Consider the following 57671-nt stretch of genomic DNA (forward strand, 5'->3'; position numbering starts at 1 on the left):
CCTCGACCTCAGCGCCGTCCGGGCGGGCGTCGGCCCGCGCGTCGACGTCGCCGACGCGCCCGCCTCGCACGCCGCGGCGCGGGCGGCCCTGCGGTTGACGGCCGAGGGGACCCCGGCCGACCCGGGCCCGCGGGTCGTGCACGCCGAGGCGGTCCCGGCGCTGCTGCTGCTGGCCGGCGCCGTCGACGGCCGGACCCCGCCGAACGCGGACGTGCGTGCCGTGGACCGTTGCGCCGCGGCCGGACCCGCGATGCTGCAGACCCTGCACGTGCTCACCACCAGCACCACCCAGCGGGCCGCGGCCACCACCCTCGGACTGCACCACTCGACGCTGCAGAAGCGGCTCGCCACCGCCTCGCGGCTGCTCGGGTGGGACCTGCACACCCCCGACGGCGTGCACCGGCTGCACCTGGCGCTCGCGGTCCGGCGGCTGCACCGCAACCCCCGGTGAACGGCCGCCGGCTCCTCACGGTGGCGCGGCGGCCGACGTCGAGACGGTGCCCGGTGTGCGCCGGCTCCGCGTCCTCGTCGCGCCCCGCGCGGGGGTCACTCCCCCGACGTGCGGTGCTGCTCGAAGACGTCGACGAGCTCGGCGGCGGCGCGTTCGAGCTCGGCGATCTCGCCGGGGGTGAACTCGTGCGGGTCCACGCCCAGCACGCAGTGGGCACCGACGACCTGACCGTCCGGCGCGCGCAGCGGGACGCCCGCGTAGCTGCGCACGCCTCCGTCCGTCACGACCGGGTTCTGACGCTGGTGGGCGTCCTCGAGGGCGTCGACGACGACGTACGGCGCACCCTCCACGACGGTCGTGGTGCAGAAGGACCACTCGGCGGGCACGCCCCCGACGTCGGCGACCCAGCCCACGAGGCCGTGGCTGCCGGCGAACAGGGTGGAGGAGTCCAGCACGAGGCTCACCAGGCTCAGCGGGAACCCGAGCCGGGCGGCCGTGCGGGCCGCGACCTCGTCCAGGCGGCGCTTGAGCGCGGGGTGCTCCCCGTCCCAGGCGGCGACGGCCTCCAGGCGGGTCCGGTCGGTCAGCACACCGGTGCCGTCCGGCTGGTCTCGTTCCTCGGCTCCGGCCGGGTCCGCCGGCTGCAGGGTGTCCACGTCCTGACCATCGGCCGGCCCCGCCGCCCGCTGCAGCGCACGGGGCGTCGACCACCCGGGTGCGCCACCCGTGCGGGCCAACCGTGATCACCCCGCGGCGGCACGACCGGCCGGACGGGGTGGCCCCGCGACGTGATCACCCGTCCGCCTCACCTGCTCGGCGCCCTGCGCGTGGACGCCCGCACCGCCGATGTCTCGGAGCATGAGCACTGAGCAGGTGGAGCGGGGGGTCGGTCTGCGCAGCGTCCCCCGCACCGTGGAACCGCCGAGGGCGCTCGAGTGGCTGCAGCGGTTCGCCGAGGTCTCCAGCCCCCTGTACGCCGTGGAGGAGTGGAACCACGCCGCCCTGGCCACCGGCTGCGCGGGCATGGACCTGAGCGCTGCCGAGCTGCAGCGGCTGGCCGAGTGGCTGGTGGCGCACTGCTCCGACCAGCCGATCCGGATGGCCGCCCGCAGCTGCCTGGTGCGGCTGCGCGTCCACGCGACGATGCTCACGGCCCTCGGGGACCGCTAGGGCGCGACGCCCGTCACGAGCCGGACGTCGATGCGCTGCAGCCCGTCGGGGCGTTCGGTGAGGACCCGTTCGTCCTCGGCGGTGCGACGCACGGCGACGGTCCGGACGCCGGTCGCTCCCAGCTTCTGCAGCACCTCCACGGGGTCGGTGTCCCCGCCCGCGGCGACGAGGACGGGGGTGCCGCCGGCGGCCCGGACCCGCTGCGCCTCGCGGTCCACGGCAGCCCCCAGCGCCGACCAGTACTCCGTCGTCCCGGGACGGCCCTGCGCGGTGGGGACGGTGATCGAGGCCGTCGGCACCCCGCACGTGCCGCGCAGGACCTGCGGCCACTCGTTGCGCGAGCGCGGGTCGACGGCGAGCGCGACGTCACCGGCGGCGAAGCTGCGGCAGGCCTGCGCGACGGCCGCCGGTTCCCCCACCTCGGTGCGGGCCCACGCGAGCGGCGCGGTCCCGACCGCGGCGGGCACGAGGAGCAGGACGGCGGCGATCGCGACGCGCAGCCCCGTGAGGCGCTGGGCCGCGTAGCGGTCCACGACGAACCGGCACGCCGCCACCGCGAGCACGACGACGGCCGGGAGCACGACGACGACGAACCGGCGGTCGGCCCACGGGTGGTCGGGGGTGATGCCGGGGCGGTACAGCGTCAGCAGGGTCGAGCCGAGCGCCACGACGTAGGGGGCGGTCCACGACGGCAGGGGGCTGTGCTGCTGCACGCCGCGGACCAGCCGGGGCAGCAGGACGACGGCCGCGGCCCCGGCCAGGACGACGGCGGGCCAGCCCAGGTACCAGGCGATCCAGTTCACCGAGTGCTCGGCGTAGGTGCGGCCCCCGTCGACGGGCAGGCCCTGGGCCAGCTGCAGCCCCGCGACGAGCTTGCTGCCGGGGTCCTCGGGGTCCTGGCGCACGACCAGCCACAGCGGCCGGCTGGCCAGGACGGCGAGGACGACGCCGAGCGCGACGGCCAGCACGAGCGGCAGCCGGTCCGAGACGAGCCAGCGCCGCCGGGCCAGGAAACCGCCGCGCGCCAGCCGCGTCAGCACGAGGCAGACGGCGGTGAGGAACACCAGCCCCGCCACCAGCGGCAGCAGCGACCCCGCGATCGTCCCCAGGTAGGGCCGCGAGGTCAGCAGGGCCGAGCCCACCGCGAGCGCCGAGACGAGACCCGTGCCGGTGACGAGGGCGCGGGCGCCGGGGTGCCGGACGGCGAGCAGGAGGGCGACGACGGGGACGAGGACGGCGACCTCGCGCAGGAAGTCGATGCGGACGAACCCGCACGCGCCGACGAGCAGGCCCGCGCCGCCGCCGAGGCGCGCGGCGGTGCGGCCGGTGGCGGGCAGCAGCGCGACCAGCAGCGACGCGGCGCCGAGCAGGACGAGCAGCGCGGGCGGTTCGGAGTAGGTGGAGCGGTTGGCGTGCAGGACGGGCTGGGCCAGCGCGAAGGCGCCGGCGGCCAGCGGCGCCCACGTCGCGCCGACGACGCGGGCGGTGAACCCGGCCAGGGCCAGCACGCCGAACGCGCCGAGGACGGCGGGCACGACGAACATCCCGGTCCAGCCGCCGGCCCACTCGCCCAGGGAGTACAGGGCGGGGGCGCCGAGCAGGAACTGCGGGACGACGTGGTCGCCGACCTCGTAGAAGGCCGGCGAGGCGAGGGTGAGGTTCGGGTCGGCCAGGGCCGCGGCCCCGCCGAGGGCGGCGACGGACGCGTCGACGGGCAGGCCGTGGTGGGTGGCGAGCTGGTGGGCGTACAGGGCCACCGACCCGGCGTCGCGGCGCAGGACGACGTGCTCGGCGTGCGTGAGCGCGGCCCAGAGCCCGGCGGCGAGGGCGATCGCGGCGCTGCCGCCGGCGCTGCCCCACCCGGCGGCCACCACGGGGGTCCCCCACGCGAGGCGGCCGGCGAGGACGGCGACGACGAGGGCGACGGGCCAGGCGACGGCCGGGGTCCACAGGTCCAGCAGGACGAGGGGGACGGCGACGGCCGTGACCGCGGCGACCGCGGCGGCCAGGACGACGGGGACCCGGGTCAGCAGGATCCCGGCGGCGCGGGGGCTGTCGCTCACGCCGCGACCCCGGAGCCCTCGCGCCGGCGCGTCCCCTGGGTCCAGACGCCGCCGCGCCGTTCGTCGCTCACGCGGGGAGAACCTACAGTGACGCCGTGCTCCCCCTGCTGCGTCGGCTGCTGGACGACGACCCCACCGCTCCCCGGCTGACGTGGTACGCGGGCGACTACGCGAGCAGCGGCGAGCGGATCGAGCTGTCGGCGCGGGTCCTGGCGACGTGGGTGGCCAAGACGGCGAACCTCCTGGAGGAGGAGTTCGAGGTCGGCCCGGGCTCGGTCGTGGCGATCGACCTGCCGACGCACTGGCGGACCCCGGTGTTCCAGCTCGCGGTGTGGTCGACGGGTGCGGCGGTGCGCCTGGGCGCGTCGGGCGCGGCCGACGTCCTCGTGTCGTCGTCGCCGCAGACGCTGGCGCGCGACGCCTCCGCCGAGCGGATCGCGGTGTCGCTGGCCCCGCTGGCGGTGAACTTCGGCGCGCAGGTCCCGGCCGGGGTCCTGGACTACGCGCGGGTCGTGACGGGCTACGGCGACACCCACCTGCCGCTGCAGGCGCCCGGACCGGAGGACCCGGCGATCGAGCTGGCCGACGGCTCGACCATCGCGCACCCGGCGATGGCCGCGGCGGCCGCGGCGGCCGGGGAGCAGTGGCCTGTGGGGGTCCGGCTGCTGACGGACGTCGGCCCGGGGGACGTGGTGCGCGGGCCGCTGGCGGCGTGGGCGCGGACGGGGTCGGTGGTCCTCACCCCGTCGCTGGCGGCGCTGCCGGAGAAGGTCGTCGCCTCCGAGCGGGCGACGGCGACGCTCACGGCCTGAGGGGCCCGGCCCCCGGTCGGGGGAACCCGGAACCACCCCTCACGTCCGCGTCACCGGGTGCCGATACTGCGGTCATGGTCAGCCAGGTGGACCGGGACCACCGCCCCGTCGTCGTCGTCGCGGACTTCCTGGGCGCCTACTCGCTGCGGCTCATCCCCGGCGTCCGCGAGGTCCTGCAGGCCCGGGGAGTGCCCCTGCTGGTCCACGTCCACGACTTCTTCACCCCCGGCGTCTCCCCGCTGCTGCGCCACGCCTTCGCCGACGGCGGCGTGCGGGCCGCGATCGTCCTGCCCATGTCGAAGGCGCAGTCGCACGACGACGTGGACCGGCTCCTCGCCGCCCACCCCGACGTGCCCGCCGTCGCGCTGGGCGCCCCGACCGGGCAGCGGCCCGTGGTGCGCGCCGACAACCGGGCCGGCACGGCCGCGCTCGTGCGCCACGTGGCCGGGCAGGAGGGGGTGCGGCGCATCGGCCTGGTCCGCGGCGTGCGCCACCACGTCGACTCGGCCGAGCGCGAGGCGGCGGTGCGCGAGACCCTGGCCGAGCTCGGCACCCGCCTCGACGAGGCGCTCGTCGTCGACGGCGAGTTCGCCCGGGACGTGACCTACGACGCGGTCTCCGCGCTCGTCCGCGCCGGGCACCGCTTCGACGCGCTCATCGCCCTGAACGACGAGATGGCGCTCGCCGCCGTGGACGCCCTGCACGACCACGGCCTGGACGTGCCCGGCGACGTCCTCGTCACCGGCTTCGACGACGACGAGACCCCCCACCCCCGGTGCAGCCTCACCACCGTCTCCCAGCAGCTGCACCAGCAGGGGCGGCGGGCCGCGGAGCTGGTGCTGGGGCTGCTGGACGGCACGGCGGCCGAGGACGTCCTCGTGGAGACCACCCTGGTGCGGCGCTCCTCCACGCAGCGGCCCGTGCCCGGCACCACGCGGGTCCCCCCGGGCCCGGACGTCGTCCCCGCCGGTCAGGCGACGGTCACGAACGCGGCCCTGGACCTGAACCGCGCGTTCATGGCGTGCTCCGACGAGCGGGACGTCCTGCGCGAGCTGGGGTCCCGGCTGGCGCGGCTGCAGGTCTCGCGCTGCTTCGTCGTGCTCTACGAGCCGGTGGCGGACGACCCGGCGCAGCAGCGCCTCGGGCGCCTGGCGCTCGCGCACCCCGGCGGGGTGGACGCCCTGGCGGCCGGGGACGCGTCCCTCTTCCCGGTCGCCGACCTCCTGCCCGCCGGGGTCCGGCACGAGCTGGGGCGCGGCACCCTGCTCCTGCAGCCCCTGGGGGTCCGCGGTCACGAGCTCGGCCACGTCCTGTACGAGCAGACGTCCCTGCTGCAGCACACCGCGGAGGTCCTGCGGATGGACGTCAGCTCGGCGCTGGCCGCCATCGCCCGCCACCGGGAGCTGGAGGCGACCGTCGCCCGGCGCACCGAGCAGCTGCGCCGCGAGATCGGGGTCCGCGAGCGCGCCGAAGCGGACCTGCGGGAGGCCAACGCCGAACTGCGCCGCTCCCTGCGCCGCGACGGTCTGACCGGCATCGCCAACCGCAGCGCGTTCGACGAGCACCTGGCCTGGGCGTGGGCGCACCACCTGCGCGACGGGGACGAGCTGTCCCTGCTGTTCGTCGACGTCGACTGCTTCAAGCTCTACAACGACACCCGGGGGCACCTGCGCGGGGACGCGGCCCTGCGCGCGGTGGCCCGCGCGCTGGAGGCCTCCGTCCTGGCGCCGGGCGACCTCGCGGCGCGCTTCGGCGGCGAGGAGTTCGCCGTCGTGCTCCCCGCCACGGGTCCGGCCGGCGCCCTGGTCGTGGCCGAACGCGTCCGGCACGAGGTGCGCCGGTGCGCCGTCGAGCACCCGGCCTCGCCCGTGGTGCCCTGGTTGACGGTCAGCATCGGCGTGGCGACCGCCCGCCCGAGCGCCTCGACCGGGCCCCGGGACCTGCTGGCGGCCGCCGACGGGGCCGTCTACGAGGCCAAGGCGGCGGGCCGCAACCGCGCGGTCCTCGCCGCCGGGAACCGGCCCGCGCGCTGAACCCCCGGGCGGCCGGCGCCCCGGGCGGTGGGTGGGGCCAGACGGTTGGTGGGGCCGGGTCCGGGTAAGCACCCGCCGTGAGCACCACGACCTCGACCGACGCACCTCCCACGCTGCGCCGGGCCATCAGCGGCGAGCTGCTGTTCCTGTTCATCCTCGGCGACGTCCTGGGCGCGGGCATCTACGCCCTCGTCGGGAACCTGGCCGGTGAGGTCGGCGGGGCGATCTGGGTCCCCCTGGTGGTGGCCCTGGCCATGGCGATGCTGACGGCGGCCTCGTACGCCGAGCTCGTCACGAAGTACCCCAAGGCGGGCGGGGCGGCCGTGTTCGCCCAGCGCGCGTTCGGCCGTCCCCTCGTCTCGTTCCTCGTCGGGTTCTCGATGCTGGCGGCGGGGGTGACGAGCGTGGCCGGGCTGGCGCTGGCGTTCTCCGGGAACTACCTGGGGGCCCTGGTCGACGTCCCGCCGCTCCCGGCGGCCCTGGTGTTCCTCGTCCTGGTGGCCCTGCTGAACGCGCGCGGCATCAAGGACTCGTTGCGCGCCAACGTCGTCATGACCGTCGTCGAGGTCGGCGGGCTGCTGCTGGTCGTGGCGCTGGCCGCGGTGGTCCTGGGCCGCGGCGACGGGTCCCCGGGCCGGGTCCTGGAGTTCTCCCCCGAGCACTCCGTGGCCGGGGGGATCCTCGCGGCGGCCGTGCTGGCGTTCTACTCCTTCGTGGGGTTCGAGACGTCGGCCAACGTCGCCGAGGAGGCCGTGGACCCCAGCCGCACCTACCCGCGGGCCCTGTTCGGCGGGCTCGCCGTCGCCGGCGTCGTCTACGTCCTGGTGGGTCTGGCCGTGTCCACGGCCGTCGCGCCGGAGCAGATCCAGGACTCCAGCGGGCCGCTGCTGGAGGTCGTGCGCGTCGCCGACGTCGGCCTGCCGGGCTGGCTGTACTCGCTCATCGCCCTCGTCGCCGTCGCCAACGGGGCGCTGCTGACGGCCATCATGAGCAGCCGCCTGACGTACGGCATGGCCACCGAGGGGCTGCTGCCGCCGGTGCTGGCGCGGGTGCTGCCCGGCCGGCGCACCCCGTGGGTCGCGATCGTCGTCACGACGGTCGTCTCGATGGCGCTCGTGCTCAGCGGCGACCTCGAGACGCTGGCCGCCACCGTCGTGCTGCTGCTGCTGATCGTGTTCATCAGCACCAACGTCGCGGTGCTCGTGCTGCGCCGGGACCGGGTGGAGCAGCGCCACTTCCGCGCGCCGACGGTGCTGCCGGTGCTGGGGGTCGTGGCCTGCGTGGGCCTGCTGACGCAGCAGGAGGCGGGCGTCTGGTTGCGCGCCGCGGTCCTGCTCGCGGTCGGTGTCGCCCTCTACGCCCTCACGCGGAGGGCGTCCCGGGGGACGCCGCAGCCAGCCGCCCGGACCCGCTGATCGTCAGCGGGTGCTCGGCCGCCGTCACGAACGCGCTCTGCCCCTGCGCCAGTTCCAGGGTCCCCGCGCCGGAGGACAGCTCCACCGCGCCCTCCAGGACGATCACCGCCCGCGGCAGGGGGTCCGCCCACACGCGCTCGGCGCGCACGGTCAGGACGGTGAGCGCGAAGTCGGGCACGGGGGAGAACACGAGCTCGTCGTCCGAGACGACCTCCGGCGCGCACAGCGGCGGGGGCAGTTCCCGGAAGTCCAGGACGGCGAGGAGTTCGGGGACGTCGACGTGCTTGGGCGTGAGCCCGCCGCGCAGGACGTTGTCGGAACTGGCCATGAGTTCCACGCCCGTGCCCTCCAGGTAGGCGTGGACGTTGCCGGCGGGCAGGAACAACGCCTCCCCCGGCGCGAGCCGCACCTGGTTCAGCAGCACCGAGACGAGGACGCCCGCGTCACCGGGGTAGCTGGCGGCGAGTTCCACGACGCACTGCGCCGACGGGTCGTCCGACCCCGCGCACGCCGTCGCGACGGCCTCCACGAGGGGGGCGACCGCCTCGGCGGGAGCCGTCAGCAGCAGCCGGGTCGCCTCCCGCAGCGCGTCCTCGCCCGCCAGCGCGGCGAGCAGCGCGTCGAGCAGGTCCTGCGCGTCCGGCGGCAGCGCGGGCAGGTCGAGGCCGGCCAGCAGCTCGCGCGCCGCGGCGGGTGAGCGGAAACCGGCCATCGCCGCGAACGGCTCGAGGGCGAACAGCAGTTCCGGTTTGTGCGAGGTGTCCTTGTACAACCGGTGGGGGGCGTCCAGCGGGACGCCGGCGGCCTCCTCCTCGGCGAACCGGCGCGCGGCCGTGGCCGCGTCGGGGTGGGCCTGCAGGGACAGCGGCGCGGCCGCCGCCAGGACCTTCAGCAGGTACCCCAGCCGTTCCCCGGACCCCAGGAACTCCCCGGGCGAGGCGGCGATGAGTTCGTCCAGGCCCTTCCCGTCGGCCGTCGAGGGCAGCGAGGGGTGCGCACCGATCCACAGCTCGGCCTGAGGGCCGCCGTCCGGTTCGTGCCCGAGCAACCGCGGGATCGCCGTGGTCGAGCCCCACGCGTAGGGCTGCACGGGGTTCGTCAGTCTCAGCACACCCCGAGGCTACTGTCCGGGGTCCCCGTAGGCTCGGACCATGAGCGTTCTCGTGACCGGCGGCGCCGGCTACATCGGATCCCACGTCGTGCGGCTGCTGCAGCAGCGCGGCACCGACGTCGTCGTGGTGGACGACCTGTCGAACGGCCGCGCGCAGCGCGTCGGGGACGCGCCGGTCGTCGAGCTCGACCTGGCCACCGACGCCGCCGCGCCCGCGCTGGAACGGGCCTTCGCCGAGCACGACGTCGACGCCGTCATCCACTTCGCGGCCCGCAAGCAGGTCGGCGAATCGGTCGCCAAACCCGCGCGGTACTGGTCGCAGAACGTCGGCGGCACGGCGAACCTGCTGCAGGCCATGGAGTCCGCGGGCGTCGGCAAGCTCGTCTTCTCCTCCTCCGCGGCCACCTACGGCGCCCCCGCCGTCGAGGTCGTGCGCGAGGACGGCCCCGCCGAACCCATCAACCCCTACGGCCAGACGAAGCTCGTGGGCGAGTGGATGACGCGCGCCGCCGGCGTCGCGTGGGGCCTGCGCGCGGCGAACCTGCGCTACTTCAACGTCGCCGGCGCCGGCTGGGACGACCTGGGCGACTCGGCCGTCATGAACCTCATCCCGATCGTGTTCACCGCCCTGGACGCGGGGCGGGCGCCCGCGGTGTTCGGCGACGACTACCCCACGCCCGACGGGTCCTGCATCCGCGACTACGTCCACGTCCTGGACCTGGCGAAGGCCCACCTCGCGGCCCTGGACCACCTGGCCGGTGAGGACCGCCCGCACGACACCTTCAACGTCGGCACCGGCCGCGGCGCCTCGGTGTTCGAGGTGCTCGCCGAGATCCGCGCGGTCACCGGCGTCGACCTCGACCCCGTCGTCAACGCCCGCCGCGCGGGCGACCCGCCGCGCCTGGTCGCCGACGTCGAGCGCATCACGAGCACCCTGGGCTGGAGCGCCACCCAGGACCTGCACGACATCGTGGCCAGCGCCTGGTCGGCCTGGCGCGCGAAGGGCTGAGCGTCGGGGCCCCGGGCCGTCGCGCGCTCAGTGCGGCAGCACCAGGCTGATCACGAGCAGCACGGGCGCGACCAGGACCGTCGTCACCAGCACGGTGTCGCGGGCCAGGTCGCGCCCCACCCCGTACCGGACGGCGTAGGTGAAGACGTTCTGGGCCGTCGGCAGCGCCGCCACGACGGTCGCCGCGTAGACGGCCCCGGGCCCCAGGCCCAGCAGCCGCGCCACGGCGTACGTCACGAGCGGCTGCACGAACGCCTTCAGGGCACTGGCCAGGAGCACCTCCGGCGAGCGCCACCCCTGCGTGCTGCGCCCGTGCAGGGAGATGCCGAAGGCGACGAGCGCGCCGGGGATCGCGAACCCCGCCAGCAGCCCCAGCGGCTGGGACAGGGCCGTCGGCAGCCGCCAGCCCGTCACCGACAACCCGATCCCGACGGCGCTGGCCAGGAGCACCGGGTTGGCCAGCGGCGCCAGCAGCCGCTTCGCGCTCGCCCCGCCCGGGTGCCGGGAGACGTCGAGGACCCCCAGGGCGATGGGCGAGAGCACGACCATCTGCAGCAGCATCGCCGGCAGCACGGCCGTCAGGTCCTTCAGCACGTACGCCGCCACGGGCAGCCCGATGTTGGCGGCGTTGACGAACGCGCTCGCCAGCCCGCCCACGACGAGGTCGTCGCGCGACAGGCGCAGCCGGTACCGGGCGATCAGGACCCACAGGACGACCGCGGCGACGACCCCGCTGCTGGCGACGACGAGCTGCTCGGAGAACAGGACGTGCACGTCGGCGTCGGCGAGGGTCTGCACGAGCAGCGCCGGGGACCCGACGAAGAACACCAGCCGCGACACGACCGTCTGACCGGCCGGGCCGAGCACCCCGGTGCGGCCCAGGACGTACCCCACGGCGATGAGGCTGGCGACGACGACGAACCCGGTGAGCACTCCGCTCACGGGCGGGCGGGACGGGCGCGGCGCACGGGGGACACCGCAGGAGGGTAGCCGCGGGGTCACGGTCGGCTCACGATCACCGGGCCCGGGGGGCTGCTCGCAGGGAGCGGTCAGCCGCCGTTGCTAGGGTCGAACGTTGTGATCGACGCCCTCGGGAACCCGCGCTCCGTCCTGCTGCTCGGCGGCACCTCCGACATCGGTCTGGCGATCGTGGAACGGCTCAGCCCCGAACGCCCGCTGCAGGTCACCCTGGCCGCGCGCCCGGGTGCCCGCCGCGAGGAGGCCGTGGCCCGGCTGCACCGCCGCGGCCACGAGGTCCGCACGGTCGACTTCGAGGCGACCGCGCTCGAGACGCACGCGCAGGTCGTCGAGGAGTGCTTCGACGGCGGCGACGTCGACGTGACCGTCCTGGCCTTCGGCGTCCTCGGCGACAACGAGGTGTCCTGGCAGGACGCCGACGCCGCCGTGCGGGTCGCGACCGTGAACTACACCGCCCCCGTCAACCTGGGCGTGCACCTGGCCGCGAAGCTGAAGCTGCAGGGCCACGGCGTCCTCGTCGCGCTGTCCAGCGTCGCGGGCGAGCGCGCCCGCCGCTCGAACTTCGTCTACGGCTCCTCCAAGGCCGGCTTCGACGCCTTCTTCACGGGCCTGCGCGAGGCCCTGCGCCCGAGCGGGGTGCGCGTCGTCGTCGTGCGGCCCGGCTTCGTGCACACCAAGATGACCGAAGGGCTCAAGACGGCCCCGCTGTCCGTGTCCGCCGAGCAGGTCGCCGAGGTGGCCGTCGACGCGGTCCGCACCGGCAAGGAGACCGTCTGGGCTCCCGAGCCGATGCGCTGGGTCATGTCGGCCCTGCGTCACGTCCCGGCGCCGGTGTTCCGCAAGCTGTCCCTCTGAACGGTCCCGTGCCCCACCGCCTGAACAGCCACCCCCACCGCGAGGTCACCCTGTCGAGCACGCACGCCCGGCCCACCACGGCCGGTGTCCCCGCCGCACGACGGCGCCCGGGCCAGCAGGCCCCGGTGCCGGTGCGCCACCGGGTCGACGTGCTCGCCGGGCTCGCGTCGGTGCTCGCCGCGGCGGTCGTGTTCTCCTGGCGCCTCGGGACCCCGAGCCCCTGGCGCGACGAGGCCGTCACCATCGCGGTGGCGTCGCGCACGACCGGGCAGATCTGGGCGCTGGTGCAGAAGGTGGACCTGGTCCACGCACCGTTCTACTTCCTGGCCCACCTCCTGTTCGGCACGGACGTCGACATCGTCGAGGCCCGCTGGATCTCGGTCGTCGCCGCGTCGTTGACCGCCCCCCTCCTGTACGGGCTGGGCCGCCGGGCCGCGGCCCTCGCCGTCGGTCCCGGGCAGGCCCGGCTGACCGGCGGGGTCGCCGCGGCGCTGTTCGTGTCGATGCCGTTCGTCAGCCGCTACGCCCAGGAGGCCCGGCCCTACGCCCTGGCCACCCTCGTCGCCACGCTGGGGACGTACCTGCTGGTGCGGGCCTCGGCCGCGCGCCGGCGCTCCACCGGCTGGTGGGTCGGCTACGGCCTGTCGGTGCCCGTGCTCGTCGCCCTGAACACCGTCGCCGCGCTCGTGCTCGTCGCGCACGCCGGCTGGGCGCTGGCCTGCGGCCGCCGGGTGCGCTGGCGGGCGGCGGTCGCGGCCGGGACGGGGGTGGTCCTGTCGGTCCCGCTGCTGCTGGCCCAGGACGCCCAGAGCGGGCAGGTCGCCTTCCTGCAGCGCCCCACGCCCGCCGAGCTCGGCAGCCACGTGCTGTTCGCGCTGGGGTCGTCGTGGACGGCGCTGGCCGTGGCGGCGCTCGCGGTCGCAGTCGCGGTGCGGTGGGCCCGGGCCCGCCGCCTCGTGCTGCTGGGCCTGCTGTGGGGCGTCCTGCCCTGGCCGCTGCTGTGGACCGTCTCGCAGGTCACGCCGTTCTGGACGACGCGCTACCTCGTGTTCGTGGCCCCGGGCACGGCCCTGCTGCTGGCGTCGGTGGTCACGGTCGCCGTCCGGCTGCGGGTCGCGGCCGTCGTGGCCGCCGCCCTCGTGGGGGCCCTGGCCGTGACGGGGGTGCACATGCAGTTCGTGTTCCGCTCCCCCACCATCGGGCACGCGGAGGACCTGCGGGGCACGGCCGAGTACGTCGGCCTGAACGCCCGCCCCGGGGACGGGCTGCTGTTCCTGCCCGACGGCGAGTACCGCTACCGGGTCCTGACGCAGCTGTACCCCGAGGACTTCGCCCAGCTCGACGACATCGCGCTGGCCCGGACCGCGACCGAGTCGGCGACCCTCGTCGGGACGACCGTGCAGACCCCGCAGCTGTGGCGGCACATGGCCGGGGTCGGGCGGATCTGGGTCATCGGCGGCGTCGGCCCCGTCGTGACCAAGACGGCCGAGGACCGCGAGACGAAGCGGCTGCTGGACCAGGACTACCAGCTCGTCTCCACCGAGGAGAAGCGCGCGTTCAGCGTGAAGCTGTACGTCCTGAAGGACACGGGGACCCCGGCCGCGGGGTGAGGACGGGGGGCGCCCCGGCGAGAGCCGCGTGCGTCCCGCGCAGAGCCGGTGAAGACGGCGGCGTCCCGGCGCCCCGGGCCCGCCCGCGCACGACCCTGGGGACGTGCCCCGTCCTGCGCGCCGCGCCGTCCTCGCCGCCACGGCGGGCGCCGTCGTCCTCGCCGGGGCCGGCGCGCTCACCCTCGACGACCCGCTGCGGTCCTCGGTGCGCCGCCGGCTCGGGATCGGCCGGGTCGACGCGACCGTCCCGGCCGCCGGGGCGGACGGCCCCCGCTACGCGACGTTCGCCTCGGCGGCCCGCGGCCGGGACGTCACGTGGGGCTGGTCGGCACCGCCCGGGCACGAGGCCCGCGGCCTGCCCGTCCTGCTGACCCTGCACGGCCGCGGCGTCGACGCGCGCGCCGCGTTCACCCAGCTCGGGATGCACGAGTTCCTCGCCGCCCACGTCGCCGCCGGCGGCGCGCCGCTGGCGGTGGTCAGCGTCGACGGGGGCTCGGCGTACTGGCACCCGCGCGCCGCCGGCGACGACCCGCTGACGATGCTGGGCGGGGAGCTGTGGCCGCGGCTGGCCGCCACGGGCTTCGACCTGTCGCGGTGGGCCGTCGCGGGCTGGTCCATGGGCGGGTTCGGGGCGCTGCTGCTGACGCGCGAGGCCGTCGCCGGCCGGTTCACCCCCGGCGGCACCCTCGTGGCCGCGGGCGCGGGCAGCCCCGCGCTGTTCGCCTCGGCGGGCGCCACCTCGCCCGGCTCGTTCGACGACCCCGGCGACTGGCGGCGCTGGGGCGACCTCGTCGCGGGACCGGGCACGGGCGACGTCGCGCTGACGGTCTCGTGCGGGCGCGACGACCCGTTCCGGGAGCAGACCGAGCGCTACCGGGCCGCCTGCCGTCCCGCGCCCGCCGGCGGGATCGGCGACGGCGCCCACACCACCGGCTACTGGCGCAGCCTCGTCCCGGACTGGCTGCGCCTGGCGGCGGCCCGGCTCACGGCCTGAGCCGGGCCGGGGCGTCCGGGGTCCGGGACGGCGGGTCCGACGTGACCCGCGTCGCACTCCGCTCACAGGAACGCGCTGATCACCTACGTTCCGGGACGTGCGACCACTTCCGCCCCTGTCCCGGCGCGCCGCCCTGACGGGGAGCGCGCTGGCGGCGCTCGGCGTCCCGCTCACCGCCGGCGCGGCGCACGCCCTCGGCTCCGGCGGGGTGCGCACCCACGACCTGTCCGGCGCCCGGGACCTGTTGTCCTCCGGGCGCGCGGTGGCCGTCGGGGTGGACGGCGGCAGCATGCTCGGGGTCGTGTTCGGGGACGGGCCCGTCCCGGCCGCGGTCGCCGTCCGCGTCACCCGCGCCGGGTCGGGCCCCGGGGAGTGGACCGACCTGCCGGTCGAGGACGGGGCCACCGACCCCGTCTGGACCGGTGAGCTGGGCCGCGGGGCGCTCGTCGAGGTGCGGCTGCCGTCGGGGGTCCGGGGGGCGCGGCTGGCCGTCGTGGACCCCGGTCCGGGGCCCGCGCGGGGGCGCGACCTCGCGGCGGGCGCGGACCGGCCCGCCGTCCGCTCGCGCGCGGACTGGGGCGCCGACGAGTCGCTGCGCCGCGGCGAGCCCGCGGTCGCCGACACGGTCCGGGCCGCGATCGTGCACCACACCGCCGACGGCGGCCGCTACACGCGCGCCGAGGTGCCCGCCGTCATCCGCGGCACGTACCGCTACCACACGCAGACCCTCGGCTGGGACGACCTCGGGTACAACGTGCTGGTGGACCGCTTCGGCGGGATCTGGGAGGGCCGCGCGGGCGGGCTGGACCGGCCCGTCGTCGGGGCCCACGCGGCCGGGGTCAACACCGGCACGTTCGGTGTCTCGATGATGGGCGACTTCACGGCGGTGGCGCCCACCGACGCGTGCCTGCAGTCCGTGGCGGCCGTCATCGCGTGGAAGTTCTCCCTGCACGGCGTCGACGCCCGCGGCCGGGCGCAGCTCACGGCCTCCGGAGGCGGCTCGTCCCGCTTCGCCGCCGGGCAGCCGGTGACGATCGACGCGATCAGCGGGCACCGGGACGTGGGGTTCACGGCCTGCCCCGGCGACGTCGGGTACACGCGGATGGACGACGTCCGCGCCCGCGTCGCCGCGCTCCAGGGCTCCCCGGGCGGGTCCTCGCCGATCGCCCGCAAGCACGCCACCGTGGCCGCCCTGCTGGGCGCACCGACGAGCGCCGAGGGCGACGCCCTGCGCGGCGGCCGGTTCCGGCACTACGAGCACGGGTCGATCTACCACCAGCCGGCCCTGGGGACCCACGTCGTCCGGGGCTCGCACACCGGCAAGTACGCCTCGCTCGGCTGGGAGTGGTCGGCCCTGGGCTTCCCCACGGCCGACACCACGAACCTGCCCGGCGGCGTCGGCAGCTTCACCCACTTCGAGCACGGGTCGATCTACCGCCGCGACGGCCACGCCCCCCACGTGGTGCTCGGCGCGATCCGGGGGACGTGGGCCGCGCGGGGCTGGGAGAACTCCCCCCTCGGCTTCCCGGTCTCCGACGAGTACGACGTCCCCGGCGGGCGGGCCTCGGACTTCGAGGGCGGGCGGTTGCGGTGGGACGCGGCGACGGGGCGGGTGTCCTGACGGGCTGACCCCCGTGCGGCGGCCGCGGTGTGCGCGGACTCTGCCTCCACCGCCCGACACGCCGACGTGCGCGCCACGGCCACCGGCGTGTCGTGCAGTGGGGGCAGAGTCCGTGCACGCTCTCGACGACGCCCCGGTCCGCGTGCTCCCGCGCTACGCCTCGACGGGAGAGGCCGCGACCAGCCCCAGCTCGCGCAGGCTGCGCGCCGTGTCGGTGATGGTCTCGACCACCGGCCGCGGTGCGAACCCCAGGTCCCGCTTGGCACGGTCGTTGTGGATCACCAGCGGCGCCGGGTCCTCCCCCGGGGCCTCTGCCAGGTCCACCCCCAGCACCGCGCCCACCTCGCGGAACGTCATCGTCGGGCCGTCGCCGAGCAGCAGGTACCGGTGACCGGCCGCGGCGGCGGTCCGCGCCGCCGCGACGTGCGCCGCGGCCACGTCCCGCACGTCGGCGATCCCGAACCGCTGCCGCGGGACGGACGTCAGCGTGCCGTCGAGCATCCCCGTGAAGAACGCCAGCGACGAGCGCGCCGCGGCGGTCAGGGTCGGCCCGGCGATCCACGTCGGGTTCAGCGCGACGAGCTCCAGGCCCGCGCCCTCGCGCTCGACGAAGTCCCACGCAGCCCGCTCGGCGACGGCCTTGGACAGCGGGTAGGCCGGCAGGCCCGGGGTCGCGGGGTCCGTCCAGTCGTCCTCGTCGTACTCCCGGACGGGTTTCGGGGAGTAGCCGACGGCGGCGAAGGACGACGTCAGGACGACCCGGCGGGCCCCCGCGTCCCGGGCGGCGCGCAGCACGCGCAGGGCTCCGTCGCGGGCCGGGACGACGACGGCGTCGCGGTCGTCGGTCAGGACCATCGGGGACGCGACGTGGTGCACCTCCTCGATCCCGGCGAGCGCCTCGGGCCAGCCGGCGTCGTCGGTGAGCGAGGCCTGGACGAACGACAGCCCGCCGTCGTCGACCCCGGCGCGGCGGACGGCGTCGCGCACCTCCTGCGCCCGCTCGAGCGTGCGGACGGTCGTGCGGACCGCGGTCCCGGCGGCGAGCAGGTCGGCGACGAGGCGGGTCGCGAGGTACCCGGTCCCGCCGGTCACGAGGGTGGTGGTGGTCATCGGAAGGTCTCCTGGAGTCGGGGGAGGACGTCGTGCAGCGCGGCCCGGGCGGCCTCCTCGGCCACCGGGTCGCCGTGGTCGCGGGCCTGCCACAAGGTGGCCTTGACCCGCAGGTAGTCCAGGTGGACGCGCAGGGTCTCGATCTGCTCCTCGACCCGGGCGGCGTGGCGCAGCAGGATGTCGCGCTGCTCGGCGGCCGCGGCCCGGCCCCGGGACCGGTTGGCCTGGTAGGTCCGCATGTCCTCGATGCCGATGCCCATGGCCCGCAGGCACGCGAGCACCTGCGCGTCGTCGAGGTCGCCGTCGGCGTAGCGGCGGTGCCCGCTGCGCTCGTCGCGGTGGATCGGCCCGAGCAGGCCGACCTCCTCGTAGTACCGCAGCGTCGGCTCGGGCAGGCCGCTCTGCCGCGACACGTCCTGGATCGTCCACGTGGTCACGGGGACCACGAGACCAGACCTCAAGCGCTTGAGGTCAAGTCCTGCCCCGCCCCACCCCCGCGATCAAGGACTCCCGCGCCGCGATCAAGGAGAACGGCGGTGCTGAGCGACGGTTCTCCTTGATCACGGCGCGGGAGTCCTCGATCGCGGGGGTGGAGGGGGGTCGTGCCGTCACCCGTCCGGCTCAAGCTCCGGGGCGCGGGTGCCGAAGGAGCGCCGTGCCCACCTCGCCCGTCGTCTCCCGGGGCAGCCGCCGCGCGGCCCCCACGCCGTTCGCGCACGAGTCCGCCGCCGCCCAGCTCCACCTGCTGCGCCGCGCCACCTGGGGCCCGACCCCCGCGGCGCTGGCCGAGGTCGCCCGCCTGGGCACCGCGGCCTGGATCGACCGCCAGCTGAACCCCGGCACCGTCGACGACGGCGCCGTGGACGCCTTCGCGGGCCGGATGCCCTTCTACTGGCGCAGCGCGGCCGACCTCATCAGCGGCGGGTACGCGGCCACCGGGTGGAACGCGATGCTGGCGACGGGCCGCCTCACGCTGGCCCGGCAGATCTGGAGCGAGCGGCAGCTGTTCGAGGTCGTCGTCGACGTCTTCAACAACGTCCTGAACGTCACCAACCCCAGCTCGGAGGTCTGGGGCTGCCGCCAGGACTACGACCGCAACGTCGTCCGCCGGCACGCGTTCGGCGGCTTCGGGGACATGCTGGTGGCCTCCGCGCGGCACCAGGCGATGCTGATCTACCTGGACAACGCCAGCTCCACCGCCCAGCACCCGAACGAGAACTACGGCCGCGAGCTGATGGAGCTGCACACCCTGGGCGTCGAGGCAGGGTACTCCGAGGAGGACGTCAAGAACTCCGCGCGGCTGCTGACGGGGCTGACGATCGACGCCCGCGGCAACGCCGTCTTCGACGCGAACCGTCACGACGGCGGCGGCCGGACGATCTTCGGCTTCGTCGTGCCGCCGCACGCGCCGGCCGACGGCGGCGGCTGGATCGACGCCTACCTGCGCTGGCTGGCGGTCCACCCGCTGACGGCCCGCCGCATCAGCCTGAAGCTCGCGACGCGGTTCGTCTCCGACACCCCGCCGGCGACGCTGCTGGACGCGATGACCCGCACCTGGCTGCAGACCGGCGGGCAGATCGTCCCGGTGCTGCGCGCGCTGTTCGACTCCGCCGAGTTCTGGGCGTCGGCGGGCCAGAAGGTCCGCACGCCGCAGGAGGACTACGTGGCGACGCTGCGCACCCTCGGCACGCGGATGGAGACCAGCGGCGTGGAGGGGATCACGAAGATCTTCTGGCACGTCCTGGACCAGGGTCACGCCCCGATGGGGTGGGCCGCCCCCAACGGCTACCCGGACGTCGCCGCGGCGTGGACGTCGCCCAGCGGGACGCTGAACCGCTGGAACCGGCACATGGACTTCGCGGCCGGCTGGTACCCGCCGGAGCTGCAGTTCACCCCCGCGCTGCAGCTGCTGCCCTCGATCCCCTCGACGTGGGGGGCGCTCGTCGACGCCCTCGGGGTGCGGATCACGGGGCAGAAGCCGACCGCCGACGAGAAGGCGGGGCTGCTGCTGTACGCGGGCCGCTCGGAGGGGCAGGCGTGCTCGGCGAACGACCCGTGGATCCGCAACAACCTGCAGTACCTCGTCGCGCTGACGCTCGACTCCCCGACCTTCACGATCCGCTGAGAGGACCCGCCGTGTCGAAGAACCCCCAGCACTGCGGCTGCGACGAGGGCTCGCGCTTGGTTTCGCGCCGTTCGGTCCTGCGGGCCGCGCTGGCCGCGGCCGCCGTCGGGGCGACCACCTACACCGTCGGCGACGTCTCGACGCAGGTGTCGTTCGCCGGGGCGGGCTGGAACGGGGAGACCCTCGTCGTCCTGAGCCTGCACGGCGGTTTCGACGGCCTGTCGGCCGTCGTCCCCGGCGGTGACGGCGCCTACTACGCCAACCGCCCGAACATCGCCGTCCCGCGCGCCTCGCTGCTCGGGCTGGACCAGATGTTCGGCCTGCACCCGGCGATGGCCCCGCTCGTGCCCTTCTGGAAGAACGGGACGTTCGGCGTGGTGCACGCGGTCGGGCAGTCGGACCCGACGCGCTCGCACTTCGCGGCCATGGAGCAGATGGAGCTGGCCGCCCCCGGCAGCTCGGTCCGCACGGGCTGGATCGACCGGACCCTCGGCTCGCTGGGCACGGGATCGGTGCTGAACGCGGTGGGCTTCTCCAACCAGACCCCGCGCTCGTTCGCGGGGCCGAACCAGGAGACGACGATGACGTCCCTGGAGGACTTCAACCTCATCGGCCCCGGCGACGACCGGCCCACGTGGCACGCGGCGCTGCGGCGCATGCACACCGGCGCCCGCCCCGAGGTGGGCGCCCCGGCGACCACCCTCATCACGGCCATGGAGAACGTGGCGCAGCTCAAGGGCGCCGCCGCGGGCCCGGCGAACGGCGCCACCTACCCCGGCACCGACCTGGGCAAGGCGATGGCCCAGGCCGCGATCCTGAAGAAGTCGGGCGCCCCCGTGCAGGTCATCGCCCTGGACTACGGCGACTGGGACATGCACGCCGGCCTGGGCCGCGTGGACGGCGGCTGGATGCGGGACAAGCTCACGGAGCTGTCCTCGGCACTGGCGGCCTTCGCCACGGACCTGGGGCCGGCCTTCGGGTCCACGACGCTGCTGACGCTGTCGGAGTTCGGCCGCCGGGTCGGCGAGAACGCCTCGGGCGGCCTGGACCACGGCCACGGCAACGCGGTCCTGCTGCTCGGCGGCGGGGTCGTCGGGGGCCGCGTGCACGGCGTGTGGCCGGGCCTGGGCGCGGACCGGCTGGTCGACGGGGACCTGGCCGGCACCACGGACTACCGGGCGATCATCGGCGAGGTGCTGCAGAAGCGGTGCGGGGCCGGGTCGCTGTCGACGATCTTCCCGGGTTTCGGCGGTCCCCAGCTGGGTGTCGTCCGCGCACGCTGATCATTACTCAGAGTGATCTCCTTGAGAGCTGGAGATTGCCTGACAGAGCCCTCCGAGCCCCCTGCGGGCCGGGGGCTCTGTGCTTGGCGGACAACGGGAGTGGGGTTCAGATCTGGGGCGTACGTGCCGATTGTGACGTAGAGTGAACGAGTGACCACAGAGGTGTTACGAGTTTGTGCACTCACGCACCTTGTACACCACAGGCATCGTCCCCTACTTTGCGTGACGAGACAGGCACGGGCCAGCAGCGACACGCTCAAGGTCCGGTGTCGAAGCGCCGATGCCGAGGCCGAGCGTTCACCCGTGTGGGTCTGACCCGCACGCACCGTGAGCACTGCCCCTGCCAGAGAGGAACGAGCCCGATGCGGTCCGTCAAGACCCCCCTGTCCCGCCGCGCCCTGATCTCCAGCGCCGTCGGCACCGGTGTCGCCGGCGCCGTCCTCCTCGGCAGCGACACCTCCGCCAGCGCCCTGACCTCCGGCGACCTCCAGGTCACCGGCTCCACCCGCGCGTTCGCCCTCGGCGAGCAGCGGTCGGCGTCGCTGCTGTCCACCGACGGCCTCGGCACCGGCCTCACCACCGTCTCCGTGGACGTCGACGGCGGCCACATGATCGGCGTCACCTTCCCCTCCGGCGCCAGCACGGACACCGTCTCCCTGCGGGTCAAGACCGCCACCGGGAGCTGGACGACCTGGCGCGACGTCCCCCTCAACGACTCCGAACCCGACCCCGACACCGCCGAGGGACGACGCTCGGTCACCGCGTCCGACCCCCTGTGGGTGGGCGCCCTCGGTACCGGCGCGACCGTCCAGGTCCGCCTGCCCAGCGCCGACGTCCACGACGCCCACCTGCAGCTCGTCGACGCCGGCGAGAGCACCACCCTGGCCCGACGGACCCTGGACGCGGCCCAGCCCCTGGCGACGAAGGCCTCCCCCCGGGTCCTGCCGCAGCCGGCCATCAAGACCCGCGCGCAGTGGGGCGCCGACGAGTCCCTGCGCAAGGGCGGCGTGAGCTACAGCGACACCATCAAGGCCTGCGTCGTGCACCACACCGCCGACGGCGGCACCTACAGCCAGGCCGAGGTCCCCTCCGTCATCCGCGGCATGTACCGCTACCACACGGTCTCCCTCGGCTGGTCCGACCTCGGGTACAACTTCGTCGTCGACCGCTTCGGCGGCATCTGGGAGGGCCGCGCGGGCGGCATCACCCAGCCCGTCATCGGCGCCCACGCCGGGGGCTTCAACCTCGACACGTTCGGCGTGTCGATGATGGGCGACTTCACCTCCGTCGCCCCCAGCGCCGCCTGCCTCGAGTCCGTCGCCCAGGTCATCGCCTGGAAGCTGTCCACGTACGGCCTGCCCGCCGACGGCGTCGCCTACCTCACGTCCGCCGGCGGCGGCACCGCCAAGTACTCCCCCGGCACCACGGTCAAGCTGCGCACGATCAACGCCCACCGCGACGTCGGCTACACCGCCTGCCCCGGCAACGTCGGCTTCACGAAGATGGACTGGATCCGCGGCCGCGTGGGTCAGCTCCTCGGCGGCGCCACGACCACCGCGATCGACGCCAAGTACCAGGCGATCGGCGGCGCGGGGAACATCGGCGGCCCGACGACCCCGGAGAACGACACCCCGAACGGGTCCGGTTCCTACCGCTTCTACTCCGGCGGCGCGATCTACTGGTCCAAGGCCACCGGCGCGCACACGGTCCGCGGCGCGATCCTGGCGCTGTGGGGGCAGCTCGGCTGGGAGAACGGCCTGGGGTACCCCACGACCGACGACTCCCCCGCCAAGGGCGGTTTCTACAACCACTTCCAGGGCGGTTCCATCTACTGGTCCCCCGCCACCGGCGCGCACGAGGTGCGCGGCGCGATCCGCCTCAAGTGGGCCGCGATGGGCTGGGAGGGTGGCCCCGCCGGTTTCCCCGTGACGGGCGACCGCCAGGCGGCCGGCGGGTGGTTCACGCACTTCCAGGGCGGGTCCATCTACTACTCCGCCAAGACCGGTGCGCGCTGGACGACGGGCGCGATCCGCGACCGCTGGGCCGCGCTCGGCTGGGAGCGCGGGCTGGGGTTCCCGACCATCGACGACACGAAGACCCCGAACGGCAAGGGGTACTTCAACGTCTTCGAGAAGGGGAACGTGTACTGGTCCCCGGCCACGGGCGCGCACGCCGTCGCCGGCGACTACCTCGACGCCTACGGCGCCCTCGGCTGGGAGAACTCCTGGCTGGGTTTCCCGACCAGGGACGCCTACTCCGTCGACGGCGGCACCCGCGTGGACTTCGAGGGCGGCTCGCTGACCTGGAGCAGGACCACCGACCAGATCACCGCGAAGAAGAAGTGACGTGAGACGTCTGCCGGCGGCGGCACTGGCGGGGGGCCTGATCGCGGGCCTCCTCGCCGGTGCGGGTTCCGCGCAGGCCGCGCCCGGGAAACCCCCCGGTCTGCCGGCGGACGTCGACGCGTACGCCGCGCGCTACCAGGCCCCGATCACCTGCGGGGCACCGCAGGCCGGGACCCTGGCCCTGGCCCGGCTGCTGCGCGAGGCGTACGGGAAGCAGACCGTCGGCACCGCCCGCGACTGCCCCGCGAGCGGGGTCCCCGTCTCCGAGCACTCCGACGGCCGCGCCGTCGACTGGATGCTGGACTCCGCGAACCCCGCGCAGGCCGCCGTGGCGAACGAGTTCCTGACCTGGCTGCTGGCCGACGACGCGACGAACGCCCGGCGCCTCGGCGTCATGTACGTCATCTGGAACCGGCAGGTCTGGAAGGCGTACGACCGCACCGCCGGGTGGCAGCCGTACACCGGCCCGAACCCGCACACCGACCACGTCCACGTCTCGCTGACGTTCTCCGGGGCGGCGGGCGAGACGTCGTGGTGGACGGGCACCACCGACCCGCTGAAGGGGCACTGGCTCGCGCTCGGCGGGGCCCGCTCGGTCCTCGGCGGTGACCTCGGCGCGGCCCGCACCGTGTCGAAGTCCGGGGTGTCGCGCAAGGACTACCACTACGGGACCGTCTACTCCTCCCCCACCACCCCGGTGCGCGAGGTCCACGGCGGCATCCGCGCCCGGTTCGACGCCCTCGGCGGCGTCGCCGTCCTCGGGGTCCCGCTGACCGACGAGACCCGCACCCCGCGCCGCCCCGGCGCGTACAGCCACTTCCAGTTCGGCTCGATCTACTCCTCCCCCGCCACCGGCTCCCACGACGTGCGCGGCGCCATCCGCGACCGGTGGGCCGCGCTCGGCTGGGAGAACGGGCTGGGTTTCCCCACGACGAACGACACGCGCACCCCGCGCCGGGCCGGGTACTACACGCACTTCGAAGGCGGCTCGGTCTACTGGTCGCCGGCCACGGGGGCGCACGCCGTCCGCGGCGCCCTGCGCGACGCGTGGGCCGGGCAGGGCTGGGAGAACGGCCCGCTCGGGTTCCCCGTCGCCGAGGAGCGCGCCGTCCCCGGCGGGCTGCAGCTCGACTTCCAGGGCGGGTCCATCACCTGGGACGCCAAGCGCCGCACCACCTCGATCTCGCTCGACCGCACCGATGCACCAGGAGGAAACCCGTGAACCGTCGACGCCTCTCCCGGGCGGTGGCCGCCACCGCCGTCGCGCTCGCCGCGGGAACCCTCACGGCCCTGCCCGCGCAGGCCGCCGAGGTGCGCCCCGCCGTCGGCGGGCAGTTCACCTTCCAGGGCCACGGCTACGGCCACGGCATCGGGATGTCGCAGTGGGGCGCGCAGTCCCGCGCGCTCTCCGGTCAGTCCTACCGGACGATCCTCGACTTCTACTACCCCGGCACGACCGTGGCGAACCGCGCGAACCAGACCCTGCGCGTCGGCCTCACCGCCTTCGCGAACGCCGCCGTCGCCGTGTCCGCACCCACCGGTGCGGCCCTGACGATCTCAGGGTCGCAGAACGTCGTCGCCCCCGGCCAGCGCCTCGTCGTCGCCCCCGCGGGCGCCGGGCTCACCGGCGCCGTCGACAACGGCTGGAGCGAGGGCTGGGGGTCGACGGTCACCGTCAGCGGCCCCGACGGCGTCCTGCTGCAGAAGGGCGACGGGACGTTCGTCCGGTACGGCGGTGTGATCCGGATCGTCAGCGGGCCCAAGCTCACGGTCGTCAACGACGTCCCGCTGGAGACGTACCTGCGCGGCGTCGTACCCGCCGAGTCCCCCTCGTCCTTCCACGCCGAGGCGTTGAAGGCCCAGTCCGTCGCCGCGCGCAGCTACGCGCTGTCGGTGCTGTCCGCGCAGGCCCAGACCGACATCTGCGACACCACGGCCTGCCAGGTGTACCGCGGGGCGGAGACCCGCGACCGCAACGGCGTCACCACCTGGACCACCCCCGCCTCCACCGACGCCGCCATCGCCGCGACCGCCGGGGAGATCCGCGCCTACGACGGCCAGGTCGCCTTCACGCAGTTCTCCTCCTCCAACGGCGGCTGGACCGTCGCCGGCTCCAAGCCCTACCTCAAGGCCGCCGCGGACCCGTTCTCCGGCCCGGGGGCCGCCGCCGGTGAGAGCGTCGCGAACTGGTCCGCGACGGTCCCCGCCTCGGCGTTCGACGCCGGGTGCGCCGCCGGCGGGTCCGCGCAGACGATCGTCGTGACCGGCCGCGACGGCCGCGGCGACTGGGGCGGGCGCGTCACGACGGCCAAGCTCGTCTGCACGAACGGCACCGTCGCGGTCACCGGGAACAAGCTGCGCCAGCTCGGCGGGACCCGCTCGGACTGGTTCTCCGTCACCAGCGCCGTCCAGCAGAAGGCGGCCGCCCTCAAGGGCGCCCTCGGCCCGGCGACGAGCGCCGAACTGGGCACCCCGAACGACCTCGGGTCCTACCAGCACTTCGCCGGCGGCTCGATCTACGCCTCGGCCGCCGGCGCGTACGACGTGCGCGGCGCCATCCGCGCCGAGTGGGCCCGGCTGGGCTGGGAGAACGGTCTCGGCTTCCCCACCAGCGGCGACGCCCGCACCCCCGACGGGCGCGGCTTCTACAACCACTTCCAGGGCGGCTCGATCTACTGGTCCCCCGCGACCGGGGCGCACGACGTGCGCGGCGCCATCCGCGCCGAGTGGGCCCGCCTCGGCTGGGAGAACGGGATGGGCTTCCCCACCACCGGCGACACCCGCACTCCGAACGGGCGCGGGACGTACACCCACTTCCAGGGCGGCTCGGTCTACTGGAGCTCGGCCACCGGCGCCCACGCCGTGCGTGGGGACATCCTGCGGGAGTGGGCCGCCCTCGGCTGGGAGACCGGCCTCGGGTTCCCGACCACCTCCGACGCGGCGCTGCCGAACGGGCGGGGGTTCTTCACGAAGTTCCAGGGCGGGTCGATCTACTGGGGCCCGGCCACCGGCGCCCACGCCGTGCGCGGCGCGGTCTACGACGCGTGGGCCGCGCAGGGCTGGGAGAACGGGCCCCTCGGGATGCCCACCGGCGACGAGCAGTGGAACGGCTCGACGCTGACGCAGACGTTCCAGGGCGGCACGCTCAGCTTCGACTCGGTGACGCGGAAGGTCGCGCGCGCCTGACGCGTGCGCCGGCTCTGGCTCCCCTCCCCGCGCGAGGCACACTTCGGGCCCTCAGAACGATGTTCTGAGGGCCCGAAGTGTGCCTCGCGCGGGGAGGGGTGCGCTGGTGGTCCACCCGCGCGAGGGGAACCGTCAGGCCGGGACCTCGCGGGCGCGCCGCGGCAGCGCCAGCAGCACCACGAGCACGAGCAGCGACACCGGCCGGGTCTCGGCGGCGGCCACGCCCCAGTGCAGCACGGGCAACAGCCACGGGACGGCCGCCAGCGCCACGAGCGGGCGGAACCGCCCCCACGCGAACAGCGCGACGGCGGCGATCGGGGCGGCCAGCGCGTGGTGCGACCACGTCACGGGCGAGACGAGGCAGGTCACGAGCGAGACGAGCAGCCCGTACCGCAGCCGGTCCTGCCGTTCGAGCCAGTCGCAGCGCCACGCCACGAAGACCACCAGCAGCACCAGCGGGACGGACAGGACCGTGGCCGGCCAGGTCGGCAGCCCGGCGTGCGCGAACGCCCCCGCGAGGGAGTTGTTCGTCGTGGTGCCCGGCGCGGCGACGCGCGCGGAGTCCCACAGCAGGGACCCGAAGTAGGAGGCCGCCGAGCGCGGCGCGACGAGGACCCCGACGAGCGTGGCCGCGGCCCCGACGACGGCGACGGCCGAGGCGAACCACCACCGCGCGCGCCGGTTGACGACCGCGGCGACGACGAGCGCGGGCGTCACCTTCACGGCGCCGGACAACCCGGCGAGCACCGCTCCCCCGCGCCCGCCGTACAGGCAGCCGACGACGAGGCCGACGACGACGAGGGGGCTGACCTGCCCCAGCACGAGCGCCTCGCGGAACGGGTCGCTGAGGGCGACGAACGCGACGCCGAGCCCGCCGAGGAGCCCGCCGGCCGCCCCCACCGCGCGGGTGACCCGGAGCATCGCCCACACCGTGACGGCGACGAGCACCGCGTCCCACACGACGAGGTCCACCGCGGCGGGCAGCAGCACGAGCGGCAGGAACAGCACGGCCGCGAACGGGGGGTAGACGAACCAGTGGCCGCGGTAGGTCTCGCGCAGGTAGACGTCGCGGCCGGCGAGCAGGTCGCGCGCCCCGTCGCGGTAGACGGCGAGGTCGTAGCCGCGCTGCCAGGCCTCCTGCCCGAGCCCGCTGAGGACGAGCGCGACGGCCAGCGCGACCCCGAGGGCCGCGGGCACCCAGAACCCGGCGGTGAGGGGCCTAGGGCTGCGCACGGGCGGGGAAGACGAACGTCCGGAAGGTGTAGAAGCGGAACACCATGGCGATCGCCATCCCGACGACGTTGCCGGAGACGTTGTCCGCCAGCACCGACGTCCAGCCGAACCCGTAGTGGGTGATCGCCAGGCACAGCAGCTGCAACCCGGCGGCGATCGCGGAGAACAGGAAGAACATCGCGTACTCGCGCCCGGGGTGCTCGCTGCGCCGGTCGCGCCAGGTGTAGTACCGCGACCCGAGGAAGGCGATGAAGATCGCGACGACGCTGGAGACGACCTTCGACCAGACCGACCCGACCCCGGCGAACAGCAGGACGTTGAACACCAGCAGGTCCGCCAGGTAGGCGATGCCGCCGGAGACGAGGAAGCGGACGACCTCGCCGAAGCGGTGGTGCTGGGTGACGGCCCGGATCACAGCCACACCGCCAGCAGCAGCGAGGCGCACCAGGCGAGGGCGAGGACCAGCAGCACGCGGTCGTGCAGCGCGATCTCCTCGGGTTCCTCGGCGTTGCCCTTGTCCACGTCGATGGCGTAGCGCAGCACGGCCAGGACGAACGGGACGACGGTGAGGGTGGCCAGGTGCGTCCCGGACTGCGGCACGAGGACCTCGATGGCCCACAGCGCGTACGAGGTGACGACGACGGTCGCGGCCAGCGTCCACACGAACCGCAGGTACGTCGTCGTGTACTTCTGCACGACGCGGCGCACGGGTTCACCCGTGAGCTCCCCGCGGCGCGCCTCGCCGTAGCGCTTGCCGGCGGCCATGAACAGCGACCCGAACGCGGTGGTCAGCAGGAACCACCCGGACAGCGGGATGTCCCCGGCCGTGCCCCCGGCGAGCATGCGCAGCAGGAACCCCGACGCGACGCAGGCCAGTTCCAGGACGGGTTCGTGCTTGAGCCCGAAGCAGTAGGTGAGCTGGATCGCGAAGTAGACGGCGAGGACGACCCCCAGCATGGGCTGCCACACGAGGCCCCCGCCGACGGCGACGACGGCCAGCACCACCGCGAGGACGACCGCGGTGCGCACCGGCAGCTCCCCGGCCGCGATGGGCCGGAACTTCTTGCGCGGGTGCGCCCGGTCGGCCTCCACGTCCTTGGCGTCGTTGACGAGGTAGATCGCGCTGGAGACGAGGCAGAACAGGACGAACGCGACGCCGACCCCGGTGAGGGTGTCGAGCCCGACCTGCGCGCCGGCGGGGAACACCGGCGCCAGGACGAGGACGTTCTTCACCCACTGCCGGGGGCGCATGGCCCGCAGCCAGGCGGGCAGCACCGACGTCGGCCGTTCGGTCACCGTCACGCCGCGATCCGCCGCGCGACGGCCCCGACCACGACGGGGGTCGCCGCCCCGAGCAGCGCACCGGCGGCCACGTCCGTGGGGTAGTGGACCCCCAGGACCAGGCGCGAGGCCATCATCGCCGGCACCAGCGGCCAGGTCGGCACAGGCAGCAGCGGCGCGAAGGCGACCGCGGCGGCCGTCGTGGACGTCGCGTGCGAACTGGGCATGCTCCAGCGGCTGGGGGTCCCGACGCGGACCTGGACGTGGTGGTCCAGGGGCCGGTGCCGGCGGGCGACGCGCTTGAGGACGACGGAGGCGCCGTGCGCAGCGACGACCGAGGCGGTCGCCACGGCCCACTGCCGCCGCCGGCGGCGGTCCACCAGGAACCCCACCGCGCCGATCCCGATCCACGCCGCGGCGTGCTCGCCCGCGTGCGACAGACCCGTCGCCACGCCGACGGCGCCGGGAAGGGCGACCTTCTCCTGGACGGCGCGCAGGACCGCCAGGTCCAGCTCCGCCACCCGTTGCACTGCGTTCACAGACCACCCGCCGGGAGCAGGACGATGTCGGACAGGGGCATGTCCCACGTCGTCGTGACCGGCCACGTGGGCAGGCCGCGCGCCGCGGGGGGTTCGGTGCCGCGGTCGAAGCGGAACAGGTCCCCCGCGACGGGCACCGGGGCGGCGCCGGCGTCGCGGTGGGTGAAGTTCCACTCCAGCAGCCGCTTGCCGAGCGGGGAGGCCTCGGACTCGACCTGGTCGATCATCGGCTGCACGCGGGCGGGGTCGCCGAAGTAGTCCACGACGCAGTCGCACACGTAGGCGAGGTGGCCGACCTCCCCCGGCGACGTGACGCGCTGCGGGCCGCCGCGCTCGCGCAGCACCTGCTGCACGCCGAGGGCGACCTGCGTGTACTGCGACGGCTCGGCCCAGTTGGTCTGGATGGGCGCGATGCGCCACGGCGTGCCCGCGCGCAGGTCGACGCCCGCGCTGGCCACGAGGACGACGACGGCCGCGAGCCCGGCGCCGAGGCCGACGGGCCGGACCTCGACGCTGCGGAAGAGCACCCCGAGGGCGGCCACGGCCGTGAACGTCGACAGCGCGACGAGGACGGCGTAGTACCAGTGGTAGGGCGGCACGCCGAGGGCGGACAGCGCGACGTAGTGCGCGAGGCCCGCGATCCCGGTGACGAGCCACGGCCACAGCCGCGGCGCCCCCTCGTCCCGCGCCCGCCGGCCCGTCCACGCGAAGGCGGCCAGCACGCACCAGCCGATGCCGCCGAGCACGACGGGCAGGAACGCCAGGACGGCCGTGAGGCCGTACACCTCGACGTACATCTGCGCGCCGTTGGTGACGTCGTACTGCTCCCAGGACTTCTGCAGCGTCTTGATGACGACGGTGTCCGGGACGGCCGAGCCGAGCACGAACCAGCTCCACGCCATCCACGGCAGCACGACGACGAGGGCCGCCGGGACGGCCACCCACACCCGGCGCAGGATCGCGGGGGTCAGGAGCGTGACGACGGCGATGACGACCCCGGCGTCCATGCGGGTCAGGAACACCGCCCCGGCGACGAGGCCGAACGGCAGCGCCCGGCCCTGCACCGCCGTCAGCAGCAGCAGCGACAGCAGCAGGACGAGGAAGGCCGACTCCAGCCCGACGGAGCTCAGCAGCAGCGGGTTGACCCCGACCGCCACGGCCGCGACGGGACCCGTCCACGCGGGCAGCCGCGTGCGGCGGGCCGTCGCGGTCAGGGACAGCGTGAGGGCGACGGCGACGAGGACGTGCAGGATCCCGAGCGCCACGACGGGCCGGCGCACGACGAACGTCACCGCGCCCAGCAGCAGGACCCACAGCGGGGACGTCGCGGTGTTCGACTGCACGTCCGACAGCAGGCCCCACGTCCCGTGCAGCGCGAGGTTCCGCGCGTAGGCGAGGGTGATGTAGGCGTCGTCGACGAGCGCGGTCCGCAGCAGCGCGAACGTCGCGGCGGCCAGCACGCCGACGCCGAGGGCGGGCACGAGGGCGCCGACGCGCGAGACGGGCCGGCCGGAGCGGACCGCCCGCACCTCGTCCGTCGCAGGGGTGCTCACGCCGCTGCTCACCCCTCGCCGCGCATCCGGGCCACGACCCGCTCGGCGGTGTCGTCGGCGACGATGCGGCCCTGCTCGAGCAGCACCCCGCGCGTGCAGAGGTTGGCGACCATGCTCAGGTCGTGGCTGACGATGACGAGGGTGCGGCCCTCGGCGCGCAGCTCCTCGATGCGGGCCAGGCACTTCTTCTGGAACGGTTCGTCACCGACGGAGAGGATCTCGTCGATGAGGAAGACCTCGGGGTCGGTGTGCACGGCGACGGCGAACGCCAGCCGCAGGAACATGCCCGAGGAGTAGAACTTCACCTCGGTGTCGATGAACCGCTCGATCTCGCTGAACGCGACGATGTCGTCGAAGCGCGCGGTGATCGTCGCCTCGTCCATCCCGAGGATGGCGCCGTTGAGGAACACGTTCTCGCGCCCGGTCAGGTCGGGGTGGAAGCCCGCGCCGACCTCGATGAGCCCGGCGATGCGGCCGCGGACGCCGATGGTGCCCTCGTCGGGGCGCATGACCCCGGAGATGAGCTTGAGCAGCGTCGACTTGCCGGACCCGTTGAACCCCAGCAGGGCCAGGGACTCGCCCTGCTGGACGGTCAGGTCGATGCCGTGCAGCGCCCGGAACGTGTCCGAGATCGGCCGCTTGCGGATCTTCGCCATCGCCAGCTCCTTGAGGGAGCGGTTGTGGCGCAGGGTGAAGTCCTTCACGAGGCCACGGACCTCGATGGCGGTCGTGGTGGTCGCCTTGGACACGTCGGTCACGGTCATCACAGCTCCTGCGCGAAACGGCCCTCGATGCGGCGGAACACCCACTGCCCCGCCGCGAGCAGCGCGAGGGCGATGAGCAGCCCCCACAGCCCCGACCACAGCAGGTGCGGCGGCAGCGGCGGCGGGACCGCCGCGGCGCGCACGTCGCCGGTCGGGTACCAGAAGGCCCAGTGGAACAGCTCGACGGCCGCGGTGACGGGGTTCAGCTGGTACAGCGTCATGAACCACGACCCCGGCCCGCCGACGGCGTCGGCCACCTTCTGCCAGTCGTACAGGACCGGGGAGGTCCACGTGACGATCATCAGCAGGAGGTCGACGATGTTCTCGAAGTCGCGGTACAGCACGTTGATCGCGCCGAACAGCAGCCCGAGCCCCACCGCCAGGACCGCCACGACCGCGAAGCCGAGCAGACCGGCGAGGATCTGCACGGGCCCGGGCCGCCAGCCGGTGACGACGCACGCCAGCAGCAGGACGATCAGCTGGGGCAGGAAGTGGATCGCGGCCACCCACGCCGAGGACACCGAGAACAGCTCGCGCGGCAGGAAGATCTTCTTGATGAGCGGTGCGTTGCCCACGACCGAGCGCGTCGCGTTGCCGAACGCCTCGGTGTAGAAGTTGATGACGACGATGCCGGAGAACAGGTAGACCGCGAAGTTCGGGACGCTCTGGTTGAGCTTGAGGAACTCGCCCATCGCGAAGTAGAAGACGGCGAACTGCACGCCCGGCTTCACGTAGGACCAGAGCAGGCCCATGACGGACCCGCGGTAGCGGACCCGCATCTCCTTGCGGACCAGGAGCTTGAGCAGGTACCGGTACCGGACGACGTCCAGCAGCCCCGAGCCGTGGCCCGGGGCTACCAGCGGAGCAGTCGTGGCGGAGGTGGCCACCGTCAGTCCTTCTCCCCCGCGCTCGCGGTGTGCGGGGCGCTCAGGTCGACGCCGAAGGTGTCCGCCCACGCCTGCATGGACGTGATCTCCGGCAGCGCGGCCTTGTACGCGGCGCGCAGCTGCGGCCACGACGTGAGCATCCGGCGGTGCAGGTCGGCGGACTCGGCCAGCAGCGAGCGGAACTTCTTCGCGTCGCGGCGGTACCAGACCGCGCCCTTGCCGTCGGCCATGGACACGACCGCGGAGTCGTACAGGGACAGCTCCCACCACTTGCCCTCGGCGGCGGCCAGCGTCGCGTCGGGACGTTCGGTGGCCTCGGGCTTGACCGGCCGCAGCTGGCGCAGGGCGGCCTGCGCGGCCCACGGCAGCAGGGTGGCCTTCTTCGGCGGCTTCGGCTCCTTGCCCTTGTGCGCGGGCTTGCCGCGCTTGGGGATCGGGAACGCGTCGGGCTCGGCCTGGACCTGCGCGTCGGGGTGCTCGGCGCGCGCGGCCCGGATCGCCGGCAGGGTGCTGGCCAGGGTCCGGTGCAGGTGCGCGGGCCCCTCGAGCAGGTCGCTCAGCGCCCGGTTGCGCAGGGTCTGCGCGTAGTACTGCATCGAGATGAGGTGCTTGACGTCGGTGTAGCTGCTCTCGCGGAACAGCCGGCCACCGCGCTCGTACGGCGAGTACAGCAGGGCCACCAGGAAGCGGTTGCGCTCGTGGTAGTACGCCTGCCAGTCGATCGTGTCGTCCTTGTCGTTCCACGACACGTGCCACACGCAGGCCCCGGGCAGCGACACGGTGGAGTACCCGTGCTCCATGGCCCGCAGCCCGTACTCGGCGTCGTCCCACTTGATGAAGGCCGGCAGCGCGAGGCCGATCTCCTGGACGATCTCGACGGGGATGAGGCACATCCACCAGCCGTTGTAGTCGGTGTCGACCCGGCGGTGCATCCACGGCGTCTGGCGCAGGTTCGAGGCCGCCAGGTTGTGGCCGTGGTACAGGCCGCGGGCCGGGCCCCAGAAGAACCGGTAGAGGTTCACCGACTCGCCGAGGGTGTGCAGGACCGAGCGGTCGTACATGTCGAACATGTGCCCGCCGACGAGGGTGGGCTTGCGGCAGGCGTCGCCGAACTGCACGGCCCGCACGATGCCCTCGGGCTCGATGTTCACGTCGTCGTCCAGGAGCAGGACGTACTTGCTGCGCTCGCCGCGCACGGCCTCGAACATGCCACGCGCGAACCCGCCGGAGCCGCCGAGGTTGGCCTGCTCGATGACCCGCAGCTTCGAGCCCAGGAGGGCGGCGACCTCGTCGAACCCCTCCTGCTCGCGCAGGAGCTGGGTGCCCTGGTCGACGATGACGATCTCGTCGAGGACCTCGAGCACCGAGGCGTCGGCGGCGAGCGCGTTGAGCGTCTTGACGCAGTAGTCGGGCCGGTTCATCGTCGTGACGCCGATGGAGGCCTTGCCGGCCGGGGCGTCGGCGACGGGCGCGCTCCACGCGGCCTCGACGAGGGTGAGCGGCTCCGAGCCGCCCGAGACGTCGATCCAGTACCAGCCGCCGTCGGCGAACGGCGCGAGGGTCAGCTCCTCGGACAGCGTCGCCTCGCCCTCCACGCGCCACGACGTGACGCGCTGGCGCGCACCGCGGGCGTTGGACTTGAACAGCGTGACGGTCCCCGAGCCGGTGAACGTGCCGTCGAAGCGGATCTCCTCGGCGCGGGTCCACTTGCGCCAGTAGCTGGCGGGGAAGGCGTTGAAGTACGACCCGAGCGAGTAGCGCTTGCCGGAGGGGACGGTGAGGCTGCGGCGGTTGCCGGCGGCCTCGGTGTCGGACTCGGCGACACCGGCGCCCACGAACTCCATGCTGTCGGACTCGGCCGAGGCGTAGCCCTCGGACTGCGAGAAGTCGACGTACAGCGGCAGGACGTCGATGTCGGCCTTGGACGGGAAGACGATGCGGTGCACCTCGCGCCACACGCCGTCGTCCGGGGCCAGGCCCGCGGAGCCCTCGAGCTGCAGGTCGCTGCCGTGCGTCACCGTAGTCATGCGTCCACCCCACCGGCCACGAGGGCCGCGCCGTCCTTGAAGTGCGGCGTCAGCTTGTTGTCCACCATCGACAGCGCCGCACCGATCGCCATGTGCATGTCGAGGTACTTGTAGGTGCCCAGCCGGCCCCCGAACAGGACCCCGGCCTCGCGCGAGGCGAGGTCGCGGTAGGCCAGCAGCTTGGCCCGGTCCTCGGGGGTGTTCACCGGGTAGTAGGGCTCGTCGCCCGCGACCGCGAAGCGGGAGAACTCCCGCATGATCACGGTCTTGTCCTTCGGGTAGTCCCGCTCGGGGTGGAAGTGCCGGAACTCGTGGATCCGGGTGTACGGCACGTCCTCGTCGGCGTAGTTCATGACCGGCGCGCCCTGGAAGTCCCCCACGGGCAGGACCTCCTGCTCGAAGTCGAGCGTGCGCCAGGACAGCTCGCCCTCGGCGTTGCCGAAGTAGGTGTCGACCGGGCCGGTGTAGACGACCGGGACGTTGCCCTCGACGTTGCCCTTGCGGACCTGCTGCGCGGGGTCGAAGAAGTCGGTGTTGAGCCGGACCTCGATGTTCGGGTGGTCCGCCAGGCGCTCCAGCCACGCGGTGTACCCGTCGACGGGCAGGCCCTCGTAGGTGTCGTTGAAGTACCGGTTGTCGTAGTTGTACCGGACGGGCAGGCGCGTGACGGTGGCCCCGGGCAGGTTCTTCGGGTCCGTCTGCCACTGCTTGGCGGTGTAGCCCTTGAAGAACGCCTCGTACAGGGGGCGCCCGATGAGGGAGATCGCCTTGTCCTCGAAGTTCTCGGCGGCCGCCGTGTCGATCTCGCCGGCCTGCTCGGCGACGAGGGCGCGGGCGGCGTCGGGACCGAGGGCCTTGCCGAAGTACTGGTTGATCGTGTGCAGGTTGACCGGCATCGAGTAGACGCCGCCCTGGTAGGTCGAGAACACGCGGTGCACGTAGGGCGTGAACTTCGTGAACCGGTTGACGTGGTCCCACACCCGCTGGTTGGAGGTGTGGAACAGGTGCGCGCCGTAGCGGTGCACCTCGATGCCGGTCTCCGGTTCGGCCTCGGAGTAGGCGTTGCCGCCGATGTGGTGGCGGCGGTCGATGACGAGGACCTTCAGGCCCAGGTCCTCCGCGCACTGGCGGGCGACGGTGAGCCCGAAGAAGCCCGATCCGACGACGACGAGGTCTGCGTTCACTGCTCGGTCACCCTCGTTCGCTCCGTCTCCGCGTGTGTCGTCTGGGCAGCACTGTGCTCGGGCATGGTGGCGTCAGCGTAGCCGTCCCGCGCGCCGCGCCCGGTCACCGACGCGGGACGGGTCGCGCCAGGCTCACGCGCCGCAGGCGGCGGCGGGCGGGTTCCTCGACGAACCTCCACAGGACCCACCCGAGCCCGATCGCGACGATCGGCAGGTTGGGCACGAGGAAGCTCGTCCACGGACCGCCCGGCGCGATCTGCGGGACGGTCTTCTGGAAGGTCCAGAAGATCTCGTAGACCGGCACGTGCACGAGGTAGACGCTGTACGAGATCCGGCCGCCGAGCACGACCGCGGGCCGGGACAGGAACGCCGACGGGCCGCGGTCGGTGAGCGCGAGCGCCCCCACGAGCAGGGGGAAGAGGACGGCGACGACGGCGAAGCGGTCGTAGGGCCGGCCCGCGGCCCACCCGACGACGAGCACCGACTCCACGACGAGCAACCACGCGACGCGCGGGGCCCACAGCGCGGCCCGTTGCGCCGAGACGGGCCCGGCCTGCAGCTTGCGCACCGCCAGGCACACGAGGGCCCCGGCGCCGAAGCACGTGAAGATCCGCTCCAGCCAGGAGTAGTCCCAGTAGATGACGCCCGTCTGGTAGCTGCGCAGCGCGGCCGGGGCCATGAGCGCGACGGCCCCCAGCAACAGGAACCACCACGGCAGCCGCCGCAGCCGGTGCAGCACCAGCGCGAGCACGGGGAAGGCGACGTAGGCGGCCATCTCCGCCGAGACCGACCAGGTGGCGCCGACGAAGCTGGCCCCGTCGAAGTCGGGGCGGTGCCACAGCTGGACCAGCAGGAGCTGCTCGACCCACGCGGTCCAGCGCAGCGAGGGCTGCACGCCCTGGTAGGCGTAGAACGCGGGGTCGACGCTGCGCCGCCACAGCAGCCAGAACCCGAAGAGGACCACGACGACGGCGTAGGCGGGCCAGACGCGGCAGACGCGGGCCCACCAGAACCGCCACCACCCCGACAGCGAGGGCCGCCGGCCCAGCTTGTCGAGGTAGGTCAGCGTGATGACGAAGCCGGAGATCACGTAGAAGAGGTCGACGCCGAGGTGGCCGGAGTCGGTGACCGGGGTCAGGAACGCCCGCACGCGCTGCCAGTCGGGCAGGGGGGTGAACTTCCAGTGGAAGAGCAGGACCCAGACCGCGGCGACGATGCGCAGCCCGGTGATGGAGCGGACCTCGGGCAGGCGCTGGGCGGCCCGGGTGTCGGCGGGGGGTTGCGTGTCGGTGACGGCGGTCACCGCCCACCTCCTCTGGCGATGAGCGCCCGGTAGGCGATCGTGCGGACGCGCGTGGGGACGAAGCGGTAGCCGCCGCGGACGGCGACGTTGCGGACGGCCTGCGCGGGGGTCGTGAACCCCTCACGGCGCAGGTGCCGCTGCAGGGTGAGCTCGGAGCGGAACAGCCGCAGGCCCCCGCGCCGGGCGTAGGACCCGGCGTCGGGGCTGGCTCCCACGCGGTACTTCACGAGCGGTTCGGGCAGGTTCTGCACGCGGGCGCCGGCGGCGATCATGCGCGCGAACAGCCAGTAGTCCTCCATGAGGTCCAGGTCGCGGTAGCCGCCGGCGGCGGCGACGGCGCTGCGCCGGTAGACGACCGTGGGGTGGTTGAAGGGGTCGTGGAACCGGGCGTACCGGGCGATCTCGGCCGCCCCCGTGGGCGGGACGCGGCGCCCCACGACGTCGTCCTCGTGGGCGCCGATCTCCAGCAGCCCGGCCCCGACGAGGTCGGCGCCGGCGGCGATCAGCGGCAGCTGGCGGGCGAAGCGGTCGGGCAGGCTCACGTCGTCGGCGTCCATGCGGGCCACGACGTCGAAGGTGCAGTGCCTCAGCCCCTCCTCCAGGGCGCGGGCGAGACCGACGTTGACGGGCAGGGCCAGGACGCGCACCCCGTCGGTGCCGTCGAGCGCGTCGAGGGACTTCTGCAGGTCGGCCGGGACGGGGCCGTCGCGCACGACGAGGACCTCGTCGGGGCGCAGCGTCTGGTCGGTGGTCACGCTGGCGACGGCCCGCCGCAGCTGCTCGGCGTCGTCGCGCGCCCACACGGGCAGCAGCACGGAGAACCGCGGCGACCCGCGGTGATCGAGGACCAGATCACCGCGATCGAGGACTGGTTCGTCCTTGATCGCTGCCGGGGATCCCTCGATCGCGGGGGTGAGGGGGCGGCCGGCGGCGAGCTCGACGGCGCGCACGTCCTCGGACACCTCGCCGAGGTCGCGCAGCACGTGCGCGGTGGGCTCGGGACGGCCCACCCCCTGCCGCAGCCCGTCCACCAGGCCCCTGACCAGCACGTCCCGGCGCTGCGAGCGCGCGATGGTGCGGCCCCAGCGGCGCAGCGTGGCCCCGCCGTAGAGGGCGGCGTCGCGGGCGCCGAGAGGACGCGAGCGCGTGAACGTCCACAGCTTGTTGCGCACCTCCAGGACGAACCGCTCCCCCGGGTCGGCGTCGCTGGACCCGAACGTCTTCGTGCGGTGCTCGACGACGCTGGCCGGGCAGGAGACCCCGCGGCGGGTGCGCAGCAGGCGCGTCGTGTACTCGAAGTCGTCGTTCCAGAGGAAGAACGCGGCCTCGGGCAGGCCCTCGGCGCGCACGGCGGCGGCGTCCAGGAGCACGGCGACGAAGCTGGCCGAGCGGATCGGCACGCACCCGGCGGCGCGGGCGTCCTCGCGCTCGGCGGCCGAGGTCCCGGGGCGTTCGCGCGGGGTGTTCATGGGGTGCTCGCGCCCGTCGGTCCACACGACCCGGCTGGCCACGACGGCGGACCCCGTCTCGCGCCGGGCCCGCAGCGAGGCCTCCAGGGCGCCGGGGCGGGGGACGGTGTCGTCGTCCATGAGCCAGACGGCGTCGGCGCCGTGCCGGTGCACGGCGCGGGCCAGGCCCGCGGCGAACCCCCCGGCGCCGCCGGTGTTGCGGGGCAGCACGACGAGGTCGACGGGCAGGTCGTCCCGGCGCGCCCACTCCCGCACCGCCTCGGCGGACCCGTCGGAGCTGGCGTTGTCGACGACGACGACGAGGTCGGGGCGGCGGGTCTGCGCAGCGAGGCCGTCCAGGCCGGCGAGCAGCAGGTCACGCCGGTCCCAGGCGACGACGACGGCGATCACCCGCGGTTCGGAAGGCACCGCCACAGGGTGCCAGGTCACGCGCCGCTCCCCTGCCCGAGCACTTCCCAGACGCCCACGGTCCCGCTCGTGAACACCCGGCGCAGCCCCGCGACCGCGTCGAGGTCGCTCAGGCCCGGCGGGACGGCGTAGCCGGGCACGCCGAAGAACACCGCGTCGGCGGGGGTGAGCGGCAGGCCGGGGGCGTCGGCGTCGACGACGACGTACGCGACGTCGTAGCGGGCGAGCAGGGCCCGGACCTCGGGCGTCATGGCGCGCAGGTCCCGGGTGAGGGTCCGCAGGTCGGGCTGGGCGGTGGTGGGCACGGCCGTGGTCGCCATCACCGGCACACCCTCCAGGACGTAGTCGTAGGTGGAGCCGTCGTTGCCCGAGTTCAGGACGCGCTGACCGGGCCGGACGTGGGCGGCGAGGTAGCGGGCGGCGGCCCGGTCGTCGGTGTCGACGCGCTGGTAGGCGGGGGCGGCGTAGCGCTCGCGCAGCGCCCGGACCTCCGTGGGCAGGGCCTCGGTCCCGGCCCCGGCGAGCAGGACGGCGCCCAGCGCGGCGGCGACCCACGCGTCGGCGCGGCGGGCGAACGTCTCCGCGAGGCGCGCCACCGCGACCCCGGCCAGCAGCCAGGCCCACGGGCTGCCGTGCGCGACGACGCGGTAGTAGGAGTTCCACGCCGAGTCCCAGACGAGGTCGACGAGCGGGCCGTGGGCGCCGATCAGGTAGGCGACGGCGATCGCGGACCAGACGGCCCAGCAGACCAGGACGGCCGCGGCCTTGCGCCCGGCCAGCAGCGCCCCGGCGACCACGGCGACCGCGAGCCACCACTGCTCGTGGGTGGCGGTCGGGTCGATGCCGCCCTGCATCGGCAGCGCCAGGACGCGGTGCAGCGCGGCGGTCAGCGGTTCGACGGGGATGTCGCGCGCGAACCGCGAGCTGGACCCGCCGCCGGCCGAGGCGGCCTGCAGCAGCGAGGCCCCCACGAGCGCCCCCGCCAGCGCCCCCGCGAGCGCGAGCCCCGCGATCCAGCGCCACCCCCACCCCGCGCGAAGCACACCCCGGACCCCGCGCGAGCGTCCTTCCGGGGTCGGACGCACACCCTGCGCCTCCGGGACGGGACCGAAGAGGGTCGAGAGCGTGCTCTGCGCCACCCAGGCGCCGAGGAACCCGCCGCCGACGGTGAGGGCCGCCGAGGGGTGCACGGTCACGGCCCCGGCGGCGGCGAGCGCCACGGCCGGCACCATCGCGAGCACCCCTCGCCAGGGCCGGTGCGCGGGCGGCAGCAGCAGGGCGATCACGCCGGGGGCGAAGGCGATCGCGGCGGCGTTGGGCAGCGCGCCGGAGTCGTGGTGCATGGCCTGCAGCGGCTGGTAGGCCAGTGAGGCCGCGACCGCCGCGACCCCGCCCGCGGGCAGCCACCGGCGCGGCAGCACCGTCGCGGCGAGGGCCAGCAGCCCGAGGGTCTGGACGACGGCGAGCACGACGACGCTCGTGGCGTTCAGGCCGCTGACGGCGTCGACGCCGCGGGTCTGCGCGACGAGCGCGGCCCACTGGTGCAGGCCGTTCGGGTAGTACCGCGCGGGGTCGCCCGTGACGACGTCGAGGGCCTGCGCCTTCCACGGCGCGGCCTGCCCCGTGCGCAGGATCCGCGCGGTGACCAGGGTGTGGGTGATGGTGTCGTGCTCCTGCGACGGGGTCGCCAGGGTGCCCAGGCCGCGGCGGAACAGCTCGCACGTCGTCGCGGCGGCCGCCAGGACGAGGGCACCCGCGGCGATCGCGGGACCGCGCGGCGTCCGGCCGTCCTCGAAGGGGGCGGTGCGCCGGCCGCGGACGAGGGCGCAGACCCCCGCCAGGACGGCGGTGGCGACCAGGACGGTCCACCAGGAGAACCGGGTCCCGGTCAGGCCCGTGGCGGTCGCGGCGAGGGTGGACAGGCCGACGCTGGTCGCCGGGGCGGCGCCCAGGAGCAGCGCGGGGCGGCGCACGCCGCCGGCGAGCAGGACCGCGGCCCCGGGCACGAGCACCCACAGCGCCGCGACGGCGAGCGTGAGCACGTCCCCGGCGGGGGTGCCGCCGGTGATGACGCTCATCGCCCGCTCACACCGCCTCCAGGACGGCGTCGGCGGCGCGCTCGGCGGCGGCGGCCAGGGACCCGTGGGCCAGCGCCCACTGCCGCAGCGCGTCCCGTCGCTGCGGGGTCGGGGTCGTGACGAGCCCGAGGGCGTCGGCGACGGCGCGGGTGTCGTGGTCGACGACCCACCCCAGACCGTGCTCGCGCACGACGTCGGCGCCGCTGCCGACGCCCGCGAACAGCACGGGCGTCCCGCAGGCCGTGGCCGCGAAGATCTTCGTCGGGGACATCAGGTCGTACCCCGTCCCGGGCACCAGGGAGGCGAGCGCCACGTCGGCGCCCGCGAGGAGGGCGGCGGCGCGTTCGGGCGCGACGGTGCCGGGCAGGTCCACCCCGGGCACGGCCAGCGCCCGCAGCCGCGCGACGTCGACGCCACCGCCGACCATCGTCAGCCGCGCGTCGGGGTGCTGCCGGGCGAAGAGCTCGAAGCCGCGCACGAGGACCTCGGCGCCCTGCCACTCGGACATGGTGCCGCTGTAGACGACGCGCAGACCCCGGGCGGCGGCGGGTCCCGCAGCGGGTCCGGCCGCGGGGTGAGTCGCGGGACGGAACACCTCGACGTCGACGCCGTTGCCGACGACGCGGACCCGCGCGGGGTCGACCCCACCGCGCACGACCTCGTCGGCCATGCCGGCGGTGACGGCCAGGACCCGGGCGGCGCCGCGCAGCGCGAGCTGCTCGGCGAGCTCGACGCCCTTGAGGACCGGCCGGGGGGCGCCCGCCGCGACGGCCCCCTGGGACCACACGTCCGGCAGGTAGGACACGTACGGGGTGCCGCGCAGCCGGGAGGTCAGGCGCGTGACGACACCGGTCGTGGGCGGGGGCTCGTGGACGACGACGTCGGGGCGGCGGCCGGTGAGCAGCCGCGCGGTCAGCGGGACGTCGAAGGACAGGTACGGCAGGTAGCCGCGCACGACGCCGTGGCCGTCGCGCAGGACCGGCGCGCGGCGGGTCCGGACGCCGGGGTCGTCGGGCACCGGGCGCCCGGTGGTGGTGAGCACCTCGACCTCGCAGCCGCGCGCGACGAGCGCGCGGGCGAGGGCACGCAGGCGGAACGGCGCGGCCCCCACGTCCGGCGGGTAGGTCCGCGTCGCGATGCGGACCAGCGTCGACACGATCGGTGACCCTACCCACCGGCCAGGTGATCATCGACGCGCCGCACCCGGCGCTCGCTCGTGCCGCGGCCGGTGGCGGGAGGAGAGGTAGTAGCACCAAGAGCTGATTGCCGCTCGTACCGGGCCCGCGAGTCCATGGAGCCGTCCGACAGACGACGAAGGGAACCTCTCGTGAAGCGCATCCTCCTCGTGGCCGGCGCGGCGACCGCCGCGGTCGTGCCCGCGGTCCTCGGCCTGACCGGCAACCCCGCTCTCAGCCGCAGCGTCCCGGTGCAGGTGCCGGCTGCGGTGGCGACGGCCCTGCCCCCCACCGCGACCGGTTCGGCCACCGCGACCGTCGACGACCACGGCGGGGACCGGGGCCGGGGTCGCGGCTCCGACGACGGCACCGCCGCCGACCACCGCACGACGCCCCGGCCCGTGTCCGTGCCGGCGTCCGTCCCCACCGCCGTCCCCACGTCCGTCCCCACGTCCGTCCCCACCGCTGCGCCGACCACGGACGACCACGGCGGCGACCGCCGGGGTCGCGGTTCCGACGACGGCACGACCGCCGACCACCGGATCACCGCCGCGGGCAGCACCGGGGGGAGCACCCCGAGGAGCACCGCCCCGGCCACCGCGGACGACCACGGCCGCCACGGCGGCGACGACCGGGGGGGCGACCGGGGGGGCGACCGGGGGGGCGACGACCGCGGCCACCGCGGCGGCGACGACCGCGGCGGCGACCGCTGATCCCCGCCGCCCGGGGCAGACTCGCAGGGTGGAGCACGTCAGCACGCCGCCGTGGCAGGTCCTGGCCGACGGCACGCCCCGGGCGGCGGCGGTCGAGGGCCTCAGCCGCCGGCGCCTCGTGACGCAGGTCGTCGCGACGGCCGTCGTCGTGCTCGTCGTCGTCGCGGGCGCGAGCCTGCTGCTGGCCCGGCAGATCGCCGAGCGCGAGGCGGTGAACGCGGCGGCGCAGGTCAGCGACCTGCTGGCCGAGTCCGTGGTCCAGGGCGTCCTCGAGGACGACCTGCTGTCCCCCGACCCGGCCGCGGCCGGACCCGCCCGCGCGCGCCTGGACGCGGTCGTGCGCGAGCGCGTCCTGACGACGGACGCGCTCGTGCGGGTCAAGCTGTGGGACGCCGGCGGGCGGGTCGTGTACTCCGACGAACCCCGCCTCGTCGGGCGGACGTTCGCGCTGGAGGACGAGGAGCTCGAGGCGCTGACCGAACCCCGCCTGGAGGCCGAGGTCACGGACCTGACCCGTCCCGAGAACGAGTTCGAACGCGGCCGCGGCAAGCTCCTGGAGGTCTACCGGCCGGTGTGGACGCCGGGCGCGCAGCCGCTGCTGTTCGAGACGTACACGCGCTACTCGCAGGTCACGACCCGCACGGGGCAGTTGTGGGGCAGTTTCGCGGGCCTGCTGGTGACGAGCCTGCTGCTGCTCGTCGTGCTCCTCGTCCCGCTCCTGCTGACGGTGCTGGACCGGCTGCGGCGCAGCCAGTCCCAGCGCGAGGCCCTGCTGCAGGACGCGGTGGGGGCCTCGGCCCTGGAGCGCCGGCGGATCGCGGCGACCCTGCACGACGGGGTCGTGCAGCAGCTCGTGGCGGCCTCGTACTCGGTGTCGGCGTCGGCGGCGCGAGCGGGCGGGGACCCCGAGCTGGCCGCACCGCTGGACCGGGCGGCGTCGGTCGTGCGCGACTCCATCGCGGGGCTGCGTTCGCTGCTGGTCGACATCTACCCCCCGAGCCTGTCCAGCGCGGGGCTGGCCGCGGCCGTGGGCGACCTGGCGGACTCGGTGCGCTCGCACGGGCTGGCCCTCGACCTGCGCCTGCCCGGTCCGGGGCTGCCCAGCGGCCTGGACGAGGCCGGGGAACGGCTGGTGTTCCAGGTGGCGCAGGAGACCGTGCGCAACGCCGTCCGGCACGCGCGGGCCACGACCGTCGGCGTCCACCTCGACTACGGGCCCGAAGGGGTCCGGCTGGAGGTGGCCGACGACGGGGTCGGCTTCGACGCCAGCACCCGGACCGGGGCCGCCGACGAGGGCCACTTCGGCCTGCGGCTGCTGCCCGACCTGGCCCGCCAGTCCGGTGCGCGGCTCCTGCTGGCCACGGCCCCCGGCGCGGGGACCCGATGGGCCCTGGAGGTGCGGACCTCGTGGACCAGGTGATCCGGGTGCTGGTCGTCGACGACCACCGGCTCGTGCGGGCCGGTCTGGTCGCGCTGCTGTCCGCCGAGGAGGACCTCGTCGTGGTCGGTGAGGCGTCCGACGGCGCCGAGGCCGTCGACGTCGCGACGGCGACGGCACCGGACGTCGTCCTCATGGACCTGTCGATGCCCGGGGTGGACGGGGTGAGCGCCACGGCCGCGGTGCTGGCCGTCCTGCCCTCGACGGCCGTCGTGGTCCTGACGTCGTTCATCGACCAGGCGCAGGTCCGCCGGGCCCTGGACGCCGGAGCCGTGGGGTACCTGCTGAAGGACGCCGAACCGCGCGACGTGCTGGCGGGGGTCCGCGCGGCGGCCGCCGGGCACGCCCCCCTGGACCCGCGGGTGACGCGGGCGCTGCTGCCCTCCCGGCGGGCTCAGGACCCGGCCGCCGGGCTCAGCGAGCGCGAGCGCGAGGTGCTGGGGCTCGTCGCGCAGGGACTGGCCAACAAGCAGATCGCGCGGACGCTGGGGATCAGCGAGCACACCGTCAAGGTGCACGTCGGGAAGGTGCTGCGCGTGCTCGGGGTCAGCGGCCGGACCGCGGCCGCGGTGTGGGCGCGGGAGAACCTCTAGGGTCGGCCCGTGAGCCGACGACGCCTCGACTTCGTCCTCGCCGTCGACTCCGGCGGCACGGGGACCCGGGTGGGCTGCTTCGCCCTCGACGGCCGCCTCCTGGCGAGCGCGACCGGTCCCGGCGGCGCCCACCAGCACGACGACACGGCCGCGGCGAACCTCACGGGCACGGTCGCGGCCGCCCTGGACGGGCTCGACCCCGCCGGCGCGCGGGCGTTCGCCGCCGGGGTCTCGGGGATCGCCCGCGCGGGGTCGAACCAGGGTGGTCTCACCGCGGACGAGGCCCGCGCGTTCTACCCGCTGCCGGATCTGGCGTGCCCGACGGTCTTCGTCAACGACGCGGTCGTCGCCCACCGCGGGGCGCTCGCGGGCCGGGCGGGCGTCGTCGTGGTCGCCGGGACGGGGTCGATGGTCCTGGCGATCGACGTCGACGGCCGGGAGGTCGAGAGCGGGCAGTTCCAGCACTACGCGGGCGGGGCGCGGCACGTCGTGTTCGACGCCGTGCACCGGTTGCTGACCGGACCGGCCGACCCCGCCGACGCCGGGCTGCGGGCCCGGGTCGAGGACCACTTCGGCGGCCCGGACCTGCGGACCCGGCTGCTGGCGCTGGCGGAGTCGGGGTACAACGACGTCAAGCGGCGCTACGGCGACCTGGCCCCGGCGGTGACCGCGCTCGCCGGCTCCTCCCCGGTCGCGGACCGGGCCCTGCGCAGCCTCGCCGACGCCACCGCCACCGGCGTCCTGCTGCTCGCGCCGCTGACGGGAGTCGACCCGGTGCCGGTGGGGTGCGTGGGCTCGCTCGCCGAGGACCCCGCGTTCCGGGTGCGGTTGGGCGACGCCCTCGCCGGCTCGCGCGCCGAGCTCGTCCCGACGCAGCTCGGCGCGCTGGGCGGTGCGGCCTTCACGGCCCTGCAGCTCGCGGGGGTGCGCGTGGATCCCGCTGTCCTCGACCGCCTGCGGACGGGCATGCTCGGAGCGTGACGACGCGCGGAGTCCTGCGGAGCTGGGCCGAGGAGGAGGGCTGGGGCGTCGTCGACAGCCCGCAGACCCCCGGCGGCTGCTGGGTGCACTGCTCGGCCCTCGCGGTGGGGGACGGTCCCCGCGTCGGTCAGGAGCTGGCCTTCACCTTCGAGGCGGTGCGGGACCAGGACGGCTACCGGTTCCGGGTCCTGCGCGCGTGGCCCGCCGACGGGCCCCCTCGCCGGACCCCGGGGACGACCGTCGTCGACGACCGCAGCGGCGCGTTCACCTCGACGCTGACCCTGTCGTTCGACGACGGGACCCCGGACACGACGACGCACTGGCCGCCCGAGCCCGAACCCGTCCTCGGCACGGTGACCGTCACGGTGTTCGCCCGGGAACCGGGCCGCAACGAGGTGCGGGTCGAGAGCGCGGGGACGCTGGACGAGGACCTGATCGACGCCGCCGTCGCGGAGCTGCGCAGGGTCCGCACCGAGCTGCCCTGACGGGACGGTTGCGTGCGCTGGCTCTGGCCCCACCGGCGGGAACGGTCCGGATCGGCCCGTTTCCCACGATGCACCGCGGGTGGAGCCAGAGCCGGCGCACACCTCAGGCGCCCGGGGCCCCCGTCAGGCCCGACAGCTCCGCCTGCACCGCGAAGTCCGGCACCCGCGCGACCACCTCGTCGAACGTCCCGACGTCGACGACCCGCCCGGCCTCCAGCAGCACCACGGCGTCGCAGTCGCGCACGGTCGCCAGGCGGTGGGCGACGACGAGGACCGTCACGTCGTCGTGCAGCCCCGCGACGGTGGCGGTCACGGCGGCCTCGGTGGAGGCGTCCAGCGCGGACGTCGCCTCGTCCAGGACGAGGACCGTCGGGTCGGTGTAGAGGGCGCGGGCGATCCCGAGCCGCTGCCGCTGCCCGCCCGACAGCCGCAGCCCCCGCTCCCCGACGGGGGTGGCGGTGCCCTGCGGCAGGCCCGCGACGACGTCGGTGAGCTGGGCCGCGTCGAGCACCTCGCGCACCCGCGCCACGTCGACGTCGGACGGGCGCCAGGACAGCGCGACGTTCGCGGCGACGTCGGCGTCGAGCAGCGCCACCTCCTGCGGGACGTAGCCGACGCGGCCGCGCCAGGCGGCCACGACGTCGGACAGTTCGTGGCCCCCGACCCGCACGTGGCCCGAGGAGGGTTCCAGCAGCCCGAGGACGACGTCCACGAGCGTCGACTTGCCCGACCCCGAGCGCCCCACGACGGCGACGCGCGCCCCCGCCGGGACGCGCAGCGAGACCCCGTCCAGGGCGGGCCGGTCGCTGCCGGGGTAGGTGAACGTCACGTCGTCGAGGACGATCTCGACGGCCCCCGCGGCCAGCCCCGCGGGGTCGACCGGGGCGAACTCGGGGCGGGTCGGGCCGGCGGCTCCGGTCTCCCGCAGGGCGTCGAGCACCTCGTGCGCGTTGGGTTCGTGGGCGTGCATGGTGGCGAACACCGACTGCAGCCGCGTCAGGCACGGCACGACGCGGAACCCGGCGACGGCGAACAGCCCGATCGCCGAGACGGCCTCGGTGACCCCCTGGGTGAGGACGGCGACCCCGCCGACGACGAGGAAGCCGCCCAGCAGCGCGGCCTCGAGCACGAACCGCGGCCCGACGGAGTAGAAGAACGCCATCCCGCGCGCCCGCGAGCTGCCGGCCCGGACCTCGCGCGCGACCCCGGCGAGCTGCTCGCCGCGCCCGCGCAGGGTGATCTCCTTGGTCGTCGCGAACGACTCCTGCACGAGGCGGATCGTGTCCACGCTGGCCGACGTCGCCAGCCGGCCCGCCGCCGCGGCGCGCTTGGCGATCACCGAGTACAGGAGCACGGCGACGAGCCCGAAGTAGACGGCGGCGACGATCGCGGTCTGCCACGCGGCGACGAGGACGACGACCCCGACCGCGACGAGGGAGGCGACCTCGGCGACCAGGCTGGAGAACGGCATGAGGAAGCCGTTGAACGCCTGGTTCAGCGACTCGTCGACCGTGCGGACCGCGCGCGCCGAGGAGGCCCGCAGCCGGTAGGCCCAGGACGCGGACAGGTAGGCGCGTACGAGCCGGTCGGCGACGTCGACCTCGTGCTCGGCGAACCGCACCACGCCCCAGCGCACGAGCGCGAGCTGCGTCAGGGACTTGACGACCAGCAGCAGGCTCGCGACGCAGATCAGGACGATGAGCTGCACCGTGGAGACGCGGTCGCCGAGGACCGGCAGGGCCAGGGCCAGCTGCCCGTTCCCGCTGACCGCGGCGGGCAGCAGCACCGCCAGCAACCCGAGGGCGGCCACGTCGAAGACGCTGAGCAGCGCCTGGGCGGTGCAGTAGACCGCCACGAACCGCGAGCTGCCGGCCGGCAGGAGCGAGAGCAGCGTGCGGACCGTCGACAGCAGGGACTTCACGCGCGTCATCCTCGCCGATGCACGACCCGGGTCGCGGGACCGGCCATGATGGACGGGCCGTGACGACCTCAGCCGACTCCCCCGCGCCCACCCCGCAGCGTCCCGCTCCGGGGTTCGACCACACGTGGGTCGTGGTGCCCCTGTTCTGCGAGGCGGCCGTCATCGGCGACGTCGTGCGCGGGCTGCGCACGACGTTCCGGCACGTCGTGTGCGTCGACGACGGCAGCAGCGACGCCTCGGCCGAGCAGGCCGAGGCCGCGGGCGCGGTCGTGGTCCGGCACGCCGTGAACCTCGGGCAGGGCGCGGCGCTGCAGACGGGGATCGCCTACGCCCTGCGCGACCCGCTGACCCGCTCGGTGGTGACGTTCGACGCCGACGGCCAGCACCGCGTCGAGGACGCCGCCGCCATGGTCGTGCGGTTGCACGCCGAGGACCTCGACGTCGTGTTCGGCACCCGCTTCCTCGACGGCCGGACGGAGCTGGACCCGTTGCGGCGGGTGGTGCTGCGCGCGGCCGTCGTCTACACGAACCGGACGACGGGCATGCGGCTGACCGACGCCCACAACGGTCTGCGGGTGTTCTCCCGGGCCGGGGCGGCGGCGCTGCGGATCCGGCACAACCGGATGGCGCACGCCAGCGAGATCGTCCACCAGGTGGGCCGCTCGGACCTGCGCTGGGCCGAGCAGCCCGTGCACGTCCTGTACACCGACTACTCGCGCTCCAAGGGCCAGTCGCTGCTGAACAGCGTCAACATCCTCGTCGAAACGCTGCTGGGCTAGGGGTCGTCGTGCTCGTCATCCAGGTCCTGCTCATCGCGGTCGTGCTCGTCGTCGGCGTGTTCCTCGTCCGCAGCACCGCGGGCGCCCGCCACCAGGCCGTGCGGCGGCTGCTGCTGGCGGCGCTCGTGGCGCTGGCGGTGGCCAGCATCCTCGTGCCGACCGCGGTGACGGCCGTCGCGAACGTCGTGGGCGTCGGGCGCGGCGCGGACCTGCTGCTGTACGGGCTGGTGATCGCGTTCCTGGGGTTCGTCGTGTCGTCCTACCGGCGCTCGAAGGCGCTGGAGGAGACCGTCACGCAGCTCGCGCGGCGCCTGGCGCTCGACGAGGCCGTGACACCGGAACAGGCCCGCCACCGCGAGGGTGACGGGCCTGCTCAGGAGGGCTGACGCGCGCCGTTGACGAGCGGCGCAGAGGGTTCGCGCGCCGGCCACGAGGCGGCGCGACGGGTCCGGCCGGGCCTCGACGCTCCGACGCAGTCGTGCGCGGCGAGGGCCGGGCGGGCCCGTCCCCTGCGCCGCTGAGGAGCGGCGCAGAGGACGCGCCGGCGACGAGGCGGCGCGACGGGGTCGACCGGGCCTCGACGCTCCGACGCAGTCGTGCGCGACGAGGGCCGGGCGGGCCCGTCCCCTGCGCCGCTGAGGAGCGGCGCAGAGGACGACGACCACTCAGCCGACGGCGGAGACGATCTGGTTGTACGCCGCGTCGGAGACCGAGTTCTGGTCGCCGAAGACGAGGACGTCCTCGATGGTCTTGCCGTTGGTCGCGGCGTCGGCCTTGATGACGTCGATGGCGCTCTTGGTGCTCGCGGGCAGCGAGTTCTTGGCCGTGAGCAGCATCGGGCCGCCGGCGTAGGCCAGCAGCGCCGACCCGGACAGGGCGTCGGGCCAGTTCTCGCCGGTCGCGACCCCGACGACGGTCGTGGAGTCCTTGAAGAAGGCGCTGGAGGTGAACTGCTTGGCCACCAGGGAGGCCGTCTCGTAGCGGTCGGGGCCGGCGAGCTCGGCCCAGCCGGTCTGGTACTTGCGCACGGCGGTCACCGCGACGCCGCCGACGGCGAGCTTGGTGTCGAAGGTGCGCGAGGAGAGGTAGCCCTGGGTGGTGGGGCCGAGGTTGGTGCCGTCGCTGAGCAGGACGGCCCCGATGCTGTGGTTGGAGTCGGTGTCGACGACGCCCATGAGGGCCCCGGCGGCCAGGCCGTCGGGGAAGTTCCAGGCGTTGACGACCGAGACGGTGCTGGCGCTGGGCAGCAGCTTGGCGATCTCGACGGCCGTGCCGAGGCGGTCGGCGCCGAACACGCGCCGGGTCGGGAAGCCGAGGGCCTTGACCGAGTCCTCGACGCCGCTGGACAGGGCGTTGCCGTCGCCGAGCAGGTACACGGTGCCGCCGGGCTTGAGGACGTCCTTGATCGCGGCGGCGACCTCGGGGTTCAGCGCCGTGCGGGACGTGAGCAGCAGCGGGCCGCCCTTGTCGGAGGCCAGCGGCGCGCCGGCGAGGGCGTCGGCGTAGGTGTCGGAGCGGGTGAGCACGACGGCGTCGGCCCGCTGCCCGGAGAAGGACTTCGAGGCGGCGATGGCCGTCCCGAAGCGGTCGGCGCCGTAGACGCGGCTGGCCTGGGCGGCCTTGAGGTCGACGCCCGGGGACGCGGTGGCGGGGCCGGCGGCGGCCACGAGGGCCGTGCTCAGCGCGAGGGCCGCGGTGAGGCCGAGGGTGCGGGGACGCAGGCGCATGGTGACCTTCCGGAGGGGACGTGCCGTGGCTCATGGTCTCGACCCCGAACGGCCGATGCTTGAGTCGCGGAGTGTCACGTGTTCAACCACCTGTGACCCTCCCGGCTCACCGGCACCCTACCCACACGCTCCACCGGCCGGTGTCGTCCGGACGGCAGAGCGTGTTCTCAGAGTGCGTGCGGGTCGCTACTGTGCGCTCCATGCGGATGACTGTCATCGGATGTGGGTACCTCGGCGCCGTCCATGCCGCGTGCATGGCCGAGCTGGGGCACGAGGTCATCGGGATCGACGTCGACCCTGAGAAGGTCGCGGCCCTGCAGGCCGCTCGCGCACCGTTCTACGAACCGGGGCTGCCCGAACTGCTCGAGCGCACCATGGCCACCGGCCGCCTGCGCTTCACCACCGACATGGCCGAGGCCGCCGGCTCGGCCGTGCACTTCGTCTGCGTCGGCACCCCGCAGAAGCGGGGCGAGTTCGCGGCCGACATGAAGTACGTCGACTCCGCCGTGGACAGCCTGCTGCCGCACGTGGCCGCCGGGGAGCTCGTCATCGGCAAGTCCACCGTGCCCGTCGGCACCGCGGCCCGGCTGGCCGCCAAGGTCGCCGACGCCGAGCCGGGTGCGGCGCTGGCCTGGAACCCCGAGTTCCTGCGCGAGGGCCACGCCGTGGAGGACACCCTGACCCCCGACCGCCTCGTCTACGGCGTGCCCGGCGGGCAGGGCACCACCGAGGGCAAGGCCGCCAAGGCCCTGCTCGACGAGGTCTACGCCACCCCGCTCAAGCGCGGGACGCCGCTGATCGTCACCGACTACCAGACCGCCGAGCTCGTCAAGGTCGCCGCGAACTCCTTCCTGGCCACCAAGATCTCGTTCATCAACGCGATGGCCGAGCTGTGCGAGAAGGTCAACGCCGACGTCACCCAGCTCGCCGACGCCATCGGCCACGACGACCGCATCGGCCGCAAGTTCCTCAACGCCGGGCTCGGCTTCGGCGGCGGCTGCCTGCCCAAGGACATCCGCGCGTTCATGGCCCGCGCCGGGGAGCTCGGCGCCGACCAGACCCTGACGTTCCTGCGCGAGGTCGACTCGATCAACATGCGCCGCCGCATCCGCATGGTGGACCTGGCCCGTGAGGTGTGCGACGGCTCCCTCATCGGCAAGCGGGTCGCCGTCCTGGGCGCCGCGTTCAAGCCGCTGTCGGACGACATCCGCGACTCCCCGGCGCTGAACGTGGCCGCGCAGATCCGCCTGCAGGGCGGTGACGTCGTGCTCACCGACCCGGCGGCCCTGGACAACGCGCGCAAGGCCGTGCCGGACATCTCCTACGCCGACACCGTCGAGGAGGCCGTCCGCGGCGCCGACGTGGTGCTGCTGCTGACGGAGTGGAAGGAGTACCGCGACCTGGAGCCGGCCACGATCTCGGGGCTGGTCAAGGAGAAGCGGATCCTCGACGGCCGCAACGCCCTGGACCCCGGCCGCTGGCGCGCCGCGGGCTGGACGTACCGCGCGCTGGGCCGTCCGCGCGCCTGACGCCCACCCGTCTGCGCCGACGCCCGGTCCCCTCGTGGGGCCGGGCGTCGACGCGTCCGGAGGGCGTGTGCAGGATCGACGCACTCATCAGCGGACACGCCGACGGGAATGGCCCTGCGCCCGGCGTGTCGAGGGATGAGCGCATCGATCCTGCTCGGCTGACCTGAGTCGTCACCGTAGGTGAGGCTAAGCTCACCTCGTGCCCCCTCCCCCGTCGCACCGCGCCCTGCCCCGCCGCCGGCTCCTGACGCTGCTCGCCGCCACGGCCGGCGCTCCGGCGCTCGTCGCGTGCGGTGGCGCCGCCGACCGCCCCGCGACGGCCGCAGCCCCGTCGGGCACCGGGTCACCCTCCGCCGCACCCTCCGCCGCGCCCCCGGACGGCACCTGGGTCACCCCCCGCGACCTGCCGGCCGGCTGGGGCAGCGGGCAGGCGGACGGCGTCTTCCCCCGCACCGTGACGCACGCGGCGGGGCGGACGACGATCGAGCGGGCCCCCGCGCGCGTCGTCGTCATCTCGACCGGCCAGCTGGACGCGGTCCTGACCCTGGGGCTCGTCCCCGTCGGCGCGACCGCCGGCGAGGGGGCCGAGGTGGTGCCCGCCTACCTCGCGGAGGCGTTCGGCGGGTCCGCGGCGGCGCTGGGGGCGATCACCGAGCTCGGCAGCCGCGTCGAGCCGAACCTGGAGGCCCTCGCCGCGCTCGCTCCCGACCTCGTGCTCGTCAACGCCGCCGGCAAGGACGCCGGGCCGTTGCAGCAGAAGCTGTCGGCGATCGCCCCCACCGTGGTCACGCGGGGGACGGGGCTGTACTGGAAGCAGGACTTCCAGCTGCTGGCGGACGCGCTGGGCCGGCGCGAGCAGGCCCGGGCCCGGCTGGTGGAGCACCAGGAGCGCGCGGCCGCGCTCGGGACCGCGCTCGGCGGCGCGCCGACCGTCTCGCTCCTGCGCAAGAACGGTGACCGGGTCCGCGTCTTCGGCGTCGCCTCGTTCAGCGGCTCGGTGGTCGAGGACGCGGGCTTGCCGCGCCCGCCGGGGCAGGGCTTCACCGACGACACCTCCCGCGACATCAGCCTGGAGGAACTCGCCCTCGTCGACGGCGACCACCTCTTCTACGCCGCCCAGGGCGGGGACGAGACCGAGCTCACCCGCCTGCCCCTGTGGCCCACCCTGCCCGTCGTCGCGGCGGGCCGGGCCGTCGAGGTCGACGACGACACGTTCTTCCTGAACACCGGCCCGACCGCCGCGCGCCGGGTGCTCGACCGGCTGGAGGCGGACCTGAGGACGTGAGCGCGACGCTCACCCCGTCCCGCGCCCGGCCCGTTCCCGGTAGGCGCTGGGGCTCAGTCCGTGCGCGCGGCGGAACCGGCGGGAGAAGTACAGGGGGTCGGCGAAACCCGCGGCCCGCGCGACGGCGGCGACGGGACGGGCGCTGACGTCGAGGAGCTCGGCCGCGAGGTCGAGGCGGCGGCGCTCGACGTGCCGCTGCGGCGGGACCCCGACCTGCTCGGCGAACACGTGCGCGAACCGGGACGGCGACATCCCCGCCACCTCGGCCAGCGCCGGCACGGACAGGTCCCCGTCGAGGTGGGTGTCGACGTGCTCGAGCACCCGCGCGACGACGGGGCCGACCCCGGAGGGCGCCTGCCGGGCGTCGGCGACGAGCAGCAGCGCGCGTTCGAGGCAGTTCATCGCCAGCCGGTCGGACACCGGCCGTCCGGTGCGGCGGTGGGCCAGGGCCTCGGCGAACGCGGTTCCCACCGCGTCCCGGTGGGTGGGCGGGACGCCGATGCGGTGCAGCCCCTCGCCCTCGAGCAGCGGTCGCCACTCCGGCCGGATGACGGCGTGCGCCCAGTGGAACTCCCAGTGGCGGGCACCGGCCCGCACCGCGTAGTCGTGCGGGACGGCCGGCGGGACGACGACGAGGTCCCCCGGCTCCGCGACGACCTCGCTCCGCCCCACCCGGAACCGTCCGCTGCCGGCCAGGGTCAGGGTGAGCATCCACTCCGGCCGTCCGCGCGGGCGCAGGACCCGGTACCCGGGGACCTCGTCGAAGCGCCCCAGCACGATCCGTCGCCCCGGGGCGGGCAACCCGTCGTCGGGGTCTACGCGCACAGCAGGATCTTCCAGGTCCTCGGCACGTCTGTCGATGGTAGACGCCCCGGTCGGCGAGCAGGCTGGCTCCATGAGCGACGACGCCGACAGCGCCTACGCCCGCGACGGGTACGTCCTGGTCCGCGGCCTGTTCTCCCGCGAGGAGGCGGCCGACTGGTACGCGCACGCGCACCACCTCGGCGCGACCCGGACCGCGGAGTTCGCCTCCGCGCAGGAGTTCGACCCCACCTCCGAGGACCCGCTGCGCCGCCGGCCGCGACTCCTGCAGCCGCACCTCGGCGACGAACGCAGCCGGCAGTTCCTGCTCGACCAGCGGCTGCGCCGGGCCCTGGTCCACCTGCTGGGCGAGGAACCCCTGGCCGTGCAGACGATGATCTACTTCAAACCCCCGGGTGCCCGGGGGCAGGCCCTGCACCAGGACCAGCGCTACCTGCAGGTCTCACCGGGGACGTGCGTGGCGGCGTGGCTGGCCCTGGAGCGGGTGGACCCGGCCAACGGGTGCCTGCGGGTCGTGCCGGGTTCGCACCGCGTCGGCGTGCTGTGCCCGGTCCCCAGCGACACGACGAGGTCGTTCACGAGCGAGACGGTCCCGGTCCCGGAGGGCATGTCCGTGGTGGACGTCGTCATGGAACCCGGCGACGTGCTGTTCTTCCACGGCAACCTCATCCACGGGTCGGACCCGAACACGACGGCCGACCGGTTCCGGACGGTGGTCGTGGGGCACTACGCCACGGGCGGGGCCGAGCGGATCTCCCAGTGGTACCCCGACGTCGTGAGCTTCGCGGGGCAGCCCGCCCCGCTGGACGCGGTGCCGGCCGGTGGCCCGTGCGGGGAGTTCGTCGACGGGGAGTTCATCGTGACGTCGACGGTGCGCGAGGCGCTGGCCCGGCACTGAGCCCCTCCCGGTGACGCCCCGTCTCGTCAGAGACCGAGGTCGCTCAGACCGGGGTGGTCGGCCGGGCGGGGGCCGGGGGCGTCCCAGTGGAACTTCCGTTCGGACTCCTCGATCGCGACGTCGTTGATGCTCGCGTGGCGGTGGGTCATGAGCCCGTCCCCGTCGAAGCGCCAGTTCTCGTTGCCGTACGCGCGGAACCACCGGCCGTCGGCGTCGTGGTACTCGTACGCGAAGCGGACGGCGATGACGTCGTCGGTGTGGGCCCAGACCTCCTTGACGAGCCGGTAGTCCAGTTCACGTTCCCACTTGCCGGCGAGGAACTCGACGATGGCGGCGCGGCCCTGCAGGAAGGTCGAGCGGTTGCGCCACCAGCTGTCCTCGCTGTAGGCGAGGGAGATGCGCTCGGGGTCGCGGGAGTTCCAGGCGTCCTCGGCGGCGCGGGCCTTGGCGGCGGCGGAGTCGGCGGTGAACGGCGGCAGGGGCGGACGGGACACGGTGTCACCTTTCGGAGTTTTTGTTGTACCGATTGGTACTAGGTGTACTGAAAGGTACAGACGCCGCGCGGGGGTGTCAACGGGAACCCCGGCGGTGCGTCGGGGGACGCGGGATCAGGACAGCGCGGCGCGCAGGCGGCGTTCCGCGCGGGACGTGGTGCCGACCACCACGGCGTCGTCGTCGAGGGCACGGGCGAGGACCAGACCACCCTGGATCGTCGCGACCGCGTCCGTCGCCAGATCGGCCGCTTCGCGCTCCGCGATCCCGGCGCGCTGCAGCGTGCCGGCCAGCAACCCCACCCACTCGGAGAAGTACGTCCGCACCGCCTCGGCGTAGGTCTCCCGCTCCCCGCCCAGAGCCATCACGGCGAACAGGCACACCCGCTGACGGGACAGGAAGTAGTCCTGCACGGTCCGCGCCATCTCCACCACGGCGGCGTCCGCGTCCTGCGCGGTGCGCAGCGGTTCGAACACCTGCTCCTCGAACCACGCCTGCACCTCGGCCAGCACCGCCCGCGCCATGTCCGCCTTCCCCTCGGGGAAGAAGTGGTAGAGGCTGCCGCGCCCCATGCCGGTCTCCTGCTGGATGACCGACAGCGACGCACCGTCGAAACCCCTGCGGCGGAAGACGCCGGCGAGGGCGCGCACCGCGTCCGAACGGTCGAGGAGGGTCCGCGGCATCAGGACTCCTCCTTCGGCAGGTCGTGGCGGTCGGAACCTGGTGTACCGGATGGTACAGGACCGGCTCGGAGACGCGTCCGGTCGGGGGAGTTCACGGAACGGTCAGCCGCGCCGCGAGGTGCACCCGCTGCCCGTCGCGGCTGCGGACGGCACCGGCCCACCCGTCCTCCGTGCGCCGCGCGACGTGCCGGACGCTCGAGGACAGGAACAGCGGCGCCCCGAACTGCACCTCGTACCGCGCGGAGTCCGGCGCGGGGCCGGCGAGGTCGGCCAGGGCCCGCGAGGCCGTCCACATCCCGTGGGCGATGGCGCGGCCGAACCCGAACGCCCTGGCCGTCACGGGCGAGAGGTGGACCGGGTTGCGGTCCCCGCTGACCGCGGCGTACCGGCGGCCGGTGTCGGCCGGGACCCGCCACAGCGTCCCCTCCCCCTCGGGGGCGGGCAGCTTCGGCGCCTCGACGGGTTTGCCGGGCCAGCGCACCCCGCGCGCGAGGTAGCGGCTGCGTCCGGTCCACACGACCTCGCCGGCCGCGCTGAGTTCGGTGAGCAGGTCGACCGTCGCCCCGCGCCGGTGGGCGTGCATCCCGACGGCCCGCACCGCCAGGTCGAACTCCTCCCCCACCCCGAGCGCGCGGGACTGGGCGATCTCCTGCCCGAGGTGCAGGACACCCGCGACGGTGAACGGGAACGCCTCGCGGACCATGAGGTCGATCTGGTGCGGAAAACCGACGACCTGCGGGAACGGCAGCGGCACGGTGTCGCGCACGGGGAAACCCGTCAGCCGGCAGAACCGCGCGAGCTGGTCGAGGTCGAACCGGACCCCGCGCTGGACGACCCGGACGCGCGGGAAGTCCAGCGAACGGGAGGGCCGCGAGACGAGGGCGCGGGCGTAGAGCGCCCCCAGCGAGGGGGCCGACGTGAGGATGCGTTCCATCAGGCCCCCAGGAGGTTCTGGCCGCAGACCCGCAGCACCTGGCCGTCGATCCCGGCGGCGTCGGGCTGGGCGAGCCAGCCGATGGCCTCGGCGACGTCGATCGGCAGGCCGCCCTGCTGCAGGCTCGACGTCCGCCGCCCGAGTTCGCGCGGGATCGGCGGCATGGCCGCGGTCATGGGGGTCTCGATGAACCCGGGGGCGACGGCGTTGACCGCGAGACCGCGTTCCGCCAGGGGCCCGGCCAGCGCCTCGACGAGCCCGACGAGCCCGGCCTTGCTGGTCGCGTAGTTCGTCTGCCCCTTGGCCCCCGCCAGCCCGT

The 57671-nt window shown here is 74.8% G+C and carries 51 protein-coding genes (2 of these 51 only partly in view); 25 read left to right on the plus strand and 26 right to left on the minus strand.

Translation table 11 applies throughout. The annotated features are described in order from the left end of the window. Positions 1 to 451, plus strand: the final stretch of a protein-coding gene (locus tag CLV37_RS19000; protein WP_106213348.1) for a helix-turn-helix domain-containing protein. 530 nt of this gene lie to the left of the window's left edge; the window shows 451 of its 981 coding nt (coding positions 531-981); the start codon falls outside the window, past its left edge; the stop codon is at positions 449 to 451. Positions 452 to 546: 95 nt separating this feature from the next. Here the strand turns inward: CLV37_RS19000 and CLV37_RS19005 are convergent, their stop codons facing one another. After that, a complete protein-coding gene (locus CLV37_RS19005) occupies positions 547 to 1107 on the minus strand; it encodes a GAF domain-containing protein (RefSeq protein ID WP_211298774.1) in 561 nt (186 codons plus the stop codon). Between the two features lie 202 nt (positions 1108 to 1309). Between CLV37_RS19005 and CLV37_RS19010 the strand changes: the two genes are divergently transcribed. Beyond that, positions 1310 to 1621 (plus strand): hypothetical protein, encoded by a 312-nt coding sequence (locus CLV37_RS19010; RefSeq protein ID WP_146149491.1) that lies wholly within the window; start codon positions 1310 to 1312, stop codon positions 1619 to 1621. Here CLV37_RS19010 and CLV37_RS19015 read toward each other — a convergent pair. After that, positions 1618 to 3684, minus strand: coding sequence for a hypothetical protein (locus CLV37_RS19015; protein ID WP_106213352.1), 2067 nt, complete (start codon positions 3682 to 3684; stop codon positions 1618 to 1620). The genes CLV37_RS19010 and CLV37_RS19015 overlap by 4 nt on opposite strands. A 95-nt stretch (positions 3685 to 3779) precedes the next feature. On the opposite strand from CLV37_RS19015, the gene CLV37_RS19020 reads away from it, so the two are divergent. From CLV37_RS19020 to CLV37_RS19030, 3 genes are all read left to right on the plus strand, one after another. Beyond that, positions 3780 to 4496, plus strand: a complete 717-nt coding sequence (locus CLV37_RS19020) for a TIGR03089 family protein (protein ID WP_170127366.1) — start codon at positions 3780 to 3782, stop codon at positions 4494 to 4496. 74 nt (positions 4497 to 4570) lie between these two features. Next, positions 4571 to 6529 carry a diguanylate cyclase domain-containing protein gene (locus CLV37_RS19025; RefSeq protein ID WP_106213356.1) on the plus strand — a complete coding sequence of 653 codons (1959 nt, stop codon included), beginning with the start codon at positions 4571 to 4573 and terminating at the stop codon, positions 6527 to 6529. 77 nt (positions 6530 to 6606) lie between these two features. Beyond that, on the plus strand, positions 6607 to 7944 hold the full coding sequence (locus CLV37_RS19030) for an APC family permease (protein ID WP_106213358.1): 1338 nt from the start codon (positions 6607 to 6609) through the stop codon (positions 7942 to 7944). Here the strand turns inward: CLV37_RS19030 and manA are convergent. Then, positions 7892 to 9055, minus strand: coding sequence for a mannose-6-phosphate isomerase, class I (gene manA / locus CLV37_RS19035; RefSeq protein WP_106213360.1), 1164 nt, complete (start codon positions 9053 to 9055; stop codon positions 7892 to 7894). The genes CLV37_RS19030 and manA overlap by 53 nt on opposite strands. A gap of 40 nt (positions 9056 to 9095) precedes the next feature. Between manA and galE the strand changes: the two genes are divergently transcribed. Beyond that, complete coding sequence (gene galE, locus CLV37_RS19040; RefSeq protein ID WP_106213362.1) at positions 9096 to 10064, plus strand: UDP-glucose 4-epimerase GalE; 969 nt, start codon at positions 9096 to 9098, stop codon at positions 10062 to 10064. Between the two features lie 27 nt (positions 10065 to 10091). Here galE and CLV37_RS19045 read toward each other — a convergent pair whose 3' ends face one another. Next, entirely contained in the window at positions 10092 to 11006 is a 915-nt protein-coding gene (locus CLV37_RS19045) for an AEC family transporter (protein WP_146149492.1), read from the minus strand. 135 nt (positions 11007 to 11141) lie between these two features. On the opposite strand from CLV37_RS19045, the gene dprE2 reads away from it, so the two are divergent. The 4 genes from dprE2 (at position 11142) to CLV37_RS19065 (ending at position 16122) form a co-directional block, all read left to right on the plus strand. Continuing rightward, positions 11142 to 11897: a decaprenylphospho-beta-D-erythro-pentofuranosid-2-ulose 2-reductase gene (dprE2, locus tag CLV37_RS19050; protein WP_106213366.1), complete on the plus strand. Its 756-nt coding sequence runs from the start codon at positions 11142 to 11144 to the stop codon at positions 11895 to 11897. A gap of 8 nt (positions 11898 to 11905) precedes the next feature. Further along, positions 11906 to 13507: a glycosyltransferase family 39 protein gene (locus CLV37_RS19055; RefSeq protein ID WP_106213368.1), complete on the plus strand. Its 1602-nt coding sequence runs from the start codon at positions 11906 to 11908 to the stop codon at positions 13505 to 13507. 103 nt (positions 13508 to 13610) lie between these two features. Continuing rightward, positions 13611 to 14501, plus strand: a complete 891-nt coding sequence (locus tag CLV37_RS19060; protein ID WP_106213370.1) for an alpha/beta hydrolase — start codon at positions 13611 to 13613, stop codon at positions 14499 to 14501. 97 nt (positions 14502 to 14598) lie between these two features. After that, positions 14599 to 16122, plus strand: coding sequence for an N-acetylmuramoyl-L-alanine amidase (locus tag CLV37_RS19065; protein WP_106213372.1), 1524 nt, complete (start codon positions 14599 to 14601; stop codon positions 16120 to 16122). A 153-nt stretch (positions 16123 to 16275) separates the two neighbouring features. Here CLV37_RS19065 and CLV37_RS19070 read toward each other — a convergent pair whose 3' ends face one another. Then, the gene (locus tag CLV37_RS19070; RefSeq protein ID WP_106213374.1) at positions 16276 to 17232 is read right to left on the minus strand and encodes an NAD-dependent epimerase/dehydratase family protein; all 957 of its coding nucleotides are present in this window, start codon (positions 17230 to 17232) and stop codon (positions 16276 to 16278) included. Continuing rightward, positions 17229 to 17669 (minus strand): MerR family transcriptional regulator, encoded by a 441-nt coding sequence (locus CLV37_RS19075; protein ID WP_106213516.1) that lies wholly within the window; start codon positions 17667 to 17669, stop codon positions 17229 to 17231. The genes CLV37_RS19070 and CLV37_RS19075 overlap by 4 nt, the downstream gene beginning before the upstream one ends. Before the next feature lie 218 nt (positions 17670 to 17887). Here CLV37_RS19075 and CLV37_RS19080 point away from each other — a divergent pair, with 218 nt between their 5' ends. The 5 genes from CLV37_RS19080 to CLV37_RS19100 all read left to right on the plus strand — a co-directional run bounded on the left by CLV37_RS19080 (position 17888) and on the right by CLV37_RS19100 (position 26171). After that, positions 17888 to 19357, plus strand: a complete 1470-nt coding sequence (locus CLV37_RS19080; RefSeq protein ID WP_170127367.1) for a DUF1800 domain-containing protein — start codon at positions 17888 to 17890, stop codon at positions 19355 to 19357. Positions 19358 to 19368: 11 nt separating this feature from the next. Next, entirely contained in the window at positions 19369 to 20640 is a 1272-nt protein-coding gene (locus CLV37_RS19085) for a DUF1501 domain-containing protein (protein ID WP_106213378.1), read from the plus strand. 362 nt (positions 20641 to 21002) lie between these two features. Next, positions 21003 to 22985, plus strand: coding sequence for an N-acetylmuramoyl-L-alanine amidase (locus tag CLV37_RS19090; RefSeq protein WP_106213380.1), 1983 nt, complete (start codon positions 21003 to 21005; stop codon positions 22983 to 22985). A 1-nt stretch (position 22986) separates the two neighbouring features. Next, positions 22987 to 24207 carry an LGFP repeat-containing protein gene (locus CLV37_RS19095; protein WP_106213382.1) on the plus strand — a complete coding sequence of 407 codons (1221 nt, stop codon included), beginning with the start codon at positions 22987 to 22989 and terminating at the stop codon, positions 24205 to 24207. Continuing rightward, complete coding sequence (locus CLV37_RS19100) at positions 24204 to 26171, plus strand: SpoIID/LytB domain-containing protein (RefSeq protein WP_146149493.1); 1968 nt, start codon at positions 24204 to 24206, stop codon at positions 26169 to 26171. The genes CLV37_RS19095 and CLV37_RS19100 overlap by 4 nt, the downstream gene beginning before the upstream one ends. A 132-nt stretch (positions 26172 to 26303) precedes the next feature. Here the strand turns inward: CLV37_RS19100 and CLV37_RS19105 are convergent, their stop codons facing one another. The 13 genes from CLV37_RS19105 to CLV37_RS19165 form a co-directional block, all read right to left on the minus strand. After that, complete coding sequence (locus CLV37_RS19105; protein ID WP_106213386.1) at positions 26304 to 27404, minus strand: glycosyltransferase family 87 protein; 1101 nt, start codon at positions 27402 to 27404, stop codon at positions 26304 to 26306. Further along, positions 27391 to 27819, minus strand: coding sequence for a GtrA family protein (locus tag CLV37_RS19110; RefSeq protein ID WP_170127368.1), 429 nt, complete (start codon positions 27817 to 27819; stop codon positions 27391 to 27393). Before CLV37_RS19110 ends, CLV37_RS19105 begins: the two co-directional genes overlap by 14 nt. Continuing rightward, complete coding sequence (locus CLV37_RS19115; RefSeq protein ID WP_106213518.1) at positions 27816 to 28655, minus strand: decaprenyl-phosphate phosphoribosyltransferase; 840 nt, start codon at positions 28653 to 28655, stop codon at positions 27816 to 27818. Before CLV37_RS19115 ends, CLV37_RS19110 begins: the two co-directional genes overlap by 4 nt. 47 nt (positions 28656 to 28702) lie before the next feature. After that, on the minus strand, positions 28703 to 29224 hold the full coding sequence (locus CLV37_RS19120) for a phosphatase PAP2 family protein (RefSeq protein ID WP_211298775.1): 522 nt from the start codon (positions 29222 to 29224) through the stop codon (positions 28703 to 28705). After that, entirely contained in the window at positions 29221 to 30777 is a 1557-nt protein-coding gene (locus CLV37_RS19125) for a DUF4175 domain-containing protein (protein WP_146149494.1), read from the minus strand. Before CLV37_RS19125 ends, CLV37_RS19120 begins: the two co-directional genes overlap by 4 nt. Positions 30778 to 30785: 8 nt before the next feature. Then, a complete protein-coding gene (locus tag CLV37_RS19130) occupies positions 30786 to 31541 on the minus strand; it encodes an ABC transporter ATP-binding protein (protein ID WP_106213392.1) in 756 nt (251 codons plus the stop codon). Continuing rightward, complete coding sequence (locus CLV37_RS19135; RefSeq protein ID WP_245885487.1) at positions 31541 to 32428, minus strand: ABC transporter permease; 888 nt, start codon at positions 32426 to 32428, stop codon at positions 31541 to 31543. Before CLV37_RS19135 ends, CLV37_RS19130 begins: the two co-directional genes overlap by 1 nt. 2 nt (positions 32429 to 32430) lie before the next feature. Further along, the gene (locus CLV37_RS19140; protein WP_106213394.1) at positions 32431 to 34455 is read right to left on the minus strand and encodes a glycosyltransferase; all 2025 of its coding nucleotides are present in this window, start codon (positions 34453 to 34455) and stop codon (positions 32431 to 32433) included. Next, entirely contained in the window at positions 34452 to 35639 is a 1188-nt protein-coding gene (glf, locus tag CLV37_RS19145) for a UDP-galactopyranose mutase (RefSeq protein WP_106213396.1), read from the minus strand. The genes CLV37_RS19140 and glf overlap by 4 nt, the downstream gene beginning before the upstream one ends. A gap of 103 nt (positions 35640 to 35742) precedes the next feature. Continuing rightward, positions 35743 to 36942 (minus strand): acyltransferase family protein, encoded by a 1200-nt coding sequence (locus CLV37_RS19150; RefSeq protein WP_106213398.1) that lies wholly within the window; start codon positions 36940 to 36942, stop codon positions 35743 to 35745. Beyond that, positions 36939 to 38819 carry a glycosyltransferase gene (locus CLV37_RS19155; protein WP_106213524.1) on the minus strand — a complete coding sequence of 627 codons (1881 nt, stop codon included), beginning with the start codon at positions 38817 to 38819 and terminating at the stop codon, positions 36939 to 36941. The genes CLV37_RS19150 and CLV37_RS19155 overlap by 4 nt, the downstream gene beginning before the upstream one ends. Positions 38820 to 38836: 17 nt before the next feature. Then, a complete protein-coding gene (locus CLV37_RS19160; protein ID WP_106213400.1) occupies positions 38837 to 40897 on the minus strand; it encodes a DUF6541 family protein in 2061 nt (686 codons plus the stop codon). Between the two features lie 7 nt (positions 40898 to 40904). Then, positions 40905 to 42053 (minus strand): glycosyltransferase family 4 protein, encoded by a 1149-nt coding sequence (locus CLV37_RS19165; protein WP_211298776.1) that lies wholly within the window; start codon positions 42051 to 42053, stop codon positions 40905 to 40907. Between the two features lie 171 nt (positions 42054 to 42224). Between CLV37_RS19165 and CLV37_RS19170 the strand changes: the two genes are divergently transcribed. From CLV37_RS19170 to CLV37_RS28175, 5 genes are read left to right on the plus strand one after another with little or no spacing between them, the layout of a single operon-like run. Continuing rightward, on the plus strand, positions 42225 to 42785 hold the full coding sequence (locus CLV37_RS19170) for a hypothetical protein (RefSeq protein ID WP_245885488.1): 561 nt from the start codon (positions 42225 to 42227) through the stop codon (positions 42783 to 42785). Between the two features lie 28 nt (positions 42786 to 42813). Continuing rightward, positions 42814 to 44205 (plus strand): sensor histidine kinase, encoded by a 1392-nt coding sequence (locus CLV37_RS19175; protein ID WP_106213406.1) that lies wholly within the window; start codon positions 42814 to 42816, stop codon positions 44203 to 44205. Continuing rightward, positions 44193 to 44816, plus strand: a complete 624-nt coding sequence (locus CLV37_RS19180) for a response regulator (RefSeq protein WP_245885489.1) — start codon at positions 44193 to 44195, stop codon at positions 44814 to 44816. Before CLV37_RS19175 ends, CLV37_RS19180 begins: the two co-directional genes overlap by 13 nt. Positions 44817 to 44825: 9 nt before the next feature. Beyond that, positions 44826 to 45797, plus strand: a complete 972-nt coding sequence (locus CLV37_RS19185; RefSeq protein WP_106213408.1) for a BadF/BadG/BcrA/BcrD ATPase family protein — start codon at positions 44826 to 44828, stop codon at positions 45795 to 45797. Next, positions 45794 to 46282 carry a hypothetical protein gene (locus CLV37_RS28175; RefSeq protein ID WP_211298777.1) on the plus strand — a complete coding sequence of 163 codons (489 nt, stop codon included), beginning with the start codon at positions 45794 to 45796 and terminating at the stop codon, positions 46280 to 46282. Before CLV37_RS19185 ends, CLV37_RS28175 begins: the two co-directional genes overlap by 4 nt. Positions 46283 to 46385: 103 nt before the next feature. On the opposite strand, the gene CLV37_RS19195 is transcribed toward CLV37_RS28175, so the two are convergent. Next, positions 46386 to 48203, minus strand: a complete 1818-nt coding sequence (locus CLV37_RS19195; protein ID WP_211298778.1) for an ABC transporter ATP-binding protein — start codon at positions 48201 to 48203, stop codon at positions 46386 to 46388. Between the two features lie 59 nt (positions 48204 to 48262). On the opposite strand from CLV37_RS19195, the gene CLV37_RS19200 reads away from it, so the two are divergent. Both CLV37_RS19200 and CLV37_RS19205 read left to right on the plus strand, forming a co-directional pair. Then, positions 48263 to 48982, plus strand: coding sequence for a glycosyltransferase family 2 protein (locus tag CLV37_RS19200; RefSeq protein WP_245885490.1), 720 nt, complete (start codon positions 48263 to 48265; stop codon positions 48980 to 48982). Positions 48983 to 48990: 8 nt separating this feature from the next. Then, complete coding sequence (locus CLV37_RS19205; protein ID WP_106213412.1) at positions 48991 to 49368, plus strand: DUF2304 domain-containing protein; 378 nt, start codon at positions 48991 to 48993, stop codon at positions 49366 to 49368. A 279-nt stretch (positions 49369 to 49647) separates the two neighbouring features. Here CLV37_RS19205 and CLV37_RS19210 read toward each other — a convergent pair whose 3' ends face one another. Beyond that, on the minus strand, positions 49648 to 50709 hold the full coding sequence (locus CLV37_RS19210) for a cell wall-binding repeat-containing protein (protein WP_106213414.1): 1062 nt from the start codon (positions 50707 to 50709) through the stop codon (positions 49648 to 49650). A 200-nt stretch (positions 50710 to 50909) separates the two neighbouring features. Between CLV37_RS19210 and CLV37_RS19215 the strand changes: the two genes are divergently transcribed. Then, a complete protein-coding gene (locus CLV37_RS19215) occupies positions 50910 to 52238 on the plus strand; it encodes a nucleotide sugar dehydrogenase (protein ID WP_106213530.1) in 1329 nt (442 codons plus the stop codon). A gap of 199 nt (positions 52239 to 52437) precedes the next feature. Next, on the plus strand, positions 52438 to 53523 hold the full coding sequence (locus tag CLV37_RS19220) for an ABC transporter substrate-binding protein (RefSeq protein WP_211298780.1): 1086 nt from the start codon (positions 52438 to 52440) through the stop codon (positions 53521 to 53523). 9 nt (positions 53524 to 53532) lie between these two features. On the opposite strand, the gene CLV37_RS19225 is transcribed toward CLV37_RS19220, so the two are convergent. Beyond that, complete coding sequence (locus CLV37_RS19225; RefSeq protein ID WP_170127370.1) at positions 53533 to 54348, minus strand: helix-turn-helix domain-containing protein; 816 nt, start codon at positions 54346 to 54348, stop codon at positions 53533 to 53535. Between the two features lie 70 nt (positions 54349 to 54418). On the opposite strand from CLV37_RS19225, the gene CLV37_RS19230 reads away from it, so the two are divergent. After that, complete coding sequence (locus tag CLV37_RS19230; protein ID WP_170127371.1) at positions 54419 to 55243, plus strand: phytanoyl-CoA dioxygenase family protein; 825 nt, start codon at positions 54419 to 54421, stop codon at positions 55241 to 55243. A 26-nt stretch (positions 55244 to 55269) separates the two neighbouring features. Here the strand turns inward: CLV37_RS19230 and CLV37_RS19235 are convergent, their stop codons facing one another. From CLV37_RS19235 to CLV37_RS19250, 4 genes are all read right to left on the minus strand, one after another. Next, complete coding sequence (locus CLV37_RS19235; protein ID WP_106213420.1) at positions 55270 to 55737, minus strand: nuclear transport factor 2 family protein; 468 nt, start codon at positions 55735 to 55737, stop codon at positions 55270 to 55272. 114 nt (positions 55738 to 55851) lie between these two features. Beyond that, positions 55852 to 56418: a TetR/AcrR family transcriptional regulator gene (locus CLV37_RS19240; protein WP_106213422.1), complete on the minus strand. Its 567-nt coding sequence runs from the start codon at positions 56416 to 56418 to the stop codon at positions 55852 to 55854. Between the two features lie 91 nt (positions 56419 to 56509). Then, the gene (locus tag CLV37_RS28620) at positions 56510 to 57352 is read right to left on the minus strand and encodes a MaoC family dehydratase (protein WP_106213424.1); all 843 of its coding nucleotides are present in this window, start codon (positions 57350 to 57352) and stop codon (positions 56510 to 56512) included. Continuing rightward, positions 57352 to 57671, minus strand: partial view of a 3-oxoacyl-ACP reductase gene (locus CLV37_RS19250; protein WP_211298781.1) — the 3' portion only. Its footprint extends 994 nt past the window's final position; 320 of the gene's 1314 nt are visible here — the last part of the coding sequence; the start codon falls outside the window, past its right edge; its stop codon occupies positions 57352 to 57354. Before CLV37_RS19250 ends, CLV37_RS28620 begins: the two co-directional genes overlap by 1 nt.

It is taken from the genome of Kineococcus rhizosphaerae, assembly GCF_003002055.1.
GTDB lineage: Bacteria > Actinomycetota > Actinomycetes > Actinomycetales > Kineococcaceae > Kineococcus > Kineococcus rhizosphaerae.

Coding starts and splice junctions, on each gene's coding strand:
- CLV37_RS19215 (WP_106213530.1), top strand. CDS start 50,910: ATGCGGATGACTGTCATCGGATGTGGGTACCTCGGCGCCGTCCATGCC.
- CLV37_RS19130 (WP_106213392.1), bottom strand. CDS start 31,541: ATGACCGTGACCGACGTGTCCAAGGCGACCACCACGACCGCCATCGAG.
- CLV37_RS19210 (WP_106213414.1), bottom strand. CDS start 50,709: ATGCGCCTGCGTCCCCGCACCCTCGGCCTCACCGCGGCCCTCGCGCTG.
- CLV37_RS19010 (WP_146149491.1), top strand. CDS start 1,310: ATGAGCACTGAGCAGGTGGAGCGGGGGGTCGGTCTGCGCAGCGTCCCC.
- CLV37_RS28620 (WP_106213424.1), bottom strand. CDS start 57,352: ATGGAACGCATCCTCACGTCGGCCCCCTCGCTGGGGGCGCTCTACGCC.
- galE (WP_106213362.1), top strand. CDS start 9,096: ATGAGCGTTCTCGTGACCGGCGGCGCCGGCTACATCGGATCCCACGTC.
- CLV37_RS19140 (WP_106213394.1), bottom strand. CDS start 34,455: ATGACTACGGTGACGCACGGCAGCGACCTGCAGCTCGAGGGCTCCGCG.
- CLV37_RS19115 (WP_106213518.1), bottom strand. CDS start 28,655: ATGCGCCCCCGGCAGTGGGTGAAGAACGTCCTCGTCCTGGCGCCGGTG.
- CLV37_RS19025 (WP_106213356.1), top strand. CDS start 4,571: ATGGTCAGCCAGGTGGACCGGGACCACCGCCCCGTCGTCGTCGTCGCG.
- CLV37_RS19240 (WP_106213422.1), bottom strand. CDS start 56,418: ATGCCGCGGACCCTCCTCGACCGTTCGGACGCGGTGCGCGCCCTCGCC.
- CLV37_RS19070 (WP_106213374.1), bottom strand. CDS start 17,232: ATGACCACCACCACCCTCGTGACCGGCGGGACCGGGTACCTCGCGACC.
- CLV37_RS19230 (WP_170127371.1), top strand. CDS start 54,419: ATGAGCGACGACGCCGACAGCGCCTACGCCCGCGACGGGTACGTCCTG.
- CLV37_RS19160 (WP_106213400.1), bottom strand. CDS start 40,897: ATGAGCGTCATCACCGGCGGCACCCCCGCCGGGGACGTGCTCACGCTC.
- CLV37_RS19090 (WP_106213380.1), top strand. CDS start 21,003: ATGCGGTCCGTCAAGACCCCCCTGTCCCGCCGCGCCCTGATCTCCAGC.